Below are 57,671 nucleotides of genomic sequence, written 5' to 3' on the forward strand. Positions count from 1 at the left end.
TGGGACCCGAATCAAAAAATGCATTATGTGCTGCATACGCATTTTAGTACAGCAGAAGTTTCGCCAAGAAAAGCGGCGATTATTGATGTCGAATTTGTTGATAATCAATTAAAAGCAGTTCCCGGAAGTTTTAGTTTTTTGAAAAATTAAGGAAATCTCTTTTGAGAGAAAACAAATTTATTTTTAAGAATTTTAATCGGAATAAATTTTCTGATTAATGAGTTTTAAGTAGTATTTTGGTCTTATTATTTTTGAAATAGCTCAATGGCAAAATACTTCCATCTACTTTATTTTACATTCCTGTCGGTTTCCCTCTTTGCGCAGGAAAGTCAAATTCCGGCCTTGACAATATATCTGGAAGATGCTGAAAACGGAAAAAACATAAACAACGCAAAAGTCACACTGGAAGGTTTTGAACTGCCGGAGATAACTGCAAAATATAATACTAAACAACAAAACTATTATTTTAATGAAATACCGTCCGGTTATACGACCGTAATGACGTATCATAAAAAGTACAATGAAAAAGGTTTTCAAAATACGACAGGATTGCCCAAGGAATTGAAATTCAAACTTTTTGACCCCCTGAATGTGTCGTATGGTTTTGATTTTTTTGAGGACAATCTTTCCATTAAAAACACCTATGTGGAAGATCCCTATAAAATCAGTGTTTCATCAACGAATGAAATGACCTATAACCTTTTTAAAACCTATATCATTTCAAAAATTAAGGAATTAAATCTCGAAATTGAATTGGTAAATCCCTATTGGGAAGTCGATAAGATCGAAGAAACCCCCTTTTTTCCGGATCAGAAAGAAGCCTATCCGACACTTACAGTAAAGGAAACCGACAAATTAAGTCCGGAATACTTATTTCCTTTAAAAAGCGGCATCACAAATATTTTTCCGGATAGAAAATATTCCAATAAATCGTGGGACATCTGTTTTATGGTAAGGAAAAAAGACGGTTCGAAATTTAAGCGATTTAATGATCCTGTAATTCAGAAATTAAAAGAGGAGAAATTAAATGTCTATGCTGTTGTTTTGAATAAAAGGAATGGAGCAGATTTAATAAATAACCTGAAAATCAGGGACAGAAGCAATGCAAAATTCAATTCAGAACATAAAATAGATTCGTCTAAAGTTTTCTTTTATGATTCGGGTTTTCGAAATTATAAAAAATCAATTTTTAGTTTTTTGAAAAAGAAAAATCAGATGATCCTTATGGAACCGAATCAATATCCGCAGTTTCCTTCCTTTTTTCTTCTTCGAAATGATGATTACGAAATTCCCAGATTTCGGCGTGAGATACAAAATCAGTACGGTCAGCCCATACCTCCTCAGGATCTGTCGGTTGGATTGGGGATTTTAGACGAATACGATTATTATTTAAATCCGGACGTACAATAAGGTGTTGGCAATTATCTAATTAATTTGGTTTTTCGTAGTATTTCTTTTTAAACCAGAGCGCAAGATTCACTAAAGCGATAAGCGCAGGCACTTCGACCAATGGTCCGATAACCCCGGCAAATGCCTGTCCGCTGTTGATGCCAAATACACCAATAGCGACTGCAATTGCCAACTCAAAATTGTTTCCGGTAGCCGTAAAAGCGATAGCCGTTGCTTTCGAATAATCGGCACCGAAATATTTGCCAACAAAAAAGCTGATGATAAACATAATAGTGAAATAAATTACTAATGGCACAGCAATGCGTACAACATCCATAGGAATTTGAACGATCAGTTCTCCTTTAAGGCTGAACATCAATAGGATTGTAAAAAGCAGTGATAGTAATGTGATGGGCGAAATAAAAGGTACATATTTAGTTTCAAACCATGCTGTTCCTTTCCATCGAATAAGGATATAACGGCTGATGATTCCCAGTGCGAAAGGAATTCCCAGGTATATCCCGACACTCGCGGCAATCTGGCCAATACTGATATTCACTTCAAAACCACTATAGCCGAAATAGGGAGGCAGAATAGTGATAAACAGATAAGCATACACACTGTAAAGCAAAACCTGAAAGATGCTATTGAGTGCGATAAGACCCGCAGCATATTCTCTGTTTCCATCAGCCAGGTCATTCCAGACCACTACCATGGCAATACAGCGGGCCAGACCAATCAGAATCACACCAATCATATATTCCGGATATCCATTTAAAAAAAGAAGGGCTAAAGAAAACATTAAAACAGGACCAACAATCCAGTTTAAAAATAACGATGCTCCCAAAACCTTGGTATTTTTAAAAACCTCTCCCATCTGTTCGTATTTCACTTTTGCCAAAGGAGGATACATCATGAGAATTAGTCCAACAGCCAATGGAATATTAGTTGTCCCGCTGGAAAAGGAATTGATAAAATTACCGCTCGAAGGGATAAAATAGCCTATCGAGACTCCAAGGGCCATAGCCAGAAAAATCCATAGCGTTAAAAATCGGTCTAAGAAGCTTAATTTCTTACGTCCGGCGACAGGTGTACAGTTATTTGCTGCCATTTTTAGGATTTGATTTGGGAGAATACATAAAACATTTCAGTTCCAATTTGAAGACTTCGTTCCTGATAAATCTGTTTCTGTTGCGGTGTGCCGTCTGAAACTTTAGGGTCTTCAAAAGTGATTGGGATTCGTATTTCAGCACCGGCAATAAACGGGCAGCCGCCATCTGCCTGAGAGCAGGTCATTATGGCTGCAAACTCACTATCAGGATTAAAATCATCATCATAAGTTTTCGAAAAGCCTATAACAGGAAGTTCATTAGCTGAAAATTTTATGGCATAGACAGGATTTTTGCCTTCCGAAAGAGTTTTAACTTTAAATCCTGAAAATGTTAATGTTTCGGCTATCATCGGGAATAGTGCTGTCGCTTCAGTACCCCCCGAATAACAAAAAACGTTTTTTATATTGTAATGAGCAGCTGCGGTCTGAGCCCAGATCTGTGACAAATGACTTCTTCTGGAATTGTGCGTACAGATTAAGTTCAGCCTGATGTCCAGCTTGCGGTCTGTTTTACGCTGTATAAAGTCGATTAACGGCTGAAGGATAATTTTACGTTCCCCGGAAATCTGCTCAAAATCAAACGCGCTAATGGTATTTTCTATTTCAGTATATAACATGGTTTTTCAGGTTGGAAACGATTATTTATGATTTAAAAATTAACAGCAGCCTCCGCCTGGTGTACAGGAATTAGCAGTATCAGCATTTAATTGGGCTAATTTTACTTTAGGTTTATCCGATGGGATTCCGCATTGTTCCTGTGCAAGACATGCCGTCTGTTTGTTTCGTAAAATGAAATTTTTACCGTTAAAATCTAAATCATATTTGCCAATTGTAGTATCCTGATATTCCACTTCAATTTCATGATCTTCAATACCTAAAACTTTTTCTGAAAGTTCAATAATATGAATTAGTTTTTGAGGTTTAAGCCTGTGGTCGTAATCATTGGCATCCCAAAGCTGGAAGTTGACCACCGTTTCTTTTCGTACTTTTCCTCCGCAGTCAATGAAGTTTTTAGTAATCAGACCCACTTCGGTTACGTGAAAATATTCCGGTACCAGAGTTCCGTTTGGCAATTCAAAATGTACAGCTTCCACTGTAGTCAGTACTTGTTTAATTTCTGAAAGTTTCATAATCTATGTTTTAAAAGTTAGCAGCACTCGTTTCTCTTTTTTTCAAGATGAACGGTGATATGTTCAAAAAAACCTTTTATTTTTTCTAATCCCGGCTCATTGATACAGTAACAAATCGAGTTGCCCTCAATACTGCCTTTGATTAAACCGGCATTTTTAAGCTCTTTAAGATGCTGGGAAACGGTAGGCTGGGAAAGTGGCAGCTCATTGACAATATCTCCGCAGATACAGGCATCGACTTTCAATAAATATTCCATAATAGCTATTCGGGCGGGGTGCCCTAAAGCTTTAGCCAAAACGGCAAGTTCGTTTTGGTTAGCTGTAAAATGATCTGTTTTTGTAGCTCCCATTGGTTTATAATTATATTGCAATATTACGATATTGTTTTGGAAACAGGAGCATTTTTAATTCAAATTTTTTTATGGATGCGCTTCTGAAAGTTATTTTATAAAAAAACAACTCCAAAGATCAGCTGATTTTGGAGTTGTTTGCATTTAAGATGAAGTATTTATTTCGGAATTAATAAAGTATTAATGCATTGTAAGACATCTTTATCTGTTATTTTAGAGTTAAAGTAATATTGGGAACCACAAGAACACCGGTAGCTCCGGAATTACGCTGTAAAGCCACTTCGATATAATCGCCGCTGACTAGTTCAGTAGTTGCATTTAAGGGAAGAACGATAATATCATTAACGGCAGCTCCTCTTCCGTAAATTTTGTATTGCGTTAACGGAGTTCCATTTTTAGTAATATAAGCTATGAAAACTCCTGTGCCCGGCACCTGAAAAGAAATAGATCCCGTTACCTGAAAAATTCTTTTCTTTTTTCCAACGTATTTTAGCCTGTTGTAACCGGCAGTACCGGCATCTGTTGCAAATCTGAACAAATTGGAATACACTGTTACAGGCGCTGTACCAGTGCTAACCCCGACTTTTACGATATCACTTGGAGTGGAATTGTTTAACGTTACTCCAAGGCCACTATTGACAGGATAATCCATTGAAAAATCCCCTACCGCATTGGCATCTGCTTCATTTGGTATTCCTGCAGCCCTAACACCCCAGCTGGTATTAAAATTATAACCGGTAAAGGTGGTTGCAGATGGAGTTGCATAAGGTCTGACATAGGTAGCAGGAGTAGGACCTGTAAAAACAACAGATTCCAAAACAGCATCACCGGTAATCGTAAGACCTGCTGTAGAAACATCCACACCATATGCTCCGGAACTAACATTAGAGAACCCTCCTTGTTTTTCAATCAGATTGAATGTCCCTGTAAATTTTTCATAAGTACCACTATTATTGCTGAACCACGCCTGATTGCTTAACAGTAACTGACCAATGTTATTATAAGTGACACCATTTGTATTTCCTGAAAAATTAACAATACTCATAAAAACTAAACCATAACCAGATATGGTACCTACACTGGCGCAATTGGCAATAATACAATCCCTAAGCAAAAAAGTAGAGGTTGAAAGCGCGGAATTTAGATTAAAAGCGGTAGCACCGGGGGTTGTAATAGTAAGATTTCTGACACTGCCTCCCGTAGTTCCGTCAAAAAGATTTCCGGATGTTTTAACAATGATATCTTCATTAGCATCCAGGCCATCCAAATAAGCACCATTAAGGTCTATGGGGAAATTAAACACGACCTGTCCATTAATTTCATATAAGGTATTAGCTGTCAAAACATATTTAGCACCAGCACCAGCCGCTAATTCGGTGGCCAATACAGTCGCTAAATTGTCCGTAGATCGTATACGTTTAAAATTTAGTCGCGGAAGTCCTCCACTTAAAGGTATCCATGATGTAGTGCTGAGTACGTAGCTATAAAGGGATTTAAAATCTGTATCGTAAACAATCAATCCGTCAGCCGGCGTAGCGATAGCATTTCTTTGAATAGTCGTCATACGCGGCGGAAGTAACCCCTGAGTCGTAGAAGTGATGTCTAAAACCGAACTGGCATTAGGAGTTGTAGTACCGATTCCGATTTGTGCATTTCCTAAAAATGAGGAGATGAAAAAAAGGAATAAGAAAAAGAGCTTATAATTAAGTGGAGTATATTTACAGATCATAATTTTATTTTTTAGTTAATGTTGAAGATTATAATATTGGGCTGGACACAGTATCAGTGCATTTAAAGTAGAGATTCCAATTATTGTTTTCCTGAATTTGATATCACAACTTTTTGAGCTATTTTTTCATTATCAGCGGTTACAAAAGTGGCAATGTAAATTCCTGAGCTCAGGCCCGAAGTTGAAAAAGTATAATTTTGTTCCACTTCCAGATTATTTTTAGTCAGGACAGCTCTGCCAAGAATGTCATAAAGAACAAATGACTTAAATACGATGTTATCCGGATTTAAGGCATTTAATATTTTATTGGTATTATCCTGACTTACAAAAAAGTTAGTTTTAACTTCATCAGATAGGCCAAGTGTTATATTGGTAAAGGCAATTTTAAACCGTTCCGTATACACCCCTGGTGCAATGGTAACTTGATAAGTTCCTGTTTTAATATCATGATAAGATGCATCGAGTTCATCGTACATATAAATCTTTTGTGAAGGATCGAAATTTATAACTTCAGGAATATAAAACTTTAAGGTAGTATTGGTTGTCGCCTTTACTGCCAGAGGTATTTTTTTAGTCAGTTCAAAATTAACGCCCTGTATCACGTAATTGCCATTCTCCAGCCAAAACGAAGCATCATTAGGTAGAGTTTGATCCATATTAAGGGCATCAATACCGGGATCTACGCCATCTGTTGCTTCCGGCATAAAGGCCAAAGCAAGCTGTCTGGTAAACTCATTATTGATGATAGTGTTTAGTTTAAAATGAGAAATTACCGTAACGTCTTCCTCTTTATTTTCAGCATCGGTTTTATTCGGTGAAGACTTTGCAAATTGTGATAAAGGAGAACCTTCCTTGTAAAATACTCGATGCGCATTTTTAAAAGTTACAGTGCCATTGGAAGCTCCGTTTATCAAAAAACCCTGTCCAATAGGGGAGTATTTGCGCTGTATTACTAATCCGGAGCTGGTGCCGGTTGTATTTAAGCTACCGTCAGCTTTATAACTGTTAAAAGTAGCAGCGACATAAACTCCATTTGAACCCAAAGTTCCGGGTGAATAGGTTCCGTAACCTCCTTTGTAAGCCGAGAGATAATGAGAATTGGCTGATTTGTCCTGCTCCCAGAAATACGCTATACGCGTACAGGCAGAATTGGTCGGATCCATTAAAAAAGCATTCAGATCTATTGCCGACGGGTAAGGATTTCCGGTCAGCGTCGCGGCATTACCAGATCCAACGGTCACAGCAATATTGCCATCATTAGGTTTTCCCCTGAAATCATAGCGCTGGGCTGTTAAGGGAGCACCGGGATTATTTACAGCTCCTGTAGCTTCCGGATCTGTTGTATCGGGACCACTTGTTCCTTTCATGGTGAAACCTTCTCCCGCTGCAATTGTAGTGGCACTCCCAACCTGAACCCATTGCGAGTAATTATTGGCATTGGTTAATTTATAGATCCAGTAAGGAGCTATGGCAAGAGGGTTGGCTGTTCCGTTATAATTCGACATAGGAAGTATAGTAGCAGGTACTACAGCAGTCGAAGAGGTCGGGCGGTTTAGCAATGTGATTCCAAAATTGGTATTACCTGCTGTAAGCGTGGGACTTCCAACAGGGGAACACCAATAATTATATTCAAAGTTATCTGAAGTCCCTTCCTGATAAACAGACACAATTCCTGTTCCTGTATTTGTAGAAGTTCCCGTTGTACCTTGCACTAACTGGGAGTTATTTCGTAAATAAAGATTTGAATTGGCAGCCAGGTTTATATTCTGGGTTACGTACAAAACCTGATTCTTCACATAAACCGGAGTATTGGCACCAATGTAAATTTGAGCGAAACCCGGCAATGAAATCATCGTAAAAAAGAAGAATATTTTTATTTTCATAGTTGATGCTGTGTTAAATTTAAGTTTTTAGATTAGGAGTAAATCATCTGTTTTTTAAGTAAAAACAATCATCTTTTCTTGTTAACCACATAGATTCCAAAAACTAAACCCGCTACCAGCAAAACAGGCAGCATTTTATTGATGGGAACTACAACAGGATCATCAGGCAGACCCGGTGGAGGAGGGTTTTGAGAATAGGTGAAAAATGAAATTAAAAGTAACATGAGGAACATTTTTTTTTTCAATTGTGGGGGGGCTTTTTAAGATTTTTGAAAATTCTACTTGTTTTTTTAATATCTGTAAATCAATATGTTAATTTTTGCAATGTTATTTATTGTAATTATTGTACTACTTTATATGGTTTGAATGTAAATAGAGTAATTAACTAATATTTATATAATTTTCATTTTAAGTTATATAATTCCCACATAAGCAAAAGGTTGAATTTTTGAAAAAAAAATTGAAAACAAAGGCAAAAATTGAAATAGAAATTTCTAAAAAATAAGAATTTTTCTACTGTTTTAAGGCGATGCGTAGATGTTTTTTACGAATGCTTTTGAAACAGGAGAGTGATAGATAGATCAATATTTATATTCCATTAAGAATACGGACTCGTTTTATAAACTTATAACAAGTGCCTGATGAGAAAAGTAAGCGGAGTTTTTACTTACTTTTTTGGTAAATGTTTTATTATTACAGACTCGCTATACTTTCAATAAAAAATTTACTTTTTTTGTAAAATTTTACTGATCCAAATGTAATGGCAGGTATCCTGTAAAACTCACATAATTGTCTCACTTTTTTACATAATTTAATTGTCTTTCTGCTTGATTTATAGAAGTTTAAATATTGAAATATTGAGCTGAAATTATATAAGCAAATGCTGTGAAGTAAGTCTAATTTTGAGATAACAAATTTTAAAAATTATTATCATGAAAGATTCAAATACAAAAACAGCCAGTAAAAAAACAACTGCAGCTAAAACAGCAACAACAGCTAAAACAGCAACAACAGCAAAAAAAGCTACAACAACTGCAAAAACAACAACACCAAAAGGAACAGTAAAAGCGAAGTCCTCAGCAGCCGAAGGTTTAAGAGAATTATTTGTTGATTCCTTAAAGGATATCTACTGGGCTGAAAAAGCACTGACTAAAGCATTGCCAAAAATGGCTAAAAATGCAACTTCTCAAAATTTAATTGATGCAATTAATGATCATTTAAAAGTAACAGAGGGTCAGGTAACCAGATTAGAAGAAGTTTTTGCAGCAGTTGGAGAAAAAGCCACAGCCAAAAAATGTGATGCGATGGAAGGTCTGATCAAAGAAGGCGAAGGAATTATGGAAGAAACTGAAATTGGTGCTGTTCGTGATGCAGGAATTATTGCTGCCTCTCAAAAAATTGAACACTACGAAATTGCTACTTACGGAACACTTGCAGCATTTGCCAAAACGCTGGGTGAAGACAAAGCAGTTGCACTATTGGTTCAAACGCTAAACGAAGAAAAAGAAGCGGATGTAACACTTACTGAAGCTGCTTATAACACTATTAATTTTGATGCCACTGAAGGCGATCAGAACTAAATAGTAAACACAGAGTACTATTACTAAAAACCCCTGCATCTTTAAAGATACAGGGGTTTTTAATTATTTAAAGGAATAATTTACAGAAACAATTTGTAAACCAGGAATGCAATAACAGAGAAAATTACATGTGCTACAAAAAGTTGAATGTAATAACCCTTAAAATCGATATTTGGTTTTTGAGGAACGATTTCAAATAAAATAACCCAGCTGATAATTCCGATAATGCCACTAATTATTCCAAGTAAAATACTGGCAGCCCATGAAACCTCCAGGAATTCATTGAACCATAAAAAGTGATATCCCATTACAAAGCAAAGACCAATTAAATAATGTAAAATCCATCCCAGGACAGTTTTGAGATTTGGTGATACTTTTAAATGAAGTCCTGTAAGAATATAGGTGAGTAATAGGGGCTCTTTGTAAATTTCCCGTGCACTCATAGAAACGGCATAACTAAATAATGTCATTACAGAAGTTGCAGCGACAGAAGAAATTAGGATTTGAAGTATAATATGAAAATTCATCGAAAAAGAATTTGATTATTTAATAAGTAGGTAATACAACGGTCGTCGAGCGCGCAGGTCAAATTTGCTGTGGTACGGCTTGTTTTTCCGATGCCTGTAACAAGTACTTCTGTATCATTATTTTGATCGGGTGTATTAAAAGCGATGATGGAAGTCGAGTTAATCCAAAACGACACATTTTCTCCGGATGAAATACTACCGTTATTCAGTTGATCTGCTATTTTAGTCATGATACTGTTTTTAAAATTTTTGGTCAGAACGAATCCAGATTTTCATTATAAATCCAAAAGTAAAATACCTCAATGTAAAAAGTTTACACCGTAAAATTTTAAGTTTATATCATTACCAGCTGTGATGTTTATGTAAGAATTGGTAGATATGCTGTAAGATTAAGTGATTTATTAATAGTTAATTAGGTTTTTATTAATCTTAAAAAAAAGAATTATGAAAGCAGCAGTTATACACGGACCAGGATCCATCAAATATGATACAGTCGATGATCCGATACTAAAAGCCAAAGATGATATCATCCTTACCGTAACCTCTACCGCAATCTGCGGATCTGATTTGCATATTTATTCAGGAGGTTTTCCACAGCCAAGACCAATGGTGCTAGGACATGAATTTATGGGAATAGTGGAAGAAGTAGGTTCTGAGGTAACCCATTTAAAAAGAGGTGATCGGGTAGTAGTACCGTTTACTATTGCCTGTGGAAATTGTTTTTTCTGCAACCACGATGTTCCAGGAAATTGTGAACACAGTAATCCTGACAATTATGGTCCGGAAGGTGGAATAGCAACCGAAAAAGGCGGTGCCCTTTTTGGGTACACCGATCTGTACGGAGGTTATGATGGAGGTCAGTCACAATACGTAAGGGTTCCGTATGCCAATTATGGACCCCGAATAGTTCCCGAAGATCTGAGCGACGAGGAGGTTCTTTTTCTAACCGATATTTTCCCGACAGGGTATACCGGAGTCGATTGGGGAGAAGTTAAAGGAGGAGAGACGGTAGCAATTTTCGGTTCGGGTCCCGTAGGTCTCATGGCGGCAAAAAGTGCCTGGCTAAGAGGTGCGGCACAAGTTATAGTTGTTGACACACTTCAGTACAGACTGGATAAAGCCAAAACGACAACAGGCTGTACTACTATTCTATGGGAGGATGGACCTAAAGATGTAGTGGAACATATTCGTTCGTTAACAGAAGGACGAGGAGCAGATGTCTGCATTGATGCGGTTGGATTTGAGCCAGATCGAAATTTGGGAGACCGTATCAAGGCAACCGTTAATTTTGAAAAAGGTTCTATCAAGGTATTAGAAGCCTGTATGAGCGCGGTAAGAAGAAGTGGTATTGTTTCAGTTCTGGGTGTTTATCCGGCCAATTATGATAATTTTCCACTGGGACAATTTTTTGATAAAGGCATAATCCTAAAGGGAGGACAAGCTCCTGCACACAAACATATCGACAAATTGCTGGAATATGTAGTACAGGGAAAAGTAAAACTGGATGATATTATCACGCATCGATTGCCATTATCTGAGATTTCACACGCTTATGATATTTTCAAAAAACGGGAAGATGGTTGTGTGAAAGTAGTATTGGACCCCTGGAAATAATATTTTTATTTCTTAAATAGTAAACCCGACAGTCCCGAAGCCTCGGAATAAAACCTGTCGGGTTTGTTTTATATAATAGGAATATTTCTTTATTCCTATTCAGCAGCTACAGCATTTACAGTATTTAAAGCTACAACATTAAGAACACAATCGGCTTCTTTTTCCTCTGCAAGAGTTTGCGTCAGTAATTTGGCCGCATCATTTTCTCCCAGGGTTTTTGCAAAAGCAACCAGGGTTCCGTAAGTTGCGATTTCGTAGTGTTCAATTTTTTGAGAGGCAGCAATAATTCCGGCGTCTCTGACAGGTCCGGGAGTAGTTTCTAAAACAATAGAATCTCCTTCTTTTAATAATCCGGCCATAGCTTCGCATTTTTTTCCTTCCGCTTTTTCTCCCACAAGATCAAAAACCTCTTCTAATCTGCTTATCTGAAGTTTCGTTACGTCAAGATGTTCTAAAATGGCACTTGCAAGACCCGGGGATGTAGCATTTGCTGCCATTTTAGGAAGCGCTCCAACCAGGGCATTTTCTGCCCAGTAAATGTCTTTCAGGCTGTCAACAAACAATTCTTTTAAATCTGTTGCAGCATCTGGTGCCGGTTCCACAATATTGATTTTTGCATTGTTTTTTATATTTTCCGTATCAGTTGCCTTGCCTTGAGTGGCATTGACCTGACCTTGTTTTTCTGAATTTTTCATGTTTATTTTTTTAAATTTTAAAGATATAAGTTTGGTTCACGTTTCCAGAAGCGGTGTTTGGTCATTGCAGTAATAAATTCCTGTGCAAAAGCTTCTGATGCAACTTCACTGGTTACAATAACTCCGTCATCGTCATTTGTTATTTTGGAGGCAAAACTGGTAGCACTAAGCAATTCTGATGCTTCACCGTCTGCACCAATAACTTTACAATGTTTGTAAGCATCATTCAGGTATTCGAGTGCATCGTCATTTTCTGCCAGTAGATTTAGTCCTAATCCGTGCGGAACGTAAACGGCATCAAACAAAACAGATGATGCGGTAAGAAAACTGAAATCAGCCTTAAGGGCTCCGTCATTATCCGTAAGTACAGCTCCCAAATGGGGTGCAATTACAAAACCTTTTGCGCCTTGTTTTTTAAGTGCTTTTTTTATGTTTTTAACTGCCGCCTCAGAAACACCGTCAGAGCAAAGAATGGCGACTCTTCGGGACTCGATTGTTGGTGAATTGGTTGGATTGTTAATCATACTTAATGCTTCAGAAGAAGAAACAGCTTGTTCGACTGTTTTCGGTTCCTGATTTCCGCCTTCATTTTCGGGAGAAACGCCTTTGTTCACTGGAAATTCAAGCGTTGACGGTACAGTTGCTCCAAGTCCAACCGCTACTTTTTCTGCCAGTTCCGCATCAACCTGAGATAATAATCCCAACATTCTCACGCGGATTGCAGTAGTTTCTACTTTTCCAAGTTCAAAACGAAGTGCTTTCACGATATGGCTTTTTTCTTCCGGGGTCTGACTGTTAAAGAACAATTTGGCCTGTCCGAAGTGATCCGAGAAACTTTCGCTTCTTTCTCTTACCTTATGAGCGTCAATGCGTTCCTCAAAGCTTGAAAATCCGCCTTCGCTGATTTTAGCCTGATACGGACAACCGCCTCCAAGTGAATTAGGATGGTAACTCACACGGCCTTTATTAATTTCCTGACGCATATGTCCGTCACGCTGATTGTTGTGAACAGGTGCGATGCTTCGGTTAATTGGAATTTCATGAAAATTAGGACTTCCTAATCTTGATAATTGTGTATCGGTGTAAGAGAACAAACGCCCTTGCAATAAAGGATCATTAGAAAAATCAATTCCGGGAACAACATGTCCGGGGTGGAAAGCAATTTGCTCTGTTTCAGCAAAGAAATTATCCGGATTTTTATTCAATACCATTCTTCCCACAATAGTTACGGGTACCAGTTCTTCCGGAACCAGTTTTGTAGGATCCAGTAAATCAAATTCGTATTTGTTTTCGTCTTCTGTCGGGATGACTTGTACGCCTAATTCCCATTCCGGAAAATTCCCCGCTTCGATAGCTTCCCACAAATCCTGTCTGTGAAAATCAGGATTTTTACCTGAAATTTTTTGTGCTTCATCCCAGGCAACGGCATGAGTTCCTAATTTAGGTTTCCAGTGTAATTTCACAAAACTGGATGCTCCGGCTTCATTGATGAATCTAAAAGTATGCACCCCAAATCCTTCCATCATACGATAGCTTCTCGGAATGGCGCGATCAGACATTACCCACATAATCATGTGCATGGATTCGGGCATAAGCGATATAAAATCCCAAAAAGTATCATGTGCCGATGCGGCTTGCGGAATTTCATTGTGGGGTTCCGGTTTTACGGCATGAATTAAGTCCGGAAATTTAGAAGCGTCCTGAATAAAAAATACAGGAATATTATTTCCTACAAAGTCATAAATTCCTTCCTGTGTATAAAATTTAACTGAAAATCCACGAACATCACGTGCTAAATCAGTAGATCCGCGTGATCCTGCAACAGTAGAAAATCGGGTAAAAACCGGTGTTTTAAGTCCCGCTTCCTGCAGAAAACCGGCTTTGGTTAATTCCGGAATTGGGTTGGTTACTTCAAAGAAACCGTGAGCTCCTGAACCTCTTGCGTGTACAATGCGTTCCGGGATTCTTTCGTGGTCAAAATGCGTAATTTTCTCCCTTAGTATAAAGTCTTCTAATAAAGATGGACCTCTTTCGCCTGCTTTAAGGGAATTATTGTCATCATTAATTTTGACACCCTGATCGGTAGTCAGAAACTTATTGGTGCCGTCAGACTTGTTGATCGACAGATCTCTCTGCTTTTCATCCTGAGAATTTTTCATATTGTTTCGTATTATGGGTTAAATATTAATAGCCTGATTATAAGTTTTGATTATCAGGTAATTCAAATTTACCGCTACTAAATGAGTTACATTTACAGGATTGTAACTCTAATATTACAGAATTTACAGAATTTTAAAAGGTTTAAATACAGCAGTTTAGCTTTTGTATTGAAGTTATGGTCAGCTGTCTTAAAAGAAGGAGATGTCAGCTTTTTGTATTGCTGTCAATTCCCGTAAAAGTCGTTTGGCCGCCACCTCTGGATAACTTAATCTGAATATAATTCTGAATTTTTATAAAATCCCTGCTTTCAATTTTCGAAATGATCGATTTTAATTGTTCGGCGGTTAAATTCCAGTAGGAGGCCCAAAATTCTACAGGTAAATTGTCTTGTTGGTTTTCTCTATTTTCCATAGTTTAAATTTTGAGAATGAATGTTCAGAGAATTATTTCGCTACTGATTCTGTCTGGGAGAGGTCAGGATTTCTTCATCGTCTTTTAAGGGTTGTAAAGCCGATAAAATTTCCTGAATTGAAAAATGTGCACCACAAACAAATTCGTCTGCTGCACCGTAATACAAGGTAAGTCTGTCTCCTTCTACGACGTGTCCGTTGGTAAAAACCACATATCCGAAAAAGCCGTTAAGCTCATAATTTTCCTTTGGCATCATTATAGGATCTAAAGTTCGGGCAATTACTATTGAAGGATCATCCAGATCCATTAAAAAAGCACCCAGGCCATATTGGTGTTCGGCATTTGCACCATGATAGATTTCCAGCCAACCCTGATCTGTCTTAATCGGGGCAGCACCTGCGCCAACTCTTGCGCTGTCCCATAACCCGAATCGCGATTTGATAATACACTTATGATTTCCCCAATGGATACCGTCAGGAGATTCAGCAAGCCAGATATAATTCCCTCCAATTTGCGGACTCGAAGGACGATGCAAAGCGTAATATTTACCGTTGATGGTTTCTTCAAAAATGGCACAATCTTTATTATGAGGCGGAAAAATCATTCCTTTCGAATCAAAATTTTTCCAGTCTTGGGTGGTACGCAGTCCCACGCCAACGCCATTTTCTGAAACCGCGGTATAGGTAAGATAGTACGTATCGGCTATTTTAGAAACGCGACAATCTTCAATTCCAAATTGTTCCAAGATTCCGGAACCCATCAGAGGCGGTGAATTTTCAGGTTCGTAAAAGTGTATGCCGTCATCGCTGCAAACCAGTCTTAGATGAGAAATAGTAGTGAGATAATCCAGTCCCTTATACTTTACAATCCTGGCATCTGTCGCAACAAGATCGGGATCATTAAGCGGAATTTCTATGATTTCAACTTTGCCTGTTGCATTAATTACCGGAAAGAAGATAACACCTTCCTTTTGTGCAATACACTCGGCAACACGCACCAAAAGCCAGGTTTTTTGCTCAAATACAAAAACACCCGGATTCAAAAGACTGATAATCTGTAATTCGCTGGTGCTCGACTTCAAATCTTTCGGCATTAACAATGGATTCTCCGGAAACCTGCGGGCAATGTCACTCATAAATTAATTTTTGTTACGCCAAAACATAATATGGCTGCATTATTTGGATAAACATAAAGGAAGTTATTTCATTTTTAAAACGTTTATATAATACGGTTTCAGTCTTATAAAATTTTCATTTGAAGAGTTAAAATTGGGATCAAAGTATCAGACTATCAGATAATAATATAAAAATAGCAACACAATAATGTAAAACAGACTATTGGCAGTGCCGTACTTTTAATCCTCATAAAAAAGCAGTATAACAATACTATGGATTGATTTGTGAACAAGAGAAATTCAATAACCATTAATGATGAAAAATTATGTTTAAGAAAGGACAAAAAGTACAGCAGGAATTCGGAAATCAGGTGATGGAAGTAATAGGTTTCGAGCCGGAATTGATAGAAAATGTCATTACCCAGTGGGAAGATGATGAAGGAACAATCGTGACCGGAAAGTTTATGGAATCGCAGCTTTCGCTTGCCGATAATTAAATTAAAAAGTAGGAATTAGAAATTATTAAGGAACCAATTATCTTTATTGGTTTCACTAAAGCAGATCAAAATGAAAACGATTACGCAGCCTAAGCATACATTTTACGGATATCAGGAAAGGGATATCAAAATTATTTTTGATGAGATGGAAAGGGGCAAAACCGGGAAACTCTTGTATCAGTTACCAACGGGTGGCGGAAAAACAGTGGTATTTTCTGAAATTGCCAGAAGATTTATGGAGCAATTTGGAAAAAAGACTATTATCCTGACACATCGCAGGGAATTGTGCACGCAGACCTCGGCTACACTGAAGAAGTTAGGCATCAAAAACCAAATTATAAGCAGCACAAGCGGCAATTTTAAACCCGGTTGTGATTGCTATGTAGCCATGGTGGAAACGTTGCGTAACCGAATCAAATCAAAAAAAATAAAAACGAGTGACGTTGGTCTCGTAATAGTAGATGAAGCGCATCATAATTCCTTCCGGAAATTAATGAGCAGTTTTAAAAAGGCATTTGTTATTGGCGTGACGGCGACCCCTTTTAGTTCTGATATTTCCAAACCAATGAACAAGCATTACAAATCGTTGGTGACCGGAGAGAATATTGCGGAACTTATTGCACAGGGTTTTCTGGCCAAACCACAATCGTATGTGTATGAGGTAGAATTAAATTCTCTTAAAACAGGAATTCATGGCGATTATACAGTGAGTTCCTCTAACGAATTGTATAGTTCTCCGCCCATGCTGGAATTATTGCTAAAGGCTTACAGGGAAAATTCAACCGGAAAGAAAACATTGATTTTCAATAACGGAATTGCCACTTCTCAAAAGGTATATGAAATTTTTACCGAAGCGGGAATTGCGATCAAACATCTCGATAACAAAACATCTGATGAGGAACGCAGGGAAATCCTGAAATGGTTTAAGAAAACAAAAGATGCGGTTTTAACCTCCGTTTCTATTCTAACCACAGGCTTTGACGAGCCTTCCGTACAAAATGTTATTTTAAATCGTGCTACAACTTCTATAACGCTTTACCATCAAATGGTGGGTCGCGGATCCAGAAGGCTTCCGTCTAAAAAAACGTTTACGATTACCGATTTAGGCAATAATATTCAGCGTTTTGGACTTTGGGAAGAACCGGTGGACTGGAAATATGTTTTCGAACGTCCCGAGGAATTTGCCAAACAATTGCATTATCAGTCTAACGGTGGTTCGGCTGTACAATCGCATGCACTTTCTGCTGAATTGCGTGCCAAATTTCCAAACACTTTAGAAATGACTTTTGATGTGGAAGATCATTATCAGGAAGCTCTTGATACGGATAAAAAGCCTAAGACCGTTATTCAGCAATCGATCAGGCAACAGGCTAAAATGTGTATGGACAATGCTGAAACGCTCACCCAGGCCATTGCATTGGCAGAAGCTTTACAACCGGAAATTGACTGGCGTGTAAAACAGTATGTAAAATGCCTGGACAATGCCAGTAAAAATTATAAGTCGTGGCTTATGGAAGATTATCAAAACCGTCTTAAGGGATTGATTATAAAGTTATACCCCAAATTGCATTCCGCATAAAAAGAGAAATTTAAATAGTTTAACAGTACAACTATAATTGCCTTACAATGAGGTAAGATTTTGAACGAATCATTTCACCTTTATACCTTAAAAAAATAAAATCATGAAAACTTTTTTACGCAACAACGGACTCTCCGTTTGTTTCTTCTTGCTGTTTGTAGGTGCAATGGGAGGACAAATTATTTTTGGGTTTGAAGAGTATAATAAAGAACTTATGGAGCAGGGAGCTTCATCAGTAACACTATCCTCTTATTTTACCACCGGACATTTTATAGAATCCACTTTTGAAAATTGGGAAAGTGAATTTTTACAAATGGGACTTCTGGTAGTGATGACTATCTTTTTGCAACAAAAAGGATCATCGGAATCTAAAGATTTTGATAAGGAAGAGGAAGTGGACAGAGAGCCTTCCGCTGCACGAAAAGGTGCTCCGGGCCCCGTTAAAAAAGGAGGATGGATTTTACAGCTCTATAAACATTCGCTAACGATTGTCTTGTTTTTATTATTTGTAATCTCATTTGTGGCTCACTTTTACGGAAGTTTAAAAGATGAAAATGAACAGCTTTCGCTAAAGGGAAAACCTTTGGAAACCGCTTCGCAATATATTGCAGATTCGAGGTTTTGGTTTGAATCTTTTCAAAATTGGCAAAGTGAATTTCTTTCGATATTTGCGATTATCGTACTTTCAATTTATTTGCGACAAATAGGTTCGTCTCAGTCTAAACCAGTAGATGCCCCTCACAGGGAAACCGGAGAATGAAAATTATTTAAAAGTTTTGAGTTATGGGTTATGAGTTATGAGTTAGAAACCGGATGTTGAGAGTTAGATAGGAATACTTAACAAAAAAGTAACCGTCTCACATCTCACATCTTACATCTCACATTTTACATCTTACATCTACATCTTTCATCTTTCATCTTACATCTTTCATCTTACATCTTACATCTCACATCTTTCATCTTTCATCTTTCATCTTTCATCTTTCATCTTTCATCTTTCATCTTTCATCTCACATCTCACATCTCACATTTCACATTCAACATCAAATGCTTATTTCTTACCAATAATTTGCTATTTACTTAGATTCACTTATAAAAATGTAAAAATTGTGAATTTATTGCACTATTCTATTATATTTATTTAATTATATGCGTTTTTTCTTAGATTAAACAGTACCTTTAAGTATTATTAACCGGTTACACGGATATAATTCGATCGTTTAACGATTTTCAGAAGCTTATATTTATATAAACATTTGCAGATTTCTAAATTCTTGTCTTATGTTTTTGCAATATAAAGTATATAGAGATGGCTCTACAGAAAAACAAATCCCTAAGGAACATTTATTTGGCAGACGATGATGACGATGATCGTACCTTGTTTGTAGAGGCACTTCAGGAAGTAGACAGTACGGCTGTTTTAACCCAGGCCGAAGATGGTAAGCAATTGCTGGAAATTTTACATGGTGATCCGGACCCCTTGCCGGAAGTTATTTTTCTGGATATCAATATGCCTAAAGTGGGTGGTTTTGAATGTTTAGAACAAATTAAACAGCATACAAACCTGAAAAAGTTACCAATTATCATGCTTTCCACCAGTAGTGATCCCGTTACTATTGATAAAGCACTTGAATTGGGAGCGACGGTATACGCTGTAAAACCCAGTTCCTTTGATGGATTGAAAACATTAATCAAAAATGTATTGCAAATGGATTGGATTTCAATCCAGCAGAATAAGAAAAGAACCAGACTGGAATAAAACAAAAATACCTGCAGAAATATTTTCTACAGGTATTTTATTATTTTAGGAATACAGAGGGTTTGCTATTTTGATTCCAGATATTCTTTCAGACTGGCAATGTCATTTTTTACCATTTTTTCAAAATACGGATTGAGAAGTTTTGCAGCGCTTTCGCCGGCAATTCCCAGTGGTGCGTGATAAGAAATAGTGATATCAAGTGCTGTGCTGCTGCCATTATCTTTAAACTTTATTTTTCCGGCATTTCTTATGGACGATCCTTCAAGTGAATTCCAGCTCAAAAGCCTGTCTTTTCGGTCTTTTACAATTCTCGCTTTCCAGGAAATCGTTCCAATTCCCGCAGGACCTTTAGCCGTCCATTCTGAGATGTTCGCATCAATTGTTTTGATATTATCCAGATGATTCATGAATTTAGGTAAATTTTCAAGGTTGCGCCAAAAAGCAAATACTTCGCTTACCGGTTTATTGATTACCGTACTCAACCTGATGTTAACGTTCGAAGCCTTGTCGTTCATCAAATGTCCTGCAGCGTCATAAACTGGACAATACCCTGAAATTCCGCGTAAAAGCATCGCTCCGCCAGCGCCTGTTTTAGTTATGCTTTTGTTTTTATTCGATAAACCGTTGTATAAAAGATAAGCACCGCTGGTCACCATTAATATTCTTTCTAGTGTAGATACATTGGTTTTAAGAAAAGATTTTGCTGTACCGTTTCCTGTTATTGTTAGATTTTCCATAATTTCTGTTTTAGTTATTTAATTTAATAAAGTCCGTTACTTAATTCTTATTGTAAGTAATTAAAATTAAGAAGTTTAAAAAAGATTTCTTTTACACTTTTTTAAAGTTTCCTTATACAATTATCTGTTTGTATGAATTACTTAAGGTGTACCATTCGCTATTTCTAAATTCGAAAACAAACCAGTACTTGAATATTTATTACATAAAAAAGCCGTCTGAATCCAGACGGCTTTCTGTACTGATTTTACAAGCTTTTATTGATGTCGCTTTCCGTAGGGTCATTATCTGAATCCAATTCAGAATCTTCGTCCTCCTCATTCGAGGTAAAATCATCTTCATCCTCTTCCTCATCGTCAAAGGCATCTGAATTTTCTTCCTGATTATTAGCATACAAATCCTCGTTATTGTCGGAATCACTTTGATTAAAATCACGACCGCTGTTTTGCTGTTCACCATCAGATCTGTTATTATCCAGGGAAGCATTATCATAATTCTGGTTTTCAGATCGTGTTTCGTTTTCCTGAGTGTACGGATCATTTTGACCGTAGTCCTCTCTTTCGTCTAAATTCATAATAATTTTTTTTAAAGGTTATTTTTTACTTGCTGTTGCTTTTTTAGTATCTGCAGATTCTTTTTTTGTATCTGTAGTCTTGTTACTGCTTTTTGCTGCAGTTTCTTTTGTATCAGTTTTTTTATCTGATGCTTTTGTACTATCAGCGCTCTTGTTGTTGTTTGAAGTATTCATAATAAATAGTTTTTAAGATTAATATAATGGTAAATGTATTGTTGCGGATAGACATAAACTTATATAAATAGAGTTTGTAATTGTATAATTACCAGTTAATTACTGTTATTTGCGAAGAAAAAGGAAAGTGCAATAAATAAAGAAATTTATACTAATGTTCTTTAAGTAAACGGCCAGTAATAAAATTGTATATTTTGATGCGTTAGGTTTTAAACCTAAGCACAATCAAGTGAAGTTAGCTGCATTGAAGTGATCGTATTTAAATCAAAAAGCTTAAAAACAACAAATCCCATTTTATTTCAAAATGGGATCCGGCAGGATATAAATAAATGGATTGTAAAATGAATTGTCAGTTTTTCAATAAAGATCACACTGGCAAATAAAGATACATTTTGGTTCCTTCGTTCGGGATGCTTTTGGCTTGTATGAATCCATGATGGTTTTCGACTATTTTTTTTACCAAAGTCAGTCCAAGGCCATTTCCGGTATACTGATCTTTGTTATGTAATCTGTAAAACGGAGCAAAAATACGGTCTTCATATTCTTTTCCAAAACCAATTCCGTTATCGCTTACACTAATTTTTATATATTTTGTTTCTGCATTTGCGCCAATTTCAAGTAATTCTTCTTCTGATGGCTGTGTACTTTCTATTTTGATTTCCGGTACCACGCCTTCTTTGGTGTATTTGATAGAATTGGAGATTAAATTGGTAAATAATTGCTGTATCTGATACGGAATTACATTTATTACCGGCAAAACATTTAAAGTGATAACAGCATTTTTTTCGGTAATACTATCTTTGAGATCTGTAACAGTCTTTCTTAACAGCAAATTCATATCCGTACTTTTAAACTCCTTTTCAATAAAATTAATTTTAGAGTAATTGATAAGGTCATTAATTAACTGACTCATATTGGTTGATAAGAATAATACACGCTCCAGATTGTGCTTTCCCGTGTCGCTCAGATTCTTTTCATTCTCAAAAAAACGTTTGCTAAACATATGAATTTTACGAAGAGGCTCCTGCAGATCATGACTGGCACCAGAAGTAAATAGTTCCAGTTGCTCGTTATGCCTTTGTAATTCTGAATTTTTAGATCGTAATAATTCATTAGTGGCCACCAAATCGGTAATATCTTCTAAAGCCAGCAAAATCATGCCTTCAGGTTTGGTATTTATAATATGGCGGGCATTGACGATCATCGTTTTTTTGCCGATTTCGCTGCAGTTTACATTTATGATATAGTCTTTTATTGGTACTTGCATATCCAGCATCTTCAAAACCTGAGCCTTAAAATCGGGAATATCCCACCGACACTTTCCAATTTCAAAAAAGCCGTGACCCTCTGTTTCTTTTTCAGAAGTATTAAAATAGTTATAAAAGGCAGGATTCGCACTTTTTATATTAAAATTTTTATCAATTACAAGCAAAGGTTCACGAATGGTTTTAACAATTGATTCCGAGTAATTACGCATTGAAATCAGTTGGTTCTGACGATCGACGAGTTCATCATTTACACACATCAGCTCTTCATTATTAGACTGAAGTTCTTCTGTAGAAGTTTCCAGTTCTTCGTTCAGCGTCTGAAGCTCTTCGCCGCTGCTTAGTAATTCTTCGTTAGTAGTCTGCAATTCCTCCAAGGCTGTCTGCTGTTCCTGCGTTACTCTTTTAATATCCTCTCTAACCTGAGAAAGTTCTCTTTCGAGTTCTTCAATGCGCTGCTGAGCTGCATTTTTTGTTTTTAACTGACTTTCGGCGTTAGTTTCCGGTGCCTCTTTTTTATAGAAAAGGACCATTAAATGCTCATAATCATTTTCTAAGGGAACTATTTTAAACGAAATAAGATAAGGCTGTTCTTTAAGGGATATGTTTTCTTTGTAAATACTTGTTTTTTCTTTTTTAACCTGTATAATGGCATTACGAAGTTCAAAACTAAGACTTTCATCGACCATTTTTAAAATATTAAAATTGGGTTTTCCGGGCGAATGCGACAAAAACGCGCTGCTATCTCCATGAAAATGAATAATATCAAGATCTTTGTCTATAACGACACTTGCCGGGGTAAATTGGGAAAATAAAATATCGGAGGCAATTTTCCTGAAATCAATTTCGGTGATGCTTGTTTCCGAAGAGCTAATTTTAAGCGCAGTATTATAGTGCAGCGGACTACTGATTTGACGAACATTTCGGCTGGGAGCAAATTTACGAACGTAAATCCGGTCACTTTTTCCTATGGCTTCAAATAAGTGCGGAGCACTGGCTGCTGTTTCTGATTTTCCCAGAAAAAGCAAGCCCTTATCTTTTAGCGAATAATGAAACGATCCTAAAACTTTATTTTGCAAAAAGGGATTAAAATAGATCAGTACATTTCTACAGGAAAGCAGGTCAATTCTCGCAAATGGCGGATCTTTAATGAAATTGTGAGTAGCAAAAATACACATGTCACGTATTATTTTGTTCACCTGATAACGGCCATTTTGTTTTACAAAATAATTACTCAGCCTTTCTTCAGATACTTGCTGAACATCCTGGGTAGAGTAGTTGGCTGCGCGGGCTTTTGTAATGGAAATTTCAGAAACATCCGAAGCAAAAATCTGAACTTTTAAGGAGGTATTCGTTTGCAGCATATATTCATGGATACAGATAGCAAGCGAATAAGCCTCTTCTCCCGTTGCACATCCCGCTACCCAGACTCTCAGATTATTATTGGTAATATTCTGGAAAAGTAAAGGAAGAACAACCGTAGGCAGACTTTCAAAAAAAGTCTGATCCCTAAAAAAGTAAGTAACAGGAATTAGAAAATCATTGAACAGAAGATCTTGTTCTGCCTTATCATTTCTAAGCAGATTATAATAATCCAGTAGTGTATCCCTGCGTACAATCACCATTCTTCTGGCAATTCGTCTTCTTAGTGTGGGTTGCTTGTAGTGTCGAAAATCATTACCTGTCTTTAAAAAAATCAGGTTGATAATCTGGAATACTATTTCTTCTTCATTTTTAGGAATTTCATCTTCCTCTGTATACGCATGATTGGCACTGTAAGTATTGCTTATTTGTATTAATTGGGCAGCTATGTTTTCCGGAGCCAGTACAAAATCGACTGCATTAGCATCAATTGCGCTTTGCGGCATACCCATAAAAGCCGCCGTTTCGGGATCCTGCACAATCGTTGCACCTCCAAATTCTTTTATTTTTTTAAACCCCACTGTACCATCGAAAGCGGTTCCTGAAAGTATAACACCAATCGCAAAGGTTTTGTAAACCTCAGCCAGAGATTCAAAAAAAATATCTATTGCATTATTGGTTTTATCACTTCGAATTCTTTGCCTAAGCTGTAGTACTCCATCTATTGCCACGACAGTAGTATTTTCAGGAATAACATAAATATGATTGGGTGCAAGTATGATATTATGAATGATTTCATGAACAGGTATCTTGCTGTGTTGTGCCAATAGTTCAGTAAGTATACTGGGGCGATCCGGCGATAAATGTTGTATAATAACATACGCCATTCCTGAATCTTCCGGTATGGCGGCCACTACTTTTTTAAAAGCATCCAGACCTCCTGCAGAGGCACCAATACCCACTACCGGAAAATTTTCTATTGCTGTTTCAATATGATTGTTAAGGAGCGCTTCCATGTTGTAAGTAAGTTTATTCAAATGTAGGAACACTTATACGAAAAATCGTGCATGTTCCCGGGTTATTATTCCGTTTTATCATGAAAAAACCGGCAATTATTTTCGTATTGAAAATGATGAAAATAAAGAAATACTCTAAAAAATGTACTTCCCGTTTTATCAATTTGGTTACGTATCAGAAGAAAGTAATACAATAAAAGGGAAGTACAGAATCGTTAGAAATGCTCCGCCTGGCTTTCTGTTCGAACATCTGATTCAGACTGTAATAGGTCAGAATATTTTTTAACTCCGATTGCTATAATAGGAACAGATAATTTTCCAATGAAAGAACCGGCCTGATGATGTCCTGTTTTTTTAAGATACGAAGACAAAAGTAAAGAGCCTATTGCTCCATATAATAAGTAATGAGCCGGTACCGCAGCTATTTTATTTTCAATGAGTTCTTTTAAATCGGCAAAGTTTTCCTGATTAATTAAATTTTCCATAATTTTTATATTAAATACTGATTTTTATTCCCTCAAAATTATAAGAATAACAGTATTTCGTATTATAGAATTAAAATATTGAATTATATAATTATGAGAACGTTAGATCAAAAAAACATCAAAATCTAAATAAAAAGAAGGTCTGAAATTGTAAGTATTACTAAAGGTGGTAATCATGTAAAAATTAGTTTTCGTATATATAAAATAAACTCCTGTTTGTTAGCAACATTTGTAAAAATGAAATGTGTATTTCGTTTATAATCAAATTATTAATTAAAATTATTGTTATGAAAAATTTATTTTTAACCTGCACAATGTTACTGATTTTTGGAACCGCGACTACCTTCGCACAGGAAACTCCAAAAAAAACAACTCAATCAACAACAAGGACTACAACAGATACCATAATTAAGAAGAAAGGTACAAATAATGGTAAGAAACATCCTTCGACTCACAAAGGTGATACATTGAGTAAACAAACGACTAAAACAAAAACGACGAAGACAAAAACAACAAGTCCGACTCGTAGTAAAGATTCTGTTGGTACCTCCAGGCCTTAAAAGTTTTGGCTGAAGAAATTTAAAAAGCCTGTATTCATTTACAGGCTTTTTTTATGATTTGGTTTATATGATTTCAAATTATATCGATTTAGATTGAAAACCTGCGGATTGTATAATTTATAAACATAATCTTATAAAATACTGATAATCAACTGTTTTATTTTTGGTTAAATACAAAAAACTACTATATTATGAAAACTACAAGAGACACCGTAACAGCTGACACCAAAGATAAAAGTGCAGCTGCAAAATCGAAAACAGGTACCGTAAAAGCAAAACCTTCTGCTGCAGAAGGATTAAGAGAACTGTTTATAGATTCTCTAAAAGATATTTACTGGGCAGAAAAGGCGTTGACCAAAGCACTTCCGAAGATGGCAAAAAATGCTACTTCAGAAAACCTGATTGCCACCATTAACGACCATATCAGGGTTACAGAAGAACAAGTAGGGCGATTAGAAGAAGTATTTGATCTGATTGGCGAAAAAGCAACTGCTAAAAAATGCGATGCTATGGAAGGCCTGATTAAAGAAGGCGAAAATATTATGGAAGAAACCCAGGAAGGTCCTGTAAGAGATGCGGGAATTATTGCTGCTTCACAAAAAATCGAGCATTATGAAATCGCAACATATGGTACTTTGGCAGCATTTGCCCAAACTTTAGGCGAAGATGAAGCAGTGTCTTTATTAGAGCAGACTTTAGAGGAAGAAAAAGAAGCGGATACACGTCTGACCAAAGTGGCCTACAACAACATTAATTTTGAAGCCTCTGCTGAAGACGAAGAGGAATAAGTTTATTCTAAAAACGAATTTTTAAAAAACCTGTAATCTAAATTAGACTGCAGGTTTTTTTATTGAATAACCTCAGAACAGCTATAGACAAGCTAAAAAGAGGATTAAAAACACTTCCGAAAGTACATTATGATCAAAAAAAAGTACATGTTTCGAATTTATTGAGATCAGTTTCAAAAAAATCTTACACAATACAAAAATCTCTGTAGTCATTAACTCCCTTGTTTTTAGTGCTGTAAAATTTGCAAAAAAATTAATTAACAATTTTTTTGCAAAAAGAAAGATTAAATTTTTCGGGTTACTATTTTTTAATATACTTTTGTTCTATCTAATTAGTAGGATTAAAAAAAAGACGTTACATACAAAAGAATAAAGACTAGCAAATACATGTCATTTTTGAATTCGCAGGAACCATTTGACAATTTACGTCTTATGAGTCGACGCGGTTAAAAATTCTTCAAAATCTAATTGATGCCTTTTTTCAATAAGAGTGATCCTTAATTTTTAGGATTGAAATCCTGAAAACACCAATTCAAATAATAGTAATCCAAAATAAAAAAAAAATGAAAAAACGAATGTGTTGTAGTTAAAAAAACCATTTCTGCGGGAACAGAAATGGTGAAGCTTAAAGAAATTGTACATCTCTATAAGGAAAGCGAGAGTGGAGTAAATCCGTTTTCGGCTTGCCTTATGTATTAAACTAAAACAAAGTAATGAAAAAAAAATTAAATAGATATGCATGGTTATGCATTTTGTTGATTTCCATAGGGATTAAAGCTCAGGAGACCAAACCGCTAATCCAGTCCAAACTCGACGGGACAGTAGTCGATGCTGTTACAAAGGAGCCTGTTATCGGTGCTTCGGTAAATATTAAAGGAACTACACATGGGGTTCAGACCGATTTTGACGGAAAGTTTTATTTCCAGACCGGACAAAAATTTCCGTATACACTGGTAGTAAGTTATCTGGGGTATAAAAAAACGGAAGTGGTCGTAAATGCAAATTCAGTTGTCATTGATCTTACTCAGGAACAAAATGCGCTGTCAGAAGTAGTAGTGACCGCACTGGGTATTACAAAAGAAAAGAAATCTTTGGGGTACACTACCCAATCGCTTAAAAACAGGGATTTGTCGGATACAAAAGAAACGAACTTTTTAAATGCCATGACTGGTAAATTAGCCGGGGTACGTATCACCAATTCGCAGGGAGATATGGGGTCTTCACGTATTGTTATTCGTGGTGAAACCTCTATATCCGGAAATAACCAGCCGCTATTTGTAGTAGATGGGGTTCCGGTTGATAATTCACAGCTGAGCTCCGCCGGAGGAGCCGCCGCTTCCCGTGATTTCAAAAATGCGATTGCCGATTTAAACCCCAATGATATTGAATCATTGACGGTGCTAAAAGGCCCGAATGCCGCAGCCCTTTACGGATCACGTGCAGCGCATGGTGTTGTGCTGATCACGACAAAATCAGGAAAAAATCAAAAAGGGCTTGGTATAAGTTTTAGTTCAGGTATCACGATCTCTCAGGTGGCTACCTTGCCAAGCTTTCAAAATACATTTGGACAAGGATCAAACGGAAGGTTCAGCTATGTAGATGGTAAAGGCGGCGGTATTAATGATGGGGTTGATGAAAGCTGGGGGCCTAAAATGGATGGGCGCCTTATTCCTCAGTTTAATTCAAATGGTGCAGCAGTGCCTTTTGTAGCGCATCCTGATAATGTGAAAGACTTTTTTAATACCGGAATTACGTATGAAAATAGTATTTCTGTAGCAAAATCAGATGAAAAATCAGATTTCCGTTTAGGAGTGAATCATCAAAAACAAAAAGGAATAGTACCGAACAGTGAAGTAAACAAAACAAACTTTACGATCAATACTAATTATAAAATATCCGAAAGTATAAAAGTAGGGGTAACGGCTAACTATGTTGTTACAGATGCTCCGGCACTTCCGGGAGGGCCATTTGGTAACAGAGCTGCCGGTGTTATGCTTCAGTTTCTTTGGTTCGGACGCCAGGTTGATGTCAACGAGCTTCAGAATAACAGAAATGTCAATTGGAACAACAGTTATTACAGCAATCCGTACTGGAATGCGTATTACAATACAACAAGTCAGCAGCGCAACCGTATAATAGGTGATGTTCATCTGGATGCAAAACTTGCCGAGGGACTTAATTTTAAATTCCGTACCGGAGTTGACTATTATAACGACCGCAGAAAATACGAGATTAAATATGGTACCAATGGAACTCCTTTCGGATCGTATGCGGAAGATGCCTATACGGTAAACGAACAAAACACAGAAGGTATTTTTACATATACCAAAAAACTGAATGATGATTTTAGTGTAGATGCTCTTGCCGGATTTAATATTCGTAACCACAGCGATGCCAACAATTATCAAAAAGCACCACGTCTGGCCGTGCCTGATTTGTATACACTGACAAATTCCAGAGATCCGTTAACGTCATCCAACACATTATCAAGATTGAGAGTCTATAGTGCCTATGCCTCAGCACAATTTGGGTATAAAAATTATGCTTACTTAAATGTTACGGCACGTAATGACTGGTCATCGACATTGCCAGGCAGCAACCGTTCTTATTTCTATCCTTCGTTTAACGGTAGTTTAGTTTTATCGGAAGCCCTTAATCTGAAAAGCAGTACACTTGATTTCTTAAAGCTGCGTGGCGGCTGGTCTGAAGTGGGTAATGATGCCGATCCGTATCAATTGGCGTCGGTTTACAATTTTCAAACCGCATTTGATGGAAATCCGATTCAGACTTCTTCGCAAAGAAAACTGAATCCGAACCTGAAACCGGAAACCACCCGTTCTACTGAATTAGGATTAGAAGCATCTTTCTGGAAAAACAGACTGCATTTTGATTTCGCGTATTACAATACAAATAGTTTTGATCAGATTTTGGAAATCAAAACAACGGCTGCGAGCGGTTTTAATTCGCAATTGATCAATGCCGGTAAAATAAACAACCGCGGTATCGAAATTCAACTGGATGGAAACCCTGTTCAGACTGAAAATTTCAAATGGAATGTAGCCGCGAACTATTCAAGAAACAGAAGTAAAGTGCAGATTCTGGATTATGAACAAAACATAAAAAATTACACCATAGGTTCTTCGGGAGGTGTTGATGTGCTGGCGTCGGTAGGGCAGGCCTACGGAGCCCTTTACGGTACCGCTTATCAACGTGATGCAAACGGAAATATAGTAGTAGGAGCGAATGGATTGCCAAAAGCAGATCCGACTAAAAGAGTATTAGGACATTATACCCCGGATTATTTAGCGGGTGTGACCAATACCCTGACGTACAAAAATCTTGAACTTTCATTCCTTGTGGATGCCAGTGTAGGCGGTGAGATTTTTTCAGGAACGAACAGAACGGGAACTTATACCGGTGTATTAGCGCAAACACTTCCGGGCCGTGATGCTGCGAATGGCGGATTAAATTACTATATAGCGACCAATGGAACCACCAGTACAAAAACGTTAGTTTCGGGCGGTAACGCTCCGGCTGGTGCCGTAATATATGATGACGGAATGATTTTTAAAGGCGTATATGCTGATGGAACGCCAAACACTTCAGTGCTTAGTGCACAGGAATATTATAAAGCGTCCTACAATATTAGCGAAGCGTATATTTACAGTTCCACTTTTGTAAAACTAAGAGAAGTAAAACTGGCATACAATTTCAATAAAAAATTTGCCAGAAAGCTTGGATTCGATGGAGCCAGTATTACTGCGGTAGGGCGTAACCTGTTATTTATTTACAAAGATACACCGAATATTGATCCTGAAACGGCTTTCAATACCGGAAATGCACAAGGGTTGGAGAGTTTAGCTTTGCCAACGACCCGAAATTTCAGCCTTAACGTTAATCTTAAATTTTAAAACACAGAATCATGCTAAAAAAAATAGCCTATATCACTTTATTTGCATTGTCACTGACCTCATGCAGTGATGCTCTGGATGATATTAATAAAAATCCAAATGCAACCGAAACACCATTGGCACCTTACCTGTTAACAGGCACCTTAAAACAGGGCGCTGACTTATACTGGGGTTCAGCCAATAACTTTGATTCGTCTTTGTTATTTGTTCAGCACTGGGCTAAAATTCAATATACCGAACCGGACCGATACGATGTATCCAATGCTTCTTTCACAACTTTGTGGAATACCGGATATGCAACTTTAATTACAGATCTGAACACGATTCTGAACTTTCCGGAGGCGCAGGCCAATTCCAATTACAAAGGAATTGCCTTAACCTTGCGTTCATGGACATTTTTATTGCTGACAGATGCTTACGGAAGTATTCCGTACAAAGAAGCTGGTCTAAAAGTAACACCGGCTTACAATACGCAAAAAGAAGTATATACGGGATTGCTTGAAGATTTGAAAAGAGCCCAGTCTTTGCTCAATACGGCCAATGGTACCGTAACCGGTGATTTGTCTTATAAAGGCGATATTTCAAAATGGAAAAAACTGGTGAATTCGCTTCGTTTGCGTATAGCGTTGAGAATCTCGGACAAAGAACCTGCTTTGGCTAAACAAGCTGCGATTGAGGCATCCACAGATGCTGCAGGAGTATTGAGCAGCAATAGCGATACTTTTAAGTTTACGTACATTAGTTCTCCTCAGCAAAATCCGGCCTCAGCCTGGTTTGAAACCAGAGATGATTATCGTATTTCGAAAACAATGGTTGATAAATTAAAAGCATTATCAGATCCGCGTTTGCCGGTTTATGCGCAGCTTCCATCAGATGCAATTGTAGGCACCTACGTTGGAGGTGGCAATGGATTGTCTAACAGTGCTGCCAACAGTCAGGGTTTTGCTAAAACATCAAAACCGGGTACGTACTTCCTGACCTCAACATCGCCGGCCGTACTTGTTTCTTATTCCGAAGTGCTCTTCAATCTTTCCGAAGCGGCAGCGCGTGGTTATATTGCCGGAGATGCAGAGCAACTGTATAAAAGTGCCATTACCGCATCGTTTAATCAGTTCGGGATTACGGATGCAGCCACTATTGCTGCGTATCTTAATCAGCCCACTGTACAATATGATGCAACCAATTATGCCAAATCGATTGGTACACAGAAATGGATTGCATTTTTCGGACAAGGTCTTGATGCCTTTACGGAGTGGAGAAGACTGGACTACCCCGTGTTGACAGCCGGTCCGGATACCGTTTTGGAGAGAAAAATACCTTCACGTTTCTTTTATCCGGGCACGGAGCAGTCGTTGAACGGAGCGAGTTACCAGGCCGCAGTATCGGTTCAGGGAAAAGACTTATTAACAACAAAACTATGGTTTGATGTAAAGTAATAAGATTCCGAAAGGAAAAACCTCAATAAATAAAAATGGCGCCAACTGAAGACAGTTGGCGCCATTTTTATTTTGCAGAGAAAAAGATTCCGCATCCTAATATCAGTCTTTAAATTTATTTTTATTAACCAATTCATCCAGCAATACTATAAAACTATCGCCGCTAAAAACGGAAGTAAAGGCTTTTTTAAAAACTACTTTTTCAGCTGTATTCATAAGTTGTATTTGATTGGTCCAATCCGTAACAGAAAAACGAAGAACTTCTTTAAAATAGATAGTCTCTGAATCAACGACCAATCGGTCCTTGAATACCTGTATGGTTTTGGTTTTGACATTTAAATATGAATTGGTATTTAAGGCTGTAAATTGTTTCATGGCCACATCTTTAAAATCAACATAGGTAAAATCTGCGCTCTGGCCTTCTTCCAGTTTTTTCAACAGTAGGGGTGCATAAACAGCAGCATGTCTGGAGCGTATTAATTCAATTACCTTATAAATATCGGAATATCGTGCAGAAATCGGATACCAGTCAGCAGTATTGTTTTTACGAACCGCAATGTTATTAGCGCCAAATAGGCGCTTGCCTGAAGTAAACAAATAGATATCCTGAATATCTTTAAAATATAAAGTTTCCGTATTGCCTTTATGTGCTGTCACCATACCATTTTGATATAAATAAAAAAGGATTCCTCGTGACCTATAAGCTGCTGTACCCAATATAAGTAAAGCGAGTGCCATAATAAAAACTATGGAGTAATATAAGATACTAATATCGCCTGAAAAGTGGGTGATACCTTCGTTAACAGGTATAATGAGTTTAAAATAAATAAAAAGACTTAAGCCGGTAAATAAAACAAGTATTCCATAGGAAAAATAAAGAAATGCCTTTGATACGGCACTTTTTCTAACAAACGCACCTAAATCTGGATTTGATTTCATGATGTAATTTTTTAAGGATAAGAGGAATTGTATTTAGTATGTTTTTACTTCTATGCCATGCTTTTTGGCATAAGGCATTGCAAGGTCCCACAATTTTTTATATTTCTTATCAAAAACCGGAAAAGAGGTCTGTTCCATTTCCGCAAGAGCTTTATCAATTTCTTCTCTTGGCGCTTTTTTTTCCATCAGCCTGGCTATTGTAAGGTAATCGGTTTTGTATTTTTCTTTTACGAATTCAAATAAATCAAGCGATGCCTGAATCATCGGGGTGGTTTCATCCGTAGGCTTCAGTTCTTTTATTTTTTCAATCGACTGGTCGAGATACGGCATTTTAAACCTTAGGATGTGATCTTCATATGATTTTGCGGGAAAAGTGCCTTTGTCATCATAGGCAAGCAGCTGACCGGCATTCCTGTTCTGTTCCATCGTTCTAAAATCCCTGGCGCCAAATTCCATTAGAATGTTGGTATTTAAGGCTGTGCGGTCAAAATATTCTTCAGGTGTATTTTCAAGCTGGCACGACTGCAACAGTGTTAACAGCAGTACTAAAAAGAAAAATTTAATTTTTACGTTCATTTTATTTCTTTATTATTTGTTCCTGTTAAATGTAAACAAGTTAGACCGACTATAAGATTTAATTCCTCCAGTAGGTATAAAAATAATTTATTTCAGAATTGATAAAAACCAGTATAAAAAATGGCTTTTATACTGGTTTTGTGTAATTATTTAATGAAATCAAATTGATCAGTAAATAATTTTCCCACTACAGGAACTGGAATCTCCTGTTCGTTATTGGCATTAATGATCCCCAAAATCCATAACACCAAAATACCAAGATTTGCCAGACTTAAAATAGAGGCCAATGTTGGTACTACAGCTGCAATTATTGTTAATATGACAGAAATTACAATTCCCAGAATTGCGATTCCTAATCCTTGTTTCAAATGAAATCTGGTAAGAGAGTCTTTAACAGTTAATTTGTTGTAGTTAACATAAGCAATAATCCATCCGATAATTGTGATATACGAAATAATGGAAAGCGTTCTTTTGTTCATGATTTAGTTTTTTAAATTCAATTCAAAAGTAGTCCTGTCAGGTTAAAAAGAAACAAATCCTGTATATACTTACTATCTACAGCCGGGATTCGGGTATCTATTTTGTATCTACAAGATTTTATTCGGGGAGGTATTAAATTTTCTTAAGCCTTGGTATCACTAGACTGATCCAATGTACTCATCCAGGTCCGTATCCCGATCCAGATTTAGTTTTTGCTTGATACGGTAACGTGCCATCCGCATACTCTGTGTTTCAATATTCATATGGCCGGCTATTTCCTTCGTACTCATTCCAAGCTTTATGTAACCACAGTATTTAAAATCCAGTTTAGTAAGTGTTCCCGATGCTTTTTCCTGTAACGCTGAAAAAAAAGCGGGATTTGTATTTTCCAGACTTGTCTTAAGCAATTCAAATTCTTCATCGACTTCCATGCTTTTGTCGATGGTTTTTGAAATGTTTTTTATCTCTGAAGGTTTTTCGGATTTCATGACCTCAAGCCTGCTTTTGATATCTTTCAGAACGTCGTTTTTCTTTTCCAGCTGCAGGTTATTGGTCATTAATTCCTGTTGCAATTTAATATTTGCCTGCTCGTTCATTATTTTTTCATTAACAGCAATCTGGAGTTCTTTCTCTTTTAGTTCCGATTCCAGTACGGCAATTCGGGCTTCCTCTTCTTTTATTTTAGACAAAAACGCAGCTTCTTCATTTGCTTTCTGCAGCAGAAGATTAGTCTTTATATATGATTTTTGCCTGAAGTAGTAGGAGCGAAGCATAAAAAGCAGTGTAAAAAAAACAAAGACAACGAGTGCGATGTACAAATAATTTACTTTTCTGTTGGTCTCAAGATTTTCTCTCAGCAGTTTAATTTCCTGTGATTTTTTTTCAGTTTCAAAACGCATCGAAGCATTGTATTCCTTTACTCTGTTTTCTTTTTCAATCCGTACTCTCAATGCCTGATCGTACAAGGCAAAATATTTTCTGTAGGCTGGGAAATCATTTTTTAATTCGGCCAGATCCATATAGTTTTTATAGAGCAATGCATAATATCGGGAGTTAATGGAAGGATTGCCAGCAATATGCTTTTCTACTTTCCGGAGTACTTTCTCAATATTGGGTATATCGTTAAGGTTAGTGTAATATTGCGCCTGCTGGCCATACATAACCATAAGCTGGATTGGAACGTCTAATTTCAGACAAACTTCTTCTGTTTTTTTTAAATAATTTAAAGTCTGCTGCGGCCTTGAGTCAAAAAAATGATAGAGGTAAAGGCTGCTCAGGTTGAGGCAGGTCCTTCCGTACGACCAATTTAAATTGCCTTTTTTATTTTCACTTTCGAAAATTGTAATGGCTTTTAAATAATAATTTTCTGCTTTCTGCAGCAGTTTTACATTTGCAGGTGATTTTTGCTCGGCACTTCTTACCAGAAAAAGAGCCCAGCTTGTCAGGCCGTTTGCGATATTTATCGGATTCCTGCTTTGATAAGCTAAATCAAGAGCTTTTTTATTATACTTTTCACAGTATTTCAGATCATTATTATCAATAAAAATGGCGCCCAGATTCTCATAACCGTTAACCAGTTTGTCATAGCGTATTTTATGCTTTTCAAAATAAGCCAGCGATTTGAGCATATAATAAATATACTTGTCCTTAATTCCAATTTTTTCATATTTGTAGGCAATGGCATAATGGGCATAAGCAAGGGCCAGTTCCTCTTTGGATCTTATGGCCGCTGCATAACTCGAATCGGCATATTGAATTAATTTGGGGGCATTATCCAGATATCGGGCCACATCAGCAATTGCCTCATATGCGATAGCCTGCCTGCCCGGTGAATTTTCACTGCGTGCTGTTTGTAATGCCTGATCTGCAAAATCGTAGGCTTTTATGGTATCTGTTTTTTTATAAATACAGCTGAGTTGACATAAATAGCCTTCTCTTTTTTCAGGAGTTAATTCTTTACGTTTTAGCAGTTCCAGCAATTCCCGTTTTGTTTCCTGTCCGTAGGTTGGACTTACAATAAAAAAAGCAAAAAGGGTTATGAAAGGAATTTTAAATAATGTAATTCTGGTTGTAGTCATTTTAACGGTTTCGCTGTGGTAGCTGTTTGTTGCTCCAGCTGTAAGAAACAAAAAATAAATGAATATCTAAAAGTATTCGAAAAAATATTAAGCAACAATGTCATTTAAAGCCTGAGCCCCCATTAGTAATAAATCGTGTTTCATTGTAATTATTTATTGTTATAAAAAAGATCAAAAGTATTTAAACCTTGTTCGGTTTGCTCACATATTTATTGTCTTTAACGAAAAAGCGCCAGGGGAGAAGTGCATCTTCCTGAGCGTAAGCAACGCCAACACGAGGTAATGCTGCAATAGCATCATCCGGATATCGAATGCCGTGATCTTCCACCCAGATTTCTTCTCCGGTTAAATCTTTTTCATTAAAAGTACGATCGATTCCAAGGGCTTTGGTCGCAGAACCCGGGCCGGACGAAATAGCTGCTTTAGCGGCCGGCATATTTCTTCGCGCTTCGATTAAGTCTATTCCAATGAGAGGTTCAATAGCACGTATCAGCACAGCATGCGGTTCGCCTTCAACAGAGGTTACCATATTGAAGAGATTGTGAATTCCGTAGCATAAATAAACATACGAAATGCCGCCCTGACGGTATAAAGTTTCGGTTCGGTTCGTGCGTCGTCCGCCGTAGGCATGCGAAGCTTTGTCCTGAACACCAAAATAAGCTTCCGTTTCTACAATTATTCCGGCACTAATTGCTCCGTCTATTTGTGTATAAAGTACTTTACCCAAAAGATCTTTGGCCAGAAAAAGAACATCCTGATTGAGATAATAAGAGAAGCCTAACCTGACGGGTTCGTTTTTGGAGTATTGGGACATTATTTTTAGGGAATTGCTTTTTATAATAAATTACTTTGGAATACAGATTCTAGTTAGTAAAGAATTCAAAATCAGATTATACAATGATCCGGTCTTTTAATTTCCGTATCCTTTTTCTATATTTTAATCCGTTACGAATATCGTAAAAGTAATACATTATTCGAAAAACATTTTACAGCTTTCTTTTGAATGTACAAACGGAAGGGGATAAAGAAGTTCACAGGAACATTTTCGCAACAGCGATTAACAGGCTAAAAATTCCAGATTTTTACCCTGAAGCTTATCATGATGCGCTTTTAAAATAACACTGCCTTAATTTTGCAGCATCCGTATAATTTCGGATTTTAAATTGCTTTTTTATTTGAATAGTATAAAAAAATACCACTTATTATGTAAATTAAGAAAGTAAAGCCATTGTATATTTGGGTATAATCAAAAAAATAAAAATTATGAAAACGACCACAAAAGATACAACAGCTGCAAAAGCAAAAAGTACAGCTGCTCAAAGCGGAACTAAGCCCGCATCGAAAACCACTTCTAACGGAACCGTAAAAGCGAAATCGTCTGCCGCAGAAGGACTCAGAGAATTATTTGTAGATTCTCTAAAGGATATTTACTGGGCTGAAAAAGCACTAACCAAAGCTTTGCCTAAAATGGCTAAAAATGCGACTTCCGAAAATCTTATAACGGCAATCAATGACCACCTTGCCGTAACGCAGGGACAGGTAACAAGGCTTGAAAAAGTTTTTTCATTGATTGGCGAAAAAGCAGCGGCCAAAAAATGCGATGCCATGGAAGGCCTTATCAAGGAAGGCGAAAGTATTATGGAAGAAACACAGCCAGGTCCTGTTCGTGATGCCGGAATTATTGCAGCATCACAAAAAATAGAGCATTACGAAATTGCCACTTACGGAACGCTGGCTGCCTTTGCCACAACGCTGGGCGAGGATGATGCGGTATTACTGCTGGAGAAAACACTTGCTGAGGAAAAAGAAGCGGATACACTGCTGACGGAAGCGGCCTATAATACCATCAATTTTGATGCTAACGATGAAGGTCAGGATCAGGAATAAACTGCAAAAAAAAAGCAATTCCGGTTCTGACCTAAGAGCAGACCTGTACTTTTTTAGTACAGGTCTTTTTAAGTTTGATTTCAGCTGGGAGAAGTGACGGCAGGAACTGAACCACAATCGATGGACATAAAAACCATAAAAAATTATAAACGCCATGTTATACAAAAATATATTACTGATTGATGATGACAGAGATGATACCGATATATTTATCGAAGCAATTAATTCCTTAAATAAAGATATTCGATGTGTAGCTGAAAACAACCCGATTAAAGCATTGGAGAATTTAAAAAGCAGTGAAAAACTGCCGGACCTTATATTTCTGGATTATAATATGCCTGTTATTAACGGTTGTGAATTTCTTCAGAAAATGAGGAAAGTACAACAACTGCAACAAATCCCCGTTATATTATATTCCACCTACTCCGAAGCAGCTGCGGAACAATTATCCATTACACAGGACACAGAAAAATACATCACCAAACCCAACACTTTTGTTGAATTAAAAGCAGTTTTAAAAGATATTCTGGGGGCTTGAGAGGGGAGTAGTGTATTAAGTATTTCAATGATAAACGAATGATTTAGTATTGATTAGTAGATAATTTATCAAACAAAAATAGTTGACAAATAGAAACTATTTATAACCTTTTTAGATGCTGTAGCTCTTGTAAGATTTATAAAGTCTTCAAATAGTGGACTTAAAAGACTGTAAGGCATTATAAACAGTTATGTATCAGAAAGTACCGTGACAAAAGATCACATTCGGGATACATAAAAATGACATTTTTTCATAATAACTAATGAAAAAATGTCAGAATTAACCACTGGCATATTTCTTGTTTTTTTCCTGCTGCACGCCTTTGTGCAAGTTCAAAAATTTATTGTATAACAATTTTAAAAATTACTGTTATGAATCTTATTAAAAGAAACGGAGCCCGCGTGCCGGCTTTCCAACGCTTATTTTTTGATGATGTTTTTGGCCGCGATCTTTTCAATTGGGAAAACAACAATTTTTCAACCACAAGCACCACACTGCCGTCGGTAAACATTAAGGAAACCGACGAGAATTATGAAGTGGAAGTTGCGGCTCCCGGTATGAACAAGGAGGACTTCAAGGTTACCCTTGATAATGGACAGCTGCTTATTTCTTCGTCGAAGCAGCAGCAGGTAAATGCCGAGGAAGAAAATTACACCCGCAGAGAGTTCAGTTATCAATCTTTTCAGAGAAGTTTTGTACTTCCTAAAAATGTGGTGGACGAGGATAGAATTCGTGCCCGTTACGAAAATGGAATTTTACTGCTGTCTATTCCAAAACTGGAACAGGCCAGACAAAAGTCACCAAGGATGATTGAGATTTCTTAATATTCATTCCTGACAATAATGGAAAGCTGCCTTTTAAGGCAGCTTTTTTCATAATAATCTACTATAGGGAGATGCAAAATAATCTCGTTTTTACAGCTCATTAATATTTTTTAGGTAATAATCGGCCTGTTCTAATAATGCTGTTTTATCTTCAGGTTTCATTTTATGCCATACTTTATACATCATTCCAATTCGGGGATTATGGGCCAGTTTAGCTTCCTGTTTATCATAAAAATTCCAATACAGGCTGTTAAAAGGGCAGGCTCTGTCTCCCGTTTTTTTCGCTTTATTATAAAAACAGGTACCGCAGTAATGGCTCATTTTATCAATGTAGGCAGCTGAACTGACATAAGGTTTTGTGCCGACAATGCCTCCGTCTGCAAACTGGCTCATGCCGCGGGTGTTGGTAATTTCAACCCAGTCCAGGGCGTCAATGTAGATGCCAAGATACCAGGCATCAACCTCGTCGGAATCCGTTCCGGCCAAAAGAGCAAAATTTCCTGTAATCATTAAACGCTGAATATGATGTGCATAAGCAAATGTTAGAGACTGTGTAATGGCATCTTTAAGACAGTTCATTTTAGTTTTTCCTGTCCAGTACCAATCAGGCAATTTTTCCTTATGATTGAAAAAATTCAATGTGGCATATTCCGGCATCTTTAGCCAGTAAATACCTCTCATATATTCGCGCCAGCCAATAATCTGGCGCACAAAACCTTCCAATTGATTGTAAGCAATACGCTCAGGTTCTTTCTGCCATGCTGCAATCGCGGCTTCTATGACTTCAGCCGGAGCAATCATTTTTGTGTTTAGCGAAAAGGATAATCTGGAATGGTATAAGGACCATTCGTCAGGAATCATGGCATCCTGATAAGTGCCAAATAAGGGCAGACATTCCGCTGTGAAATAAGCAAGCAATTCAAGAGACTGATCCCTGTTTACGGGCCAGATGAAATTGGTTTTGTCAATAACGCCCATCGTTTTAATATCGGTCTGCACAATAGCATCCATGATATCTGAAACATTATTAGTAAAAACTAAAGGAGCAGTCGGTTTATGATTTTTAGGCAGTTTCTTTCTGTTTTCTTCATCGTAATTCCACTGACCTGTCATCGGATTATCTCCTGACATCAGTACCTGATGTTTCTTTCGCATCGCACGATAAAAGCTTTCCATTAAAAAAGTTTTTTTGCCTTCAAAAAATTTTCCGAGTTCATCACGGGTACTGAAAAAATGCTCGGTATCGTAAACTTTAAAAGCAATAGCAAGCTGTGAAGTGAACTTTTTCAATATCAAATCGACACGATATTCATCAGGCAGCTGGTATTCGAATTTCGTGTAATGATCTCTTTGTATTAGAAAGGACAGATTGGCTTCAAGAGACTGTAAATTGTCCTTGTCGTTTATGTTCAAATAAATGCATTGGTGTTTTTTGGATTCCAGGAAATTAGAAAACTGGCGCATTGCAGCAAAAAAGCCTGCTATCTTTTGAATGTGATGTGTGGCATAATCGGTTTCTGTCCGAATTTCCATAATCACATACGTTATCGAATGGTCTGTTGTTTCAAACCAGGAATGCTTGCAATTTAACTGATCTCCAAGAATAAGCCTTAAAGTTTTGTCTGCCATACTATTTATTCATTCTGCATTTATCACTGCAGTATTTTACTTCATGCCAAACTTTTTCCCATTTCTTTCTCCACGAGAAAGGCCTGTTGCAGACCGGGCATATTTTAATGGGAAGATTTTGTTTTTTTACTGTTCGCATTATACCTGATTTGAGATATTGTTATTCTATTCGGATTTAATTGCTTCTTTTTTTCGGGCACTCCAGATCGCGTCACTGGCGTACTTGCGGGTTGCTTCAATAGCAACGATCGGAAAGGGGTAATCAGTTCCTATTTCACAATTATACAACTGCTTCTCTATAAGGCTTAATTTCCAGGGCTCGTGAATTAAATGCGGGGGAATAGCAGCCAGTTCAGGAAGCCATTGTTTGATAAAAACACCTTCAGTGTCATGTTCTTCTGAGTTTTTGACGGGATTATAAATTCTAATGGTCCCCGTACCGGTTACGCCCGCCTGCATCTGCAATTGCGGATAGTGAATACCGGGTTCATAATCAAGAAACTGCCGTGCTAAAAAATGCAGCTCGCGCCAGTCCTGCCAGAGATTAAATACAAAAAAGGAGACTACCAGAGCGCGCATTCTAAAATTAATAAAGCCCATTTGGACAAGACAGCGCATACACGCATCTACAATGGGAACGCCTGTTTTTCCTTCCTGCCAGGCTTTGATGTAAGTCTCATTTTTAGGTTTTATCAGTACATCGAAATTTCGGTCTGTATTTTCAAACTCAATGCGGCAGTCACTTTCAAATTTCTGCATAAAATGACAGTGCCAGTGCAGCCGCGATACAAAATTAAGCATGGCTTTTTGATTCGGAGATGTCTCATAAAACTGATTGGTATAATGATACACCATTCGCATGCTGATGTTTCCGTAGGCTAAATAAGGGGATAAGCGGCTGCAGCCCTTACGGCTTAAAGCCGGTTTCGAAATGTGTCGACTGTAGTCTACATGCCGCTTTTTTGCAAAACTTTCCAAATACCGCCAGGCCCAGTATTCACCGCCCTGCTGAAAGTTTTTATTGTGCTCCGTAATAGCTGTAGAAAGTGTTTTTCCTTTTAGATTCGTATAAAAATCAGCATCTAAATTTTCAAATTGAAAGGCATTCAGATCAATTATTCTGGGGTCTGCACGCATTACTATTTCCCAGCGTTTTTCCCAGTCCTGTCTTGATTTCAGCTTTCGGATGACACCATGCAGCTGCGATTGTTTCCATTGAATGTTATGATCATCAAAAAAAGACTGCATGGCAATATCCCGGTCAAAGGTGACTTTATTGCCTGTTTCCTGATGCGAAAACACTGTTTTAATGTCATACATACTGCATAACTGTTCAAAAACAGTTGGAATTTCGTTATGAAAAAAATAAATCTGTGCTTCAAGTGTCTTTAATCTGGACTGCATTTCCTGCAGGGATTCATAAACAAACCGCCAGTGCCGCACATCAGCATCATCGTAAGCCATTACCGAAGGCTCAAAAAAATAAACCAAAAGCACAGGAATATTTTCGTGCTGCGCCATAAAAAGAGGTTCGTGATCTGTAAAACGCAAATCCCGTTTAAACCATACGATATTTACTTTTTTTCTGTTCAATTGTCCAGCAGTGATGTGATTTCCTTATTGGGTTTTGCATAACTCAACCGGTCCAGCTGTACGGTTTTATGATAGCTGTCCAGGCCGGAGCAGGTAATGGTATTCGCTTTTTCTAAATTCACAAAACCATCATCGCTCAGGCAGTCTTCGGGAAGAAAGACTTCAACGATTTCACCAATAATCAAAGTGGTATTATTGATTGCAATATCTATTTTGTCTTTAAATTGAATGCCTAGCTGTATGTTGCTTTCCGCTACAAAAGGAGCGAAAAAATCATTTTTATATTCTTTGCTTAGACCCGTTACATCAAATTCAGAAATCTCTGTATCGTATCTTGCCGATGTCTGATGTGCTTGTCTGTAAATATCTTCGTTGATATGGTTTAGCGTATAAAAACCGGTACTAAGAATGTTTCTCATAGAATCACGTTCGGGTGGACGCGGACGAAAAATCATTCCTATAAGTGGGGGATTGGCACCAATATGAAAAAAGGAACTGAAAACAGACAAGTTGGTGTTTCCATTCTTATCAGAAGTTCCAACCAATGCCACACTTTTAAAACCGCCCAGGCTGTTGATCAGATGTACTACAGTCTGTTTTTCCATTTTTTCCAGATCACTGGTTTTAAAATTTATCTTGTTTTTCATCTGTTTGAAATGGGATTAAAAAGCAGCCGTTCTATGATTGATCAGGACCCATTTTTTATCACTGTTGAGTCTAAAAGTACCCACATGTTCTTTATTCCATTCTTCGGGTGCAATTAGCGAGAGAAAATTAACACCATTGTTATCTTTATATAAATGGTAGATTTCCCCGACAATTGGTTCAAAAGAAAATCTGGCATTGTACAGCAATTCATTCCACTGAAATTCTTCGATTAAATTTTGATACTGAGCTTTTAATTCATTGAATTTACTTTCGAATTCTTTGTTTACCTTATGGATACCCATGCTTTTCCAGCCTGCCAAATCATCTGCTTTTATCACCGGTGCACCAACACTGGTAGCATACGGCAACAGGCTTGCATTATAACCATGCTCTTCAGAAAATACGATATTGTCCGGTTTGTCTTTTTTCATTAGCTGCAACTAGTTTTTATCTCTTAGAAATTTTATTATTGGAAATGGCTCTTTGCCTGTTACATTTAAATCGATCCATTTCTTCCGGTCTTCTGGCAGCATGTTTGGTCTTGCAGTTTTCAACCCGCTCGCGCCATAATTTGTAACTGCTGAATTTTAATTCCTTTTTCATCAAAGCTTTGACATCGGCTTCAGCCAGGCCAAATTGAAAATGAATAGCATCAAACGGCGTCCGGTCTTCCCATGCCATTTCTATAATTCTGTCGATCTGAACATCATTCAGGGCGCTATTATCGATTTTTGCAATAATTGACTTCATTATATTTGTTTAACTATTTTTAGATATTGTTAAACAAAAATAAGCATTTTTTATCTTATTAAACGGTTTAAAATTTTAAAATGATATTATTTTTAAATCAGTAAAATATAGTTTGTAATAAATTTATTTATCACAAAGAGGCAAAAACGGATATGCTGATGATTTATAAGATAGATTTTGACTTCTTTATAGCGATTTCTCCAGTTCCTACCAAAATGATAGCAGCTTATCATTTTGATAGGAACACCAGTAGCTGCAAAATGGCTTTGCTTTTTCGTAAGAGGTACATTAACAGGTGATAACGTCCTGCGACAGACAGTTTAAAAAACATTGGTATGTAATTTGAAAAAAGTGTTTTGTATTTCCAATACAGTACTTATTTAATAGTACTGTAAAAAAGGAAATAAGCTCCATCTATATGAAGACCCAACAGCCTGTTTTAGATTTTCCAGTCAAAGATTTTTCGAATGATGTCTCATTCTCAGAAAAAAAATGCTTGTCGGGCAACAGTCATGTGGCTGATGAACTGCTTGATTTTACAGTTGAAGTTGCCAGTGCGGACCATACTTTATGGTTAAAGGAAATTTGTGACGTTACTTTATCATCTGCTTTAGCCAGAGGAACAGGTATTTCGGGGCGCGCTCCGGAATCGCTTGAAGAAAAAATGAAAAACGGTGAAGCTGTAATAGCCTTTGCATCAGACGGCAGGTGGGCGGGCTTCTCTTTTATTTCTTCATGGGAAGATGATCGCTACGTTTCTAATTCCGGATTGATAGTAGCTCCTGAATTCAGACATACAGGTCTTGCAAAAAGGATTAAAAGAGAAATTTTTGAATTGAGCCGCAGGAAATATCCCAAGGCAAGTATATTCAGTCTGACTACTGGTCTCGCAGTAATGAAAATGAACCATGAACTGGGTTTTGAACCGGTCACTTATTCAGAACTCACTACGGATGCATTTTTTTGGGAGAACTGCCGTTCCTGCGTAAACTGTCCTATACTGATCAGCAAAGAAAGAAAAAACTGTTTGTGTACAGCAATGCTTTATAATCCCAACCGTCCTGTATAAACTTATCGCATTGCGTCATTAACTGTCTGACTGTCTACAAACTGTTCAAAACTAATAATTTTTCCGGCCTTCAATTTCCAAATGTGGGCGACCCTGGCTTTAAATGGTTTGCCGGTAATTTTGTAAGTGCCCGTATAGGTGCCAAAAGCAACGACTTTATCATCGCTGGCAACATAATCTTCCGGAGTAAATTTATAGGCAATCCATTCACTCCCTAACCGGCTAAAAACATTTTTGGTTATGTTTTCTAAACCAATATAAGTCCCTGCATAAGGAAAACCTTTGGCCTCTGTCCAGGAAATATCTTCGGCTGCGTATTGCGCCAGATTTTTACCATTTTCTTCAGAAGTTTTCCCTTCGTAGGTGCTTTTTACAATTTCAAGATTGGTCATATTGCTGTTATTTAAAGAACAGCCTGACCCTATAAGGAGAATGGTCAGGCTGATGATGATTTTTAATTTTACCATTTCATTTCTCCCGTGTTTACTTTAGCCCCTATTTGCAAGGCAGTTTCAAAAGTAAGTGTTGGATATTTTGTCTTTATCGCTTTTATTAAAGCTTCCGAAGTTTTGTTGGTTTTTAAAGCCTCTTCATAAAACTGAATATAACCTTTAGTATATTTTACAGCTGAAATATCAAACGGACTTTGAGAATTGGCGTGAGCAGGAATAACGATTTCCGGATGTAAGGATTCTATTTTATCCAGAACAGCAATCCATTCTTTACGGGCAGCTGCCGTTTGTGCATCCGCCATCCAGAGGTTAAAAGTTGTTCCAAAAACATTGATACCACCCACAACAGCTTTTACAGAAGGAATCCATACAAAGGTTTTTGAAGGGAATTCCTGTAAGCCTGTAATTTCTAATTTCTGACCTTCAAGATCAATACTGTTGCCTTTTAAAACTTGCGGCAATACGATATTCGAAGTAATGGCAGAACCTAATCGTTCTCCCCAAACGTCTAATTTTTTCTGTGCAGTTGCTTTTATAGACTCGACTGTTGCCGGAGAAGTATAAGCTGTAACTTCAGGAAAATATTTTTTGAATACTTCCAGTCCGAAATAGAAATCAGGATCGGTATGTGAAATATAAATTGCAGTTAGCTTTTTGCCTGATTTTTTAATCATTGCGGCTACTTTTTCAGCATCTTCCAGCGTAAATTGTGCATCAATCAAAACGGCATCCGTTTTTCCGGACACGATTACAGAAGCTACACCAAAACTGTTTTCTGAGGCGTTAAAAACTTCCAGTTTTAAATTGTTGGCTTCAATAGTCCTGAAATTTTGAGCTTGTATTTCCATAGTAGATAAAATTAAAATTGTTAAAAATAGTTTTGAGATAATGTGCTTCATTATTTTGGTTATGTTTTAAATTAACACTGCAAAGATGAAACATGATGCCAGCTCTAAACATTAAACTAGTTTAATAAATAAGGAAAATTTTATTTTCTGAGCGCAATTTTCTTTCTGATATTACTCAGGAAAACATTTGTAATTCCCAGATAAGCGGCAATTTGAATATTGGAAAGGCGCTGTATAAGCTGCGGATATTTGGTTGAAAATTCTATGTAGCGCTGATCTGCCGTTTTACTCAGATTATCAATCATTCTTCTTTGTAAGGCAACATGCGTCTTTTGGGTCATGATCCTGAAAAGTTTTTCTATTTGCGGGAGATTCGCATAAGCATATTCTTTTTCTTTTTTTGCGATTAAAAGTATTTCACTGTCTTCTAATGCTTCTATGAAAAGTTGTGACGGAGTTTCATTTGTAAAACTGTCAATATCCGTAATCCACCAATTTTCGATGGCAAAATAGAGTATTTGTTCAAAACCATTCTGGTCAATATGATACACCCGAAACAAACCTTTCACTACAAAAGCTTCAAATTTACAGACTTCGCCTTCCCGCAATAAAAAACTTTTCTTCTTAATAATCTGATGTTGAAATAAATTGCAAAATGTTCCTATTTCAGGATCTGAAAGTGAAATGTGAGCGGTAATATTTTTTTTGAGAAGTTCAGTCATTAGATGCGGTACTATTTTCTAACGTTTGCCTGATTTAGAAAGACAGGTTGTTGAACCATAAAAGTACTGAAATTTTTAATTGGCTCACTTATCCTCGTCATTTTTAAGTCAGGTAATTAATGCTATTCAAATTGCAGCGATAAAATTTGTTACCAATTTAATTGAAGAAAGAGGTAACAAATATTCCGGATGAATGTTCGATTTTGTAAATGCAAAAACAAAACATTCATCCGGAATATATTTCAAGCTGCCTGAATACAGGAATCGGAGATTTTCCTTTTTGTGAAGGAAACGAATACTATTCCGATTCCCACTTTTCATTAGCTTACTTTTATTTGTATTTTATATTGATGCTGATAATATCCGATGTCATATTAGTAGTTCTGGTGTAATGACCGTAACGAACCTCTACCGTATTCCAGTGTTTAAGACCAAAGATTCCATTTGGAGGTGTGAATTTCATGCCCATTCCAAAGAAGCTGCTGTCGAACTTAGATAAATCGTAGTTACTGGTATAAAATTCAGCTGCGGCCGTATGTTCACCATAAGGCTTGAAATACTTTGTTCCACTCTGGGTATAATATCTGTAAAATGGACTCAATGAAAAAGCCTGAGTTAACTTCACCGGAATTTCAAGATCAGCAGTATGAGCTTTTAAACTCCAATCGTCTGAATAATAGCGGTAATAAGCACGAATAATCACATTATCTCCTAAAAAATAACTGGCCCTTATTCCCAAAGGAATTTTAAGTCTGGTATCCGGCATTTTTTCCTGATGTACGGAGCTATCTGCAAAATATACCCTGTGAAAAGGAAGACTGAGATAGCCATTTTGACTGATCACATCACCCACTATCAGTACCTGCAGTTTCTTGTTTACAATCTGCGAATAACTTAAAGTTCCGGCAAAAGTATTTCTGTTGGCACTATCGTAGCCTTCGCTTCCGGGAGCACGAAGTTCAACAGGCTCAATGAGTTTGAGCTGATCCATAAAGGTTTGAAATTTGGCTGTAAATTCTCCGTTTCTGTCTTTCGTTTTTTGTGAGAAACTAATATTTCCTCCAAAAGACTGGTAATCAAACTCGGTTGATGATGAAACTCCTACAGCAAATGTTCTTCCTTTCTCTTCATTTTCTCTTAAATAAGTTAAGGAAGGATAAAATCTGTTGTCTGAAGAAGAAGCAGATGAATTGGCACTTAAATCGATCATATCTGATGAGGCAGAAGTGTAATGATCGATTCCGGCTTCAATATCAAAGGTATGTTTAATTCCGGTTTCACCATATTTCACCAGTTTAACATCAATAGTATTCGCGATATCCGTAAGATGTTCGGAACCAATTCCTCCCGTAACGGCTGAATTGTCTCCGTCCTGTTTGTAATAGCTCGAAACTAAATTTACTTCTTCCACCTTTAATTTTTTGCTTTTGTAACTCGTTGAATCAGTAGTGACATTCTGGGCTTTTACCTGAAATAAGGCCAATAAAGCAAATCCTGTTATGAATATTCTTTTCATTTTTTAAGCGTGTGAAAATTAGTTACAGCCGCAGCCACCGCCGCTTTTTCCTGAGTTAGCTCCGGAAGCTCCTTCGCGGTAGGATTGAAAACTGAGTTCCGTTTTTTCTATTTTCCTGTTGGAAAGCACCATTTCAGAATCGTTGATTTTTCCTTTCTGGTATTCCTTTACCGAAGTGCAGGAGGTAAGCAGAAGGACTGTAAAAGCAGCGGTACAGAACAATGCAGGGATTTTTTGCTTTGGCTTTTTCATTTTAAACGGATGTTTTTGGATGTGTAAATTTTATTATTGTCGTCAATTATAATGCAGTATAAATCGGGTATCTGATCTATTAAATACAAACCTGCCCTGATTCCCATAACCGCAATTGGAGTGGCCATTGCATCTGCAAATTCTGCATTGGAAGCGATAATGGTAACACTTTTTATTCCGGTTATTGGCAATCCTGTTTTGGGGTCAATGGTATGTGAATATTTTTTGCCATTAATGGTGACAAACTTTTCATAATTTCCGGATGTTGCCACGGCCTTATTAGAGATTTCCATATAAGAGAAAGCTGCATTGGGCGAGTCCGGATCTGCTACACCAATGGTCCATTTTTTACCGTTTGGCTGTAAACCCCAGGCGCACAGATCTCCGCTGGCATTGATTATACCACTCTGAATATTATTTTTGATTAAGATTCGTTTCGCCATTTCAGCGGCATATCCTTTTCCGATACCGCCAAAACCAATCCGCATGCCTTTTTCTTTTAAAAATACCGTTGTGTTTTCTTTATTAAGGATAATATTTCGATAATCAATAAGATGTACCATTTTTAAAGCCGTTTCAGCATCAGGCAGTTGGGTCATGGATTTGTCAAAATTCCAAAGACTTTTGTCGATACTTCCGTACGAAATATCAAAAGCGCCCTGTGTAATTCCCGAAATGCCTATAGCTCTTTCAATGAGATTAAAAACCTCAGGATCTACTTTTACAGGTTCAATACCCGCATTTTCATTGATCAGGTTGGTCTGGCTGTCCTCTTTATAGGTAGTCAGCAGTTTTTCAATTCTTCTGATTTCTTCAATCGCAAGCTCAATATTTTTATTTGCGATTTCCTCATTTTCCGCTACAACTGTAATAGTAAAGTTGTTCCCCATGAGTTTGAGGGATTGCGAATATTTTTGATTTTTCAGTATGTTACTTTTTGCTGTCACAAATCGCTTTTATTTCGGCAGTCCACTCATCCGGAGTAGTTTCCGGTTTTCCATGCCAGGTTTTAAGAACTTTTCCATCGGCATCAAGAAGCAGGGTAAGAGGGAAGCTTCCTTCTTTATTGTAAATTTCTGCTAAGTCCTCATTACGTTTAACCTGTTCAGCGGTGCCGATATTTTTCTTTTTTCTTGGAAAATCAGCATTTACAAGCAACAAATTTTTATTAGCCATTTCTGTAAAAACGGGACTTTCAAGATAGTCCCTTCGAAGTACGATACAGGGACCGCACCAGTCCGATCCGGAGAAGTTCAGCAATATTAATTCGTGCTTTTCTTTCGCGATTTTTTTGGCATTGTTAAAATCAGGTTCCCAGTTTATCGGGAGCACTGTTACTAATAAAAACAAGGTAATTAATTTCATTTTGCAGTTTGTTTTTAGACACTTACGAAATAACGACTTGTTACGGATCTTATTTTTTTTAATTGCTTAAGATTCGATTAATTTTTGATCTGATAAAACAGCTATTATTTTTAAGTGGTCTGAACCCCAAAAAGATAACCAACCAATGCAGACATTGCCATCGCAAAAGTGCCCCAGATGCAGATACGTAAAACAGCTTTCAGAGTCTGTGACCCGCCTGCTTTCGCAGCCAGTATTCCCGATAAGGCTAAAAAGAGAATCGAAAATCCGTATTGATACACCACCATTTCTTTTAAAGGAGCGAAAATAGCTACCAACAAAGGCAGTAAACCTCCAATAATAAAAGATGCTGCCGATGCAAATGCGGCCATTAAAGGATTGGCTTTTGTGATTTCATTAATCCCTAATTCATCACGGGCATGAGTGCCAAGCGCATCATGAGCTGTTAATTCGATCGCGACCTGTCTGGCTAATGCTTTGTTTAGTCCTCTTTATATATCAGGGTTAACTCTTCAAGCTCAGATTCAGGCCTATTTTGAAGTTCTAATTTTTCGCGTTTCAGATCAGCAGTTTCCACATCGGCCTGCGAACTTACCGATACATATTCACCGGCAGCCATAGAAAGTGCCCCGGCTGCCAGTCCGGCAACTGCTGCAAGTAAAATAGGTTCTCTGGTTACGCTTGTTGCTGCCACTCCAATCGCTAAACTGGTTGTCGATAAAATTCCGTCATTGGCCCCCAGTACAGCTGCCCTAAGCCAGCCACTTCTATTGATGTAATGATTTTCAATTTCCATAAGTAGTACTTTAGCAGTTACTTAAATTAGTTACAGCTTCAAAATTTGTACTAAAAGATTCTGGTAACACAAATAAGCTGTTTTCCGAATGAAGGTAATTTTCAGCAGTATCTTTGTTCTGAATTCTATTTAATTTCGAAATAAAATTAGTTTAAAATTTATAGCAGACGAAGTGAAAAACAGTAGAATGATTCTAAATGTACAGGGATAGTTTTTTAGTCTTTTTTAGCATTGTAAAAAGTAGCGGCACAATAGATTATCGCTTCTCAGGATTTGGATTTAAATTTAGAAAATCCTGTTTTAACGACATGCTGATCGTTTGGACTGCTGATCGTTATACAAATTATAATTGACCGTAGTTTAAATTTCAGTACTGGCTTAAATTGAAATATATTAAACTAGCAAAAAAAAAGGATTACTGCAAATGCCAGCTGCTTTAGATAGGGTTGTTTGTATGTTTTAAAGGCAATGTTACTATAAATTCAGCCCCATTGTCTTTTTCGCCAATAGCAGTAATTGTTCCATTGTGTCTTTTTACGATTTTTCTGCAAAGAGCAAGACCGAGACCATTTCCTTCATATTGATCTTTGGAATGCAGTCTTTCAAAAGCATTGAAAATCCTTTCATTAAAAGCCGGATCAAGTCCGATACCGTTATCTTTGATGGTGATTTTTACAAAATCAACGCCATTGATCTTTTCGTCGGAACAGCTGATAATTACTCTGGGCGGCATATCTGCTTTTGAGAATTTCAGTGCATTCTGAATCAGGTTATAAAAAAGCTGGTTGATTAAAATGGGCGCGCCTTCCATTTCAGGAAGATCACAAGTGGTTAAGATGGCACCTTTTTCTTTTATAATAAGCTCCAGGTCTGTTTTAATATTTTCAATAATTTCATTGAGATCTATTTTTTCAAAAGGCTGGATTGTTTTGTCCAGGGTAGAATAAGCTAATATGCCTTCTATAATATTTTCCATCCTGTTTGCAGACTGGTCAATTTTATGAATATACTTTCTTGAACTTTTGTAAAACCCGGCTTTCTTTTCATTATTTAAAAGGGTATTGAAAATTTTAATTTTCCGAACAGGTTCCCTTAAATCATGGCTTACAATACCTGCAAAATGAAGAAGATCATTATTGGAACGTTGTAGTTCTTCGGTATGATTGTCAACCTTTCTTTTTAACTCTTCTTCAAATGCTCTCTGCTTCTGAATATCCTGAATGATGCCTATAATAGTTTTTGGAGTACCATTTTCATCCTTTATAATTTTACCATTAATTTTTGTCCATTTTACAGATTGGTCCTCGTTGAGGATTCTGCTTTCATAGCTTATTTTTCCTGTAATCAGGGCTTCTTCATGCGCTTTTTCGCGCACAGCCAGATCATCCGGATGCAGTTTGGCAATCAGTTCTTCGTTGGTTATCTCCCCGTCAACAGACCAAATGGAGTTGAAATTTCCGGAGGTTTTAATTTGTTTTGTTGCCAGGTCTATTTCGTAGGTTCCCATACCGGAGGCATCTATTGCCATAGTAAGTTTTTCATTTGAACTTTGCAGCTGCTCTTTGGCCTGATGCAAATCCGTGACATCAGCTCCTGTATTAAGTATACCGTATACATTTCCCTTTTCATCAAAAAGGGGAATAAAACTGTAGTTGAAATAATGATCGGTCATTACACCGTCGATAACTAAATCTACTTTTTTATCTTTGGCATGAAAAGGAATTCCGGTTTTGTATACAGTCAGTGCCTCATCAAAAATTTGCTGATCCAGAATTTCCGGAAGAACGTCAAGGTAATTTTTTCCAATTACCTGATCTCCTTTTCCCCATGTCTTAATCATGGCAGGATTTGCAATCTCGATTTTTAAATTATCTCCCACGTATACTCCAACAGGCAGGGAAAGAGAGTCTACTATATCATTCAAAAGCCTCGGGTTTTGGTACATAGTGATTTTTTGTTTTTATCAGCGAATCTAATTAATTCTTTTTTGTAATTCTTTACATTACTTTAGTTAACTGTTTCACAATTTCAACTAAAGTATAATTGCCAGTGCTTTTTGTTTGTCTTTCTATTTTTAGTATTGAAAGCAGACCATTGAAATGAATACTCACAACAATCTTATAAAGTATAGCAACAGCTAATTTAAATAAAAAAGATTTTTATTTTGTTTAACTTTATGTAAAAATGTTTAAACATTCATTACCTTTAACATTTAAGGTACTCATAAGCTAAAATTGAATCAGATTGTAGTAAAAATTAGTAATGAATATCTGGTATTCATTGTGGTGGCAAGAATACCTCACTTACATCAGTCTGACCTATCATCAACTCAAATAGATAAAAAATGAATAAAATTGTAATTATCGGTGGAAGCAAAGGAATCGGCAGTGCTGTCTTACTGCAGCAGCTGGAGCATCATTTTGTTTATAATATCAGCAGGACAGTACCGGATATCGAGCATCCTAATCTCGTTCATTTTCAGGCTGATGTGCTTCAGGATGCACTGCCTGAAATTGAAAATATCGATACGCTCATCTATTGTCCGGGTTCTATTACTCTAAAACCGATTTTAAGTTTGAGCATTGACGATTTCAGGAATGATTTTGAGATCAATGTGATTGGCGCGGTAAAAGCCATTCAGCACTATCTGCCTGCCTTAAAAAAATCAGAAAATCCGTCAATTGTTTTATTCAGTACAGTTGCCGCAAAACTGGGAATGCCTTTTCATGCCAGTATTGCTGTGGCAAAGGCGGGGGTAGAGGGACTGGTAAAATCACTTGGTGCAGAATTAGCTCCGGTAGTGCGCATCAATGCCATTGCACCGACTATTACGGAAACTTCGTTGTCGGCTTCTATTTTACGAAATGACCGTATGAAAGAAAATATGATCGAGCGCCATCCGATGAAAAACTATTTGAAACCGCAGGAAGTGGCTCAAATGGTAAATTACCTGATTTCAAAAGATGCCGGATCAATATCAGGCCAGGTTTTTCAAATGGATTATGGATTAGTTACCTTTAGACTTTAACAACAAGCAATATGAAAATTCTTTTAACAGGCGCAACAGGTTACATCGGCAAGAGACTTTTACCTTTGTTACTGGATAAAGGGCACGAAGTAATTTGCTGCGTAAGAGATAAAAACAGGTTTTATTATCCGGAAGAATTTTCAAAAAATGTAAAAGTCATTGAAGTTGATTTTCTGGATCCGCAAAGTCTGGAAAACATTCCCGATGATATTGATGCGGCCTATTATTTAATTCATTCCATGTCGGGTTCCGCTGCCAATTACGATGAACTCGAAAGTATTTCCGCCAATTATTTTATTGAAAAATTAAATAAAACTACGGCTAAGCAGATTATTTACCTCAGCGGAATTGTTAACGATAAATCGTTGTCTAAACATTTATCTTCAAGAAAAGCTGTCGAGCAAATTTTACAAACGGGAATAATGGCCAGCACGACCCTCAGAGCCGGAATTATTGTGGGCTCGGGAAGCGCATCATTTGAAATTATACGCGATTTGGTAAATAAGCTCCCGGTTATGATTACGCCAAAATGGCTCAATACCAAATGTCAGCCGATTGCTATTACTGATGTTTTGGAATTCTTACTCCGATCGCTGCTAAATCCTGCAACCTATGATCAGAGTTTTGATGTTGGAGGTCCGGACATCCTAACCTATAAAGAAATGTTACTGGAGTTTGCAAAGGCAAAAAAACTTAAAAGATACATCTATACGGTACCGGTGATGACTCCGAAATTATCCTCTTACTGGCTCTATTTTGTAACCTCAACCTCCTTTAAACTTGCGTCGGCTCTGGTAAGCAGTATGAAAGTGGAAGTAATATGCAGTGACAAACGAATCAATGACTTGCTGGGAATAAAACCTATGACTTACAAGCAGGCACTTGAAAGAGCTTTGATAAAAATTAATGAAGATGCGATAATTTCAAGTTGGAAAGATTCCATGGTAAGCGGACAATTTAAAGGAAATGTCTCCAGCTATCTTAAAGTTCCCAAAAAGGACTGTTTTATTGATCGAAGAAAAAGGGAAATCATAGACAGGGATTATACCATTTCGAAGATCTGGTCTATTGGCGGAGAAACAGGATGGTACTATGCCGACTGGCTCTGGGATCTGCGTGGCTTTATTGATAAGATTTTCGGAGGTGTCGGCGCCAGAAGGGGAAGAACGCATAAAAATGAAATACATGCCGGTGATGCACTCGATTTTTGGCGGGTCGTATACGCCAATAAAAAGGAAGGAAAACTGACCCTGTATGCCGAAATGAGACTGCCCGGTGAAGCATGGCTTGAATTTAAAATTATCAATTCAACCTTATATCAGGCCGCTACCTTTAAACCGAGAGGCATAATGGGCAAGTTGTACTGGTACTCGGTACTTCCGTTTCATGGCTTTATTTTTAATGGAATGATAAAAAAGCTGATTCAATAACTTCCGGATTACATTATGCTGTGCTGTTTAAAACAGCTCAATTTCCAGATCGGAACGAAAAATTAGAGATTAAATGGGAAATCCCGCCAATACTTTACGTATAACTTTGTTGTTGATTTGATTGTTAATAAATAGTTCCTGAGAGTGTGTTAAAGTGATTTTTTCAACTTATAAATTATCTAATTTTATAAAGTAAGGAATGAAGATTAATTTTAAATAATTAAAAATGGAAAAAGCGATAAAACTACAGGTTCGTAAGGAGTTAAACAGTCAACAGCAATTCGATATTATTAAATTAAAAGGGAGCTTAATTTCCAATGGGTACACGGAGATCATTCATATTGACGATCAGGATGAAGAATTTCATATCAATTATTTTGAGACAGCGCCTGAAAATACAAATGAAGTTCAGGATTTTATCAAAGCATTTATCCATAAGGCCGAACTTACAGATACGGTAAGTATTTTTAAATAAGAATAGTGAACCCCTTACCACCAGTAATTTTTGCTGCTGAAATGATTTCCTGCCCAACAAAACGAAGCTGCCGGATAGGGAAATTGTATAGTATTGATCCTCTTAAAACTATTGCTTCAATAACGGGCAGAATTCAAAAGCAATTTTTTTACTAATGCAAAAAAGCCGATGCGTTTCTCATCGACTTCATAAACATATCTGCATTCGGTTTTACCTGATCATTAGAAAAGTTCCGGGATCTTCTTCATTCTCATCATCCATTTCTTCCCAGTCATTTTCATCATACTCTGATTCCAGATCATCCTCAAGGTCTTCTTCCAGCTCTCCAGGTTCTAAGTTGTAGTGGTTGCTGGCGGTCAGGGGAGGAACAAAACCGCTCTCGAGATAATCATCATAATTCAATAACAGTTGTTCTTCATAGGATGTCATATCACTTGCAGAATCCTCGTACGTATAAATGTAATTTTGGGATTTCATATAAATCAGTTTAAATTAATAGCTTATCATTCACCTAATTTGGTCCATTTAGATTGTTTTAAAGGTACCGTTTCTGTTACAGCAGATTTTATATAATTTTTAGGAAGGATTGCTAAATTTTCATCTGCTTTACAATCTTTAAAATAGTTTTCCAATTCATTTCTAATCCTAAAATTAAACCTCCGTAACGGTTATTACAGAGGTTTTTTTCTGTTTTGAAGCTTTTTAATCTATTTTCAGACTGTCATCACTAAAAGTTTCAGGATCAGGCTCACGGTCATTTTCATCATAATCTTCTACAAGATCATCGTCGAGATCATTGGCATCAGTTTCCTCTTCTTCCAGCTCGCTGTCATCAAAATCCTCTTCGGTATTTTCCTCATCATCTCTTTCCAGTGCGTTAGAGAATTCATTATCAAGATAATCACCGCCTTGGGCATCCTGATTAGAATCTAAAAATTGCTCCTCCTGTGTATCTTCGTCACCAAGTTTCTCCTGTTCGTATTGCTCGGTATAACTTTGATTGTCTTCGGTAGAATTATGTTCGTCCGGATCATAATTTCTGTTGTTATCTGTAATCATCGTATTTGTATTTAAGTGATAAGAAATCTTAACTGTTGGTTGCGGCACTTCCGGTGCTTCCGGCGCCGCCTGAATTGTTATTTCCTTCTTCTTTTTCTTCTTCATAACGATCCGGATCTGTGCCGTCCTCGTCACTTCCATCTTCCCAGTCACCAGTGTTAACATGTTCATTCTGATTTTTATCGTCTGCCATAGTGTTCAGCTGAGCATGATACGGGCATTTTTGAAGATCTTCGCTATTATAATTATTTACATTTTCCATGACTATATTTTTTTAGATTTTTAATATCCTAAAATTAAAGCATGTCTGCAGGTTTAGACTTACAGGAAAAATTGAATTTGTTGTTGAATTAACATGTAAATCTGGTGGCATTAGAGAAAATTCATTTTGTTCTGTAACAAAAAAAATAAAAAATAATTTTGTTTCAATTTCTGTAACAAAAAAAAAATAAAAAATAATTTGTTTCAATTCTAAAAATCAAAAAATGTGATGTGCCTTTGGACGCTATACTAAAAATGTCTTAAATACTTGCTTTCCTACTATTTTAGGAGTTGGTAAATTTTAAGTTTAAATGCATTATTCAGTTTGCATTTTTTATAAATTCAAAAATTCGCTGGATTAATTTGTATATATTTGTTTACATAATTATCCACAAAATATCACAACAAATGCAAAATAACATTCTGGGAAGCTTGAAAGAGCATGAAAACAAATTATTGGCTACATGGTCGCAACTTCTTATAGAAAATGGTTCAACTGATGGTACCACGGAGGAGGAAGAATCAAAAGAATTTACAGCGCTTTTACTCAATGCTTTACAGCATTCAAATGGAAATAGCGATTCGGAGGAATTTGAAAAAGTTCATGATTTGCTTATCGGAA

General features: G+C 37.0%; 60 protein-coding genes and 1 pseudogene (2 of these 61 cut by a window edge). 20 read left to right on the forward strand and 41 right to left on the reverse strand.

Features of this window, described 5'->3' with window-relative positions:
* A protein-coding gene (locus tag EV142_RS07750; RefSeq protein WP_132034159.1) for a glycoside hydrolase family 43 protein crosses the window boundary here: on the forward strand, positions 1 to 150 show its 3' portion. Its footprint begins 828 nt before the window's first position; the window shows 150 of its 978 coding nt (coding positions 829–978); its start codon lies off the left edge, out of view; its stop codon occupies positions 148 to 150.
* Positions 151 to 264: 114 nt separating this feature from the next.
* Positions 265 to 1,410 carry a hypothetical protein gene (locus tag EV142_RS07755; protein WP_132034161.1) on the forward strand — a complete coding sequence of 382 codons (1,146 nt, stop codon included), beginning with the start codon at positions 265 to 267 and terminating at the stop codon, positions 1,408 to 1,410.
* 19 nt (positions 1,411 to 1,429) lie between these two features.
* Here EV142_RS07755 and arsB read toward each other — a convergent pair whose 3' ends face one another.
* The 7 genes from arsB to EV142_RS24020 form a co-directional block, all read right to left on the reverse strand.
* Positions 1,430 to 2,500: an ACR3 family arsenite efflux transporter gene (gene arsB, locus EV142_RS07760; RefSeq protein WP_132034163.1), complete on the reverse strand. Its 1,071-nt coding sequence runs from the start codon at positions 2,498 to 2,500 to the stop codon at positions 1,430 to 1,432.
* 2 nt (positions 2,501 to 2,502) lie between these two features.
* Positions 2,503 to 3,117 carry a low molecular weight phosphatase family protein gene (locus EV142_RS07765; protein ID WP_132034165.1) on the reverse strand — a complete coding sequence of 205 codons (615 nt, stop codon included), beginning with the start codon at positions 3,115 to 3,117 and terminating at the stop codon, positions 2,503 to 2,505.
* A gap of 39 nt (positions 3,118 to 3,156) precedes the next feature.
* Entirely contained in the window at positions 3,157 to 3,630 is a 474-nt protein-coding gene (locus EV142_RS07770; RefSeq protein WP_132034167.1) for a DUF6428 family protein, read from the reverse strand.
* 17 nt (positions 3,631 to 3,647) lie between these two features.
* Positions 3,648 to 3,980 carry an ArsR/SmtB family transcription factor gene (locus EV142_RS07775; RefSeq protein ID WP_132034169.1) on the reverse strand — a complete coding sequence of 111 codons (333 nt, stop codon included), beginning with the start codon at positions 3,978 to 3,980 and terminating at the stop codon, positions 3,648 to 3,650.
* 208 nt (positions 3,981 to 4,188) lie between these two features.
* Complete coding sequence (locus EV142_RS07780; protein ID WP_238698669.1) at positions 4,189 to 5,709, reverse strand: hypothetical protein; 1,521 nt, start codon at positions 5,707 to 5,709, stop codon at positions 4,189 to 4,191.
* An 80-nt stretch (positions 5,710 to 5,789) separates the two neighbouring features.
* Positions 5,790 to 7,592, reverse strand: a complete 1,803-nt coding sequence (locus EV142_RS07785; RefSeq protein WP_132034171.1) for a T9SS type A sorting domain-containing protein — start codon at positions 7,590 to 7,592, stop codon at positions 5,790 to 5,792.
* A gap of 68 nt (positions 7,593 to 7,660) precedes the next feature.
* A complete protein-coding gene (locus EV142_RS24020) occupies positions 7,661 to 7,816 on the reverse strand; it encodes a hypothetical protein (protein ID WP_158286308.1) in 156 nt (51 codons plus the stop codon).
* Positions 7,817 to 8,524: 708 nt separating this feature from the next.
* Between EV142_RS24020 and EV142_RS07790 the strand changes: the two genes are divergently transcribed.
* Complete coding sequence (locus EV142_RS07790) at positions 8,525 to 9,172, forward strand: YciE/YciF ferroxidase family protein (protein WP_132034173.1); 648 nt, start codon at positions 8,525 to 8,527, stop codon at positions 9,170 to 9,172.
* A gap of 80 nt (positions 9,173 to 9,252) precedes the next feature.
* Here EV142_RS07790 and EV142_RS07795 read toward each other — a convergent pair whose 3' ends face one another.
* Positions 9,253 to 9,699, reverse strand: a complete 447-nt coding sequence (locus EV142_RS07795; protein ID WP_132034175.1) for a hypothetical protein — start codon at positions 9,697 to 9,699, stop codon at positions 9,253 to 9,255.
* A complete protein-coding gene (locus EV142_RS07800) occupies positions 9,696 to 9,929 on the reverse strand; it encodes a hypothetical protein (protein WP_132034177.1) in 234 nt (77 codons plus the stop codon). The genes EV142_RS07795 and EV142_RS07800 overlap by 4 nt, the downstream gene beginning before the upstream one ends.
* A 214-nt stretch (positions 9,930 to 10,143) precedes the next feature.
* On the opposite strand from EV142_RS07800, the gene EV142_RS07805 reads away from it, so the two are divergent.
* On the forward strand, positions 10,144 to 11,313 hold the full coding sequence (locus EV142_RS07805; RefSeq protein WP_132034179.1) for a zinc-dependent alcohol dehydrogenase: 1,170 nt from the start codon (positions 10,144 to 10,146) through the stop codon (positions 11,311 to 11,313).
* Positions 11,314 to 11,408: 95 nt separating this feature from the next.
* On the opposite strand, the gene EV142_RS07810 is transcribed toward EV142_RS07805, so the two are convergent.
* From EV142_RS07810 to EV142_RS07825, 4 genes are all read right to left on the reverse strand, one after another.
* Positions 11,409 to 12,008, reverse strand: coding sequence for a YciE/YciF ferroxidase family protein (locus EV142_RS07810; RefSeq protein WP_132034181.1), 600 nt, complete (start codon positions 12,006 to 12,008; stop codon positions 11,409 to 11,411).
* Between the two features lie 17 nt (positions 12,009 to 12,025).
* A complete protein-coding gene (locus EV142_RS07815) occupies positions 12,026 to 14,167 on the reverse strand; it encodes a catalase (protein WP_132034183.1) in 2,142 nt (713 codons plus the stop codon).
* Positions 14,168 to 14,372: 205 nt separating this feature from the next.
* On the reverse strand, positions 14,373 to 14,579 hold the full coding sequence (locus tag EV142_RS07820; RefSeq protein WP_132034185.1) for a hypothetical protein: 207 nt from the start codon (positions 14,577 to 14,579) through the stop codon (positions 14,373 to 14,375).
* 40 nt (positions 14,580 to 14,619) lie between these two features.
* Positions 14,620 to 15,714, reverse strand: coding sequence for a glycoside hydrolase family 130 protein (locus EV142_RS07825; protein WP_132034187.1), 1,095 nt, complete (start codon positions 15,712 to 15,714; stop codon positions 14,620 to 14,622).
* A 305-nt stretch (positions 15,715 to 16,019) separates the two neighbouring features.
* Here EV142_RS07825 and EV142_RS24140 point away from each other — a divergent pair, with 305 nt between their 5' ends.
* The 4 genes from EV142_RS24140 (at position 16,020) to EV142_RS07840 (ending at position 19,528) form a co-directional block, all read left to right on the forward strand.
* The gene (locus EV142_RS24140) at positions 16,020 to 16,190 is read left to right on the forward strand and encodes a hypothetical protein (RefSeq protein WP_164502523.1); all 171 of its coding nucleotides are present in this window, start codon (positions 16,020 to 16,022) and stop codon (positions 16,188 to 16,190) included.
* Positions 16,191 to 16,260: 70 nt separating this feature from the next.
* Positions 16,261 to 17,769: a DEAD/DEAH box helicase gene (locus tag EV142_RS07830; protein ID WP_132034189.1), complete on the forward strand. Its 1,509-nt coding sequence runs from the start codon at positions 16,261 to 16,263 to the stop codon at positions 17,767 to 17,769.
* A gap of 103 nt (positions 17,770 to 17,872) precedes the next feature.
* On the forward strand, positions 17,873 to 18,529 hold the full coding sequence (locus EV142_RS07835; protein WP_132034190.1) for a DUF6766 family protein: 657 nt from the start codon (positions 17,873 to 17,875) through the stop codon (positions 18,527 to 18,529).
* Between the two features lie 549 nt (positions 18,530 to 19,078).
* Positions 19,079 to 19,528, forward strand: coding sequence for a response regulator (locus EV142_RS07840; RefSeq protein ID WP_132034192.1), 450 nt, complete (start codon positions 19,079 to 19,081; stop codon positions 19,526 to 19,528).
* 65 nt (positions 19,529 to 19,593) lie between these two features.
* On the opposite strand, the gene EV142_RS07845 is transcribed toward EV142_RS07840, so the two are convergent.
* The 5 genes from EV142_RS07845 to EV142_RS07860 form a co-directional block, all read right to left on the reverse strand.
* Entirely contained in the window at positions 19,594 to 20,265 is a 672-nt protein-coding gene (locus EV142_RS07845) for a YgaP-like transmembrane domain (RefSeq protein WP_132034194.1), read from the reverse strand.
* Positions 20,266 to 20,510: 245 nt separating this feature from the next.
* On the reverse strand, positions 20,511 to 20,837 hold the full coding sequence (locus tag EV142_RS07850) for a hypothetical protein (protein ID WP_132034196.1): 327 nt from the start codon (positions 20,835 to 20,837) through the stop codon (positions 20,511 to 20,513).
* Between the two features lie 18 nt (positions 20,838 to 20,855).
* On the reverse strand, positions 20,856 to 21,011 hold the full coding sequence (locus EV142_RS24025) for a hypothetical protein (protein WP_158286309.1): 156 nt from the start codon (positions 21,009 to 21,011) through the stop codon (positions 20,856 to 20,858).
* A gap of 367 nt (positions 21,012 to 21,378) precedes the next feature.
* Positions 21,379 to 24,654, reverse strand: coding sequence for a CheR family methyltransferase (locus EV142_RS07855; protein ID WP_132034198.1), 3,276 nt, complete (start codon positions 24,652 to 24,654; stop codon positions 21,379 to 21,381).
* A 215-nt stretch (positions 24,655 to 24,869) separates the two neighbouring features.
* On the reverse strand, positions 24,870 to 25,139 hold the full coding sequence (locus tag EV142_RS07860; RefSeq protein WP_132034200.1) for a hypothetical protein: 270 nt from the start codon (positions 25,137 to 25,139) through the stop codon (positions 24,870 to 24,872).
* A 314-nt stretch (positions 25,140 to 25,453) separates the two neighbouring features.
* Between EV142_RS07860 and EV142_RS07865 the strand changes: the two genes are divergently transcribed.
* The 4 genes from EV142_RS07865 to EV142_RS07880 all read left to right on the forward strand — a co-directional run bounded on the left by EV142_RS07865 (position 25,454) and on the right by EV142_RS07880 (position 31,834).
* A complete protein-coding gene (locus tag EV142_RS07865; RefSeq protein WP_132034202.1) occupies positions 25,454 to 25,699 on the forward strand; it encodes a hypothetical protein in 246 nt (81 codons plus the stop codon).
* Positions 25,700 to 25,890: 191 nt separating this feature from the next.
* A complete protein-coding gene (locus EV142_RS07870; protein ID WP_132034204.1) occupies positions 25,891 to 26,487 on the forward strand; it encodes a YciE/YciF ferroxidase family protein in 597 nt (198 codons plus the stop codon).
* Positions 26,488 to 27,200: 713 nt separating this feature from the next.
* Entirely contained in the window at positions 27,201 to 30,398 is a 3,198-nt protein-coding gene (locus tag EV142_RS07875) for a SusC/RagA family TonB-linked outer membrane protein (protein WP_132034206.1), read from the forward strand.
* 11 nt (positions 30,399 to 30,409) lie between these two features.
* On the forward strand, positions 30,410 to 31,834 hold the full coding sequence (locus tag EV142_RS07880) for a SusD/RagB family nutrient-binding outer membrane lipoprotein (protein WP_132034208.1): 1,425 nt from the start codon (positions 30,410 to 30,412) through the stop codon (positions 31,832 to 31,834).
* A gap of 102 nt (positions 31,835 to 31,936) precedes the next feature.
* Here EV142_RS07880 and EV142_RS07885 read toward each other — a convergent pair whose 3' ends face one another.
* From EV142_RS07885 to EV142_RS07905, 5 genes are all read right to left on the reverse strand, one after another.
* Entirely contained in the window at positions 31,937 to 32,773 is an 837-nt protein-coding gene (locus EV142_RS07885; RefSeq protein WP_132034210.1) for a DUF6585 family protein, read from the reverse strand.
* A gap of 33 nt (positions 32,774 to 32,806) precedes the next feature.
* Complete coding sequence (locus tag EV142_RS07890) at positions 32,807 to 33,349, reverse strand: hypothetical protein (RefSeq protein ID WP_132034212.1); 543 nt, start codon at positions 33,347 to 33,349, stop codon at positions 32,807 to 32,809.
* A gap of 146 nt (positions 33,350 to 33,495) precedes the next feature.
* Positions 33,496 to 33,828 carry a DUF4870 domain-containing protein gene (locus EV142_RS07895; RefSeq protein WP_132034214.1) on the reverse strand — a complete coding sequence of 111 codons (333 nt, stop codon included), beginning with the start codon at positions 33,826 to 33,828 and terminating at the stop codon, positions 33,496 to 33,498.
* 159 nt (positions 33,829 to 33,987) lie between these two features.
* The gene (locus EV142_RS07900; protein ID WP_132034216.1) at positions 33,988 to 35,907 is read right to left on the reverse strand and encodes a hypothetical protein; all 1,920 of its coding nucleotides are present in this window, start codon (positions 35,905 to 35,907) and stop codon (positions 33,988 to 33,990) included.
* Between the two features lie 181 nt (positions 35,908 to 36,088).
* On the reverse strand, positions 36,089 to 36,721 hold the full coding sequence (locus tag EV142_RS07905) for a DNA-3-methyladenine glycosylase (protein ID WP_132034218.1): 633 nt from the start codon (positions 36,719 to 36,721) through the stop codon (positions 36,089 to 36,091).
* 449 nt (positions 36,722 to 37,170) lie between these two features.
* Here EV142_RS07905 and EV142_RS07910 point away from each other — a divergent pair, with 449 nt between their 5' ends.
* From EV142_RS07910 to EV142_RS07920, 3 genes are all read left to right on the forward strand, one after another.
* Positions 37,171 to 37,794 carry a YciE/YciF ferroxidase family protein gene (locus EV142_RS07910; protein ID WP_132034220.1) on the forward strand — a complete coding sequence of 208 codons (624 nt, stop codon included), beginning with the start codon at positions 37,171 to 37,173 and terminating at the stop codon, positions 37,792 to 37,794.
* 154 nt (positions 37,795 to 37,948) lie between these two features.
* Positions 37,949 to 38,332, forward strand: coding sequence for a response regulator (locus EV142_RS07915; RefSeq protein WP_132034222.1), 384 nt, complete (start codon positions 37,949 to 37,951; stop codon positions 38,330 to 38,332).
* A gap of 371 nt (positions 38,333 to 38,703) precedes the next feature.
* Complete coding sequence (locus tag EV142_RS07920; protein WP_132034224.1) at positions 38,704 to 39,156, forward strand: Hsp20/alpha crystallin family protein; 453 nt, start codon at positions 38,704 to 38,706, stop codon at positions 39,154 to 39,156.
* Between the two features lie 90 nt (positions 39,157 to 39,246).
* On the opposite strand, the gene EV142_RS07925 is transcribed toward EV142_RS07920, so the two are convergent.
* The 6 genes from EV142_RS07925 to EV142_RS07950 are packed head-to-tail and all read right to left on the reverse strand — an operon-like array spanning position 39,247 to position 43,776.
* On the reverse strand, positions 39,247 to 40,785 hold the full coding sequence (locus tag EV142_RS07925) for a cryptochrome/photolyase family protein (protein WP_132034226.1): 1,539 nt from the start codon (positions 40,783 to 40,785) through the stop codon (positions 39,247 to 39,249).
* A 1-nt stretch (position 40,786) separates the two neighbouring features.
* Positions 40,787 to 40,924, reverse strand: a complete 138-nt coding sequence (locus EV142_RS07930) for a DUF2256 domain-containing protein (RefSeq protein WP_132034228.1) — start codon at positions 40,922 to 40,924, stop codon at positions 40,787 to 40,789.
* A gap of 26 nt (positions 40,925 to 40,950) precedes the next feature.
* A complete protein-coding gene (locus tag EV142_RS07935) occupies positions 40,951 to 42,378 on the reverse strand; it encodes a cryptochrome/deoxyribodipyrimidine photo-lyase family protein (protein ID WP_132034230.1) in 1,428 nt (475 codons plus the stop codon).
* Positions 42,375 to 43,025: a flavin reductase family protein gene (locus tag EV142_RS07940; RefSeq protein WP_132034232.1), complete on the reverse strand. Its 651-nt coding sequence runs from the start codon at positions 43,023 to 43,025 to the stop codon at positions 42,375 to 42,377. Before EV142_RS07940 ends, EV142_RS07935 begins: the two co-directional genes overlap by 4 nt.
* A gap of 15 nt (positions 43,026 to 43,040) precedes the next feature.
* On the reverse strand, positions 43,041 to 43,457 hold the full coding sequence (locus tag EV142_RS07945) for a DUF2452 domain-containing protein (protein ID WP_132034234.1): 417 nt from the start codon (positions 43,455 to 43,457) through the stop codon (positions 43,041 to 43,043).
* 16 nt (positions 43,458 to 43,473) lie between these two features.
* Positions 43,474 to 43,776: a TIGR03643 family protein gene (locus EV142_RS07950; RefSeq protein WP_132034236.1), complete on the reverse strand. Its 303-nt coding sequence runs from the start codon at positions 43,774 to 43,776 to the stop codon at positions 43,474 to 43,476.
* Between the two features lie 418 nt (positions 43,777 to 44,194).
* On the opposite strand from EV142_RS07950, the gene EV142_RS07955 reads away from it, so the two are divergent.
* Positions 44,195 to 44,845: a GNAT family protein gene (locus EV142_RS07955; RefSeq protein ID WP_371311632.1), complete on the forward strand. Its 651-nt coding sequence runs from the start codon at positions 44,195 to 44,197 to the stop codon at positions 44,843 to 44,845.
* A gap of 2 nt (positions 44,846 to 44,847) precedes the next feature.
* On the opposite strand, the gene EV142_RS07960 is transcribed toward EV142_RS07955, so the two are convergent.
* The 9 genes and pseudogenes from EV142_RS07960 to EV142_RS08000 all read right to left on the reverse strand — a co-directional run bounded on the left by EV142_RS07960 (position 44,848) and on the right by EV142_RS08000 (position 52,720).
* Positions 44,848 to 45,312, reverse strand: a complete 465-nt coding sequence (locus tag EV142_RS07960) for a nuclear transport factor 2 family protein (RefSeq protein WP_238698670.1) — start codon at positions 45,310 to 45,312, stop codon at positions 44,848 to 44,850.
* Entirely contained in the window at positions 45,306 to 46,145 is an 840-nt protein-coding gene (locus EV142_RS07965) for an MBL fold metallo-hydrolase (protein WP_194100198.1), read from the reverse strand. The genes EV142_RS07960 and EV142_RS07965 overlap by 7 nt, the downstream gene beginning before the upstream one ends.
* Before the next feature lie 140 nt (positions 46,146 to 46,285).
* Positions 46,286 to 46,867, reverse strand: a complete 582-nt coding sequence (locus EV142_RS07970; protein WP_132034240.1) for a Crp/Fnr family transcriptional regulator — start codon at positions 46,865 to 46,867, stop codon at positions 46,286 to 46,288.
* A 331-nt stretch (positions 46,868 to 47,198) separates the two neighbouring features.
* Positions 47,199 to 48,383 (reverse strand): DUF3570 domain-containing protein, encoded by a 1,185-nt coding sequence (locus EV142_RS07975; RefSeq protein WP_132034242.1) that lies wholly within the window; start codon positions 48,381 to 48,383, stop codon positions 47,199 to 47,201.
* Between the two features lie 18 nt (positions 48,384 to 48,401).
* On the reverse strand, positions 48,402 to 48,635 hold the full coding sequence (locus EV142_RS07980) for a DUF4266 domain-containing protein (RefSeq protein ID WP_132034244.1): 234 nt from the start codon (positions 48,633 to 48,635) through the stop codon (positions 48,402 to 48,404).
* Positions 48,632 to 49,525: an FAD:protein FMN transferase gene (locus EV142_RS07985; protein ID WP_132034246.1), complete on the reverse strand. Its 894-nt coding sequence runs from the start codon at positions 49,523 to 49,525 to the stop codon at positions 48,632 to 48,634. Before EV142_RS07985 ends, EV142_RS07980 begins: the two co-directional genes overlap by 4 nt.
* A 40-nt stretch (positions 49,526 to 49,565) precedes the next feature.
* A complete protein-coding gene (locus EV142_RS07990) occupies positions 49,566 to 50,000 on the reverse strand; it encodes a thioredoxin family protein (RefSeq protein ID WP_132034247.1) in 435 nt (144 codons plus the stop codon).
* 110 nt (positions 50,001 to 50,110) lie between these two features.
* Positions 50,111 to 50,796: pseudogene (locus EV142_RS07995) on the reverse strand (VIT1/CCC1 transporter family protein).
* 436 nt (positions 50,797 to 51,232) lie between these two features.
* Positions 51,233 to 52,720, reverse strand: a complete 1,488-nt coding sequence (locus EV142_RS08000) for a PAS domain-containing sensor histidine kinase (protein ID WP_238698671.1) — start codon at positions 52,718 to 52,720, stop codon at positions 51,233 to 51,235.
* Between the two features lie 420 nt (positions 52,721 to 53,140).
* On the opposite strand from EV142_RS08000, the gene EV142_RS08005 reads away from it, so the two are divergent.
* From EV142_RS08005 to EV142_RS08015, 3 genes are all read left to right on the forward strand, one after another.
* Positions 53,141 to 53,824 (forward strand): SDR family NAD(P)-dependent oxidoreductase, encoded by a 684-nt coding sequence (locus EV142_RS08005; RefSeq protein ID WP_132034251.1) that lies wholly within the window; start codon positions 53,141 to 53,143, stop codon positions 53,822 to 53,824.
* 11 nt (positions 53,825 to 53,835) lie between these two features.
* Positions 53,836 to 55,254 carry an SDR family oxidoreductase gene (locus EV142_RS08010; protein WP_132034253.1) on the forward strand — a complete coding sequence of 473 codons (1,419 nt, stop codon included), beginning with the start codon at positions 53,836 to 53,838 and terminating at the stop codon, positions 55,252 to 55,254.
* A gap of 226 nt (positions 55,255 to 55,480) precedes the next feature.
* A complete protein-coding gene (locus tag EV142_RS08015) occupies positions 55,481 to 55,729 on the forward strand; it encodes a hypothetical protein (protein ID WP_132034255.1) in 249 nt (82 codons plus the stop codon).
* Positions 55,730 to 55,939: 210 nt separating this feature from the next.
* Here the strand turns inward: EV142_RS08015 and EV142_RS08020 are convergent, their stop codons facing one another.
* From EV142_RS08020 to EV142_RS08030, 3 genes are all read right to left on the reverse strand, one after another.
* Positions 55,940 to 56,206 carry a hypothetical protein gene (locus EV142_RS08020; RefSeq protein WP_132034257.1) on the reverse strand — a complete coding sequence of 89 codons (267 nt, stop codon included), beginning with the start codon at positions 56,204 to 56,206 and terminating at the stop codon, positions 55,940 to 55,942.
* A gap of 225 nt (positions 56,207 to 56,431) precedes the next feature.
* Positions 56,432 to 56,893 (reverse strand): hypothetical protein, encoded by a 462-nt coding sequence (locus EV142_RS08025; protein WP_158286310.1) that lies wholly within the window; start codon positions 56,891 to 56,893, stop codon positions 56,432 to 56,434.
* Positions 56,817 to 57,050, reverse strand: a complete 234-nt coding sequence (locus EV142_RS08030; protein ID WP_132034261.1) for a hypothetical protein — start codon at positions 57,048 to 57,050, stop codon at positions 56,817 to 56,819. The genes EV142_RS08025 and EV142_RS08030 overlap by 77 nt, the downstream gene beginning before the upstream one ends.
* A 407-nt stretch (positions 57,051 to 57,457) precedes the next feature.
* On the opposite strand from EV142_RS08030, the gene EV142_RS08035 reads away from it, so the two are divergent.
* Positions 57,458 to 57,671: the beginning of an STAS domain-containing protein gene (locus EV142_RS08035; protein ID WP_132034263.1), read on the forward strand. Its footprint extends 614 nt past the window's final position; 214 of the gene's 828 nt are visible here — the first part of the coding sequence; it begins with the start codon at positions 57,458 to 57,460; its stop codon lies beyond the right edge, outside the window.

The sequence above is a fragment of the Flavobacterium circumlabens genome (assembly GCF_004345565.1).
Taxonomy (GTDB): Bacteria; Bacteroidota; Bacteroidia; order Flavobacteriales; family Flavobacteriaceae; genus Flavobacterium; species Flavobacterium circumlabens.

Coding starts and splice junctions, on each gene's coding strand:
- EV142_RS07980 (WP_132034244.1), bottom strand. CDS start 48,635: ATGAAAAAGCCAAAGCAAAAAATCCCTGCATTGTTCTGTACCGCTGCT.
- EV142_RS07870 (WP_132034204.1), top strand. CDS start 25,891: ATGAAAACTACAAGAGACACCGTAACAGCTGACACCAAAGATAAAAGT.
- EV142_RS07955 (WP_371311632.1), top strand. CDS start 44,195: ATGAAGACCCAACAGCCTGTTTTAGATTTTCCAGTCAAAGATTTTTCG.
- EV142_RS24020 (WP_158286308.1), bottom strand. CDS start 7,816: ATGTTACTTTTAATTTCATTTTTCACCTATTCTCAAAACCCTCCTCCA.
- EV142_RS07930 (WP_132034228.1), bottom strand. CDS start 40,924: ATGCGAACAGTAAAAAAACAAAATCTTCCCATTAAAATATGCCCGGTC.
- EV142_RS07805 (WP_132034179.1), top strand. CDS start 10,144: ATGAAAGCAGCAGTTATACACGGACCAGGATCCATCAAATATGATACA.
- EV142_RS24025 (WP_158286309.1), bottom strand. CDS start 21,011: ATGAATACTTCAAACAACAACAAGAGCGCTGATAGTACAAAAGCATCA.
- EV142_RS07880 (WP_132034208.1), top strand. CDS start 30,410: ATGCTAAAAAAAATAGCCTATATCACTTTATTTGCATTGTCACTGACC.
- EV142_RS07765 (WP_132034165.1), bottom strand. CDS start 3,117: ATGTTATATACTGAAATAGAAAATACCATTAGCGCGTTTGATTTTGAG.
- EV142_RS07790 (WP_132034173.1), top strand. CDS start 8,525: ATGAAAGATTCAAATACAAAAACAGCCAGTAAAAAAACAACTGCAGCT.
- EV142_RS07905 (WP_132034218.1), bottom strand. CDS start 36,721: ATGTCCCAATACTCCAAAAACGAACCCGTCAGGTTAGGCTTCTCTTAT.
- EV142_RS07990 (WP_132034247.1), bottom strand. CDS start 50,000: ATGAAATTAATTACCTTGTTTTTATTAGTAACAGTGCTCCCGATAAAC.
- EV142_RS08010 (WP_132034253.1), top strand. CDS start 53,836: ATGAAAATTCTTTTAACAGGCGCAACAGGTTACATCGGCAAGAGACTT.
- EV142_RS07890 (WP_132034212.1), bottom strand. CDS start 33,349: ATGAACGTAAAAATTAAATTTTTCTTTTTAGTACTGCTGTTAACACTG.
- EV142_RS07845 (WP_132034194.1), bottom strand. CDS start 20,265: ATGGAAAATCTAACAATAACAGGAAACGGTACAGCAAAATCTTTTCTT.
- EV142_RS08020 (WP_132034257.1), bottom strand. CDS start 56,206: ATGAAATCCCAAAATTACATTTATACGTACGAGGATTCTGCAAGTGAT.
- EV142_RS07915 (WP_132034222.1), top strand. CDS start 37,949: ATGTTATACAAAAATATATTACTGATTGATGATGACAGAGATGATACC.
- EV142_RS07820 (WP_132034185.1), bottom strand. CDS start 14,579: ATGGAAAATAGAGAAAACCAACAAGACAATTTACCTGTAGAATTTTGG.
- EV142_RS07810 (WP_132034181.1), bottom strand. CDS start 12,008: ATGAAAAATTCAGAAAAACAAGGTCAGGTCAATGCCACTCAAGGCAAG.
- EV142_RS07855 (WP_132034198.1), bottom strand. CDS start 24,654: ATGGAAGCGCTCCTTAACAATCATATTGAAACAGCAATAGAAAATTTT.
- EV142_RS07950 (WP_132034236.1), bottom strand. CDS start 43,776: ATGAAGTCAATTATTGCAAAAATCGATAATAGCGCCCTGAATGATGTT.
- EV142_RS07840 (WP_132034192.1), top strand. CDS start 19,079: ATGGCTCTACAGAAAAACAAATCCCTAAGGAACATTTATTTGGCAGAC.
- EV142_RS07965 (WP_194100198.1), bottom strand. CDS start 46,145: ATGGAAATACAAGCTCAAAATTTCAGGACTATTGAAGCCAACAATTTA.
- EV142_RS07895 (WP_132034214.1), bottom strand. CDS start 33,828: ATGAACAAAAGAACGCTTTCCATTATTTCGTATATCACAATTATCGGA.
- EV142_RS07865 (WP_132034202.1), top strand. CDS start 25,454: ATGTTACTGATTTTTGGAACCGCGACTACCTTCGCACAGGAAACTCCA.
- EV142_RS07850 (WP_132034196.1), bottom strand. CDS start 20,837: ATGAATTTAGACGAAAGAGAGGACTACGGTCAAAATGATCCGTACACT.
- EV142_RS07795 (WP_132034175.1), bottom strand. CDS start 9,699: ATGAATTTTCATATTATACTTCAAATCCTAATTTCTTCTGTCGCTGCA.
- EV142_RS07830 (WP_132034189.1), top strand. CDS start 16,261: ATGAAAACGATTACGCAGCCTAAGCATACATTTTACGGATATCAGGAA.
- EV142_RS08005 (WP_132034251.1), top strand. CDS start 53,141: ATGAATAAAATTGTAATTATCGGTGGAAGCAAAGGAATCGGCAGTGCT.
- EV142_RS07900 (WP_132034216.1), bottom strand. CDS start 35,907: ATGACTACAACCAGAATTACATTATTTAAAATTCCTTTCATAACCCTT.
- EV142_RS08025 (WP_158286310.1), bottom strand. CDS start 56,893: ATGAAGAAGAAAAAGAAGAAGGAAATAACAATTCAGGCGGCGCCGGAA.
- EV142_RS07970 (WP_132034240.1), bottom strand. CDS start 46,867: ATGACTGAACTTCTCAAAAAAAATATTACCGCTCACATTTCACTTTCA.
- arsB (WP_132034163.1), bottom strand. CDS start 2,500: ATGGCAGCAAATAACTGTACACCTGTCGCCGGACGTAAGAAATTAAGC.
- EV142_RS07925 (WP_132034226.1), bottom strand. CDS start 40,785: ATGGCAGACAAAACTTTAAGGCTTATTCTTGGAGATCAGTTAAATTGC.
- EV142_RS07945 (WP_132034234.1), bottom strand. CDS start 43,457: ATGAAAAAAGACAAACCGGACAATATCGTATTTTCTGAAGAGCATGGT.
- EV142_RS07985 (WP_132034246.1), bottom strand. CDS start 49,525: ATGGGGAACAACTTTACTATTACAGTTGTAGCGGAAAATGAGGAAATC.
- EV142_RS07755 (WP_132034161.1), top strand. CDS start 265: ATGGCAAAATACTTCCATCTACTTTATTTTACATTCCTGTCGGTTTCC.
- EV142_RS07825 (WP_132034187.1), bottom strand. CDS start 15,714: ATGAGTGACATTGCCCGCAGGTTTCCGGAGAATCCATTGTTAATGCCG.
- EV142_RS07775 (WP_132034169.1), bottom strand. CDS start 3,980: ATGGGAGCTACAAAAACAGATCATTTTACAGCTAACCAAAACGAACTT.
- EV142_RS07910 (WP_132034220.1), top strand. CDS start 37,171: ATGAAAACGACCACAAAAGATACAACAGCTGCAAAAGCAAAAAGTACA.
- EV142_RS07960 (WP_238698670.1), bottom strand. CDS start 45,312: ATGGTAAAATTAAAAATCATCATCAGCCTGACCATTCTCCTTATAGGG.
- EV142_RS07815 (WP_132034183.1), bottom strand. CDS start 14,167: ATGAAAAATTCTCAGGATGAAAAGCAGAGAGATCTGTCGATCAACAAG.
- EV142_RS08015 (WP_132034255.1), top strand. CDS start 55,481: ATGGAAAAAGCGATAAAACTACAGGTTCGTAAGGAGTTAAACAGTCAA.
- EV142_RS07785 (WP_132034171.1), bottom strand. CDS start 7,592: ATGAAAATAAAAATATTCTTCTTTTTTACGATGATTTCATTGCCGGGT.
- EV142_RS07975 (WP_132034242.1), bottom strand. CDS start 48,383: ATGAAAAGAATATTCATAACAGGATTTGCTTTATTGGCCTTATTTCAG.
- EV142_RS07885 (WP_132034210.1), bottom strand. CDS start 32,773: ATGAAATCAAATCCAGATTTAGGTGCGTTTGTTAGAAAAAGTGCCGTA.
- EV142_RS07800 (WP_132034177.1), bottom strand. CDS start 9,929: ATGACTAAAATAGCAGATCAACTGAATAACGGTAGTATTTCATCCGGA.
- EV142_RS07875 (WP_132034206.1), top strand. CDS start 27,201: ATGAAAAAAAAATTAAATAGATATGCATGGTTATGCATTTTGTTGATT.
- EV142_RS07780 (WP_238698669.1), bottom strand. CDS start 5,709: ATGATCTGTAAATATACTCCACTTAATTATAAGCTCTTTTTCTTATTC.
- EV142_RS07835 (WP_132034190.1), top strand. CDS start 17,873: ATGAAAACTTTTTTACGCAACAACGGACTCTCCGTTTGTTTCTTCTTG.
- EV142_RS07920 (WP_132034224.1), top strand. CDS start 38,704: ATGAATCTTATTAAAAGAAACGGAGCCCGCGTGCCGGCTTTCCAACGC.
- EV142_RS07860 (WP_132034200.1), bottom strand. CDS start 25,139: ATGGAAAATTTAATTAATCAGGAAAACTTTGCCGATTTAAAAGAACTC.
- EV142_RS07770 (WP_132034167.1), bottom strand. CDS start 3,630: ATGAAACTTTCAGAAATTAAACAAGTACTGACTACAGTGGAAGCTGTA.
- EV142_RS08030 (WP_132034261.1), bottom strand. CDS start 57,050: ATGGAAAATGTAAATAATTATAATAGCGAAGATCTTCAAAAATGCCCG.
- EV142_RS07940 (WP_132034232.1), bottom strand. CDS start 43,025: ATGAAAAACAAGATAAATTTTAAAACCAGTGATCTGGAAAAAATGGAA.
- EV142_RS24140 (WP_164502523.1), top strand. CDS start 16,020: ATGTTTAAGAAAGGACAAAAAGTACAGCAGGAATTCGGAAATCAGGTG.